This window comes from Citrobacter freundii complex sp. CFNIH9 (assembly GCF_002903305.1).
GTDB lineage: Bacteria > Pseudomonadota > Gammaproteobacteria > Enterobacterales > Enterobacteriaceae > Citrobacter > Citrobacter portucalensis.
Genome location: NZ_CP026238.1, coordinates 2,471,289 through 2,528,959 on the forward strand (window position 1 = coordinate 2,471,289; position 57,671 = coordinate 2,528,959).

The window sequence follows — 57,671 nt, forward strand, 5'->3', positions numbered from 1 at the left end:
GACGGTGCGTTCATTCTGCGTGAACGTGCACCGGGCATCAGCGTGGATGAAATTGTCGCCAGAACCGCCGGCAAGCTGATCGTTCCCGAAACTGTCCCCGAAATGCACTTTAGCTGAGGAGCTGACCATGCAGGATGTTGTAATTGTCGCGGCAACGCGCACCCCGATTGGCAGTTTTCATGGCGCGCTGGCACCACTTTCCGCGGTTGAGCTTGGTTCAGTGGTGATCCGTTCGCTGCTGGAAAAAACGGCTGTGGCACCTGAGCAAATCGATGAGGTGATCTTAGGTCAGGTTTTGACTGCGGGCTGCGGCCAGAATCCAGCCAGACAAACGGCGTTACGGGCAGGACTGCCGGTCACCACGCCCGCGTTAACCATCAACCTGCTGTGTGGCTCAGGTTTGAAGGCGGTGCATCAGGCGGTACAGGCGATTCGCTGTGGCGATGCGCAAATCGTGATCGCCGGAGGCCAGGAGAGCATGAGCAATGCGCCCTATTTTCTCGACGGCGCGCGGGCCGGTTTGCGGTTGGGTCATGCCAGTATGAAAGACAGCGTGGTGCATGACGGCCTGTGGGATGCGTTCAACGACTATCACATGGGTATTACTGCCGAAAATCTGGCGGATAAGTTCGTAATCAGTCGTGAGCAGCAGGATGCTTTTGCCCTGCACTCCCAGCAAAAAGCCGCCGCCGCCATTGAAGCGGGTCGTTTTAACGCGGAAATCACGCCGGTTAGCGTCCCGCAGGGCAAAAAGCCGCCACGTGTGGTGGATCGTGACGAACAACCTCGCCCGGATACTCAGGCCGACAAGCTGGCGCAACTTAAACCGGCGTTTCGTCCGGGTAACGGCACGGTGACCGCCGGAAATGCATCATCCATCAATGATGGTGCCGCCGCGGTGATGTTGATGAGCGCCGCCAAAGCGGCGGAACTCAATCTGCCAGTACTTGCCCGGGTGGCAGGCTACGCGGTTTCTGGCGTCGATCCCGCAATTATGGGGATTGGGCCGGTAGAAGCGTCACTCCAGTGCCTGAAGCGTGCTGGCTGGACGCTAAATGACGTGGATCTTATCGAAGCCAACGAAGCCTTTGCCGCGCAAGCGCTGGCGGTTGGTGAATCCCTGAACTGGGACAGCAACCGGGTAAACGTGAACGGCGGTGCGATTGCGCTGGGGCACCCGATTGGCGCATCAGGTTGCCGAATTCTGGTAACGCTGCTGCATGAAATGGCGCGTAGCAACGCAGCCAAAGGATTGGCCACGCTGTGCGTAGGTGGTGGTCAGGGGGTGGCGCTGGCGGTAGAACGTCCGCAGGGGGTAGCTCATGCAAAGTAAGCCTATCTGCATTCTGGGCGCGGGGTTAATGGGTGTCGGCATTGCTACCCACTTCGCCCGTTTTGGTTACGATGTCTGGTTATACGATACCGATAGCAGCCGAATTGCAGAAATAAGCGCCGTAGCCGGCGGTATTCTGGATGAGCTGATTGTCACCGATCAATTTGCAATTGGTGAAAAAACGTCGGTCGTGGCTCGCCTGCACGGCACAACCTCACTACAGGATATTGCCGCATGCCGGTTACTGATTGAAGCGATCCCGGAGCGGCTCGAACTCAAACACGCACTGTATGCGCAACTGGAAGAGCTGATCGCGCCGGAGGCCGTTATTGCCAGTAATACCAGCGGCCTGCCGCCGGATGCGCTGGCAGAAAAACTCGCCCATCCTGAACGGTTGCTGATCGCCCATTTCTGGCACCCGCCACATTTTATTCCGCTGGTCGAAATTGTACCTGGCACCGCAACGAAGCCGGAGTATCTCCATGAATTGCAACAAAAACTGATCGCGATGCAACTTGAGGCGGTGGTGCTCGACCGCGCAGCACCAGGATTTGTTGGCAATCGACTGCAGTTTGCCCTGCTGCGTGAAGCGCTACATATCGTTAAAAGCGGCATCGCCAGCGCAGAAGTGGTTGATCAGGTGATGCGCGCCTCGCTCGGACGTCGCTATGCAATGGTCGGTCCGCTGGAGGCTGCTGATATGACCGGACTTTCTACGGTGCAGGACATTTGTCGGCATCTGCTCCCGGAACTGGCAACCGGTAGCGACATGATGACGCTGGTCGCTGACAAGGTTGCCAACGGTAATACCGGTGTGCGCAGTGGTCAGGGTTTTTATCACTGGGATGATTCGCGCAAGGAATACATCCAGCAACGCAGAGAGCATCAGCTGCGATTTGCCCTGAAGCCATAACGTCACTTTCTGTACCCCAATATAATAATAAGGAGTCATGATGAGTGTATTAATCGCCCTGGCAGCGCTGGGCCTGCTGATGCTGGCAGCCTATCGCGGATACAGCGTCATTCTGTTTGCCCCCATCGCAGCATTAGGTGCTGTATTGCTTACCGAACCCAGCGCCGTTGGCCCTGCCTTCACCGGCCTGTTTATGGAAAAAATGGTCGGTTTTGTGAAGCTGTACTTCCCGGTGTTCTTGCTGGGGGCCGTGTTTGGCAAGTTAATCGAGTTATCTGGATTTTCACGTTCCATTGTTGCCGCCGCTATCAACATCCTAGGTCGTCGTCATGCCATCCCGGTGATTGTGCTGGTATGTGCGCTGTTGACCTACGGCGGCGTATCGCTGTTTGTGGTGGCCTTTGCGGTGTATCCGTTCGCGGCTGAACTGTTCCGTCAGAGCAATATTCCTAAACGCCTGATCCCGGCGACCGTTGCGCTGGGTGCCTTCTCCTTCACCATGGATGCCCTGCCAGGTACGCCGCAAATCCAGAACATTATTCCGACCAGCTTCTTCGGTACCAACGCCTGGGCCGCGCCGTGGCTGGGTTTGATAGGTTCCGTATTTATCATCATTGTTGGTCTGGTTTATCTCGAACGTCAGCGTCGTAAAGCACAGGCTAAGGATGAGGGTTATGGCACTGAACTGTTAAACGAGCCGGAAACGCCGGATAACATTAATCTGCCGAACCCGATCATTGCGATCTCTCCGCTGATCCTGGTTGGGGTATTTAACCTGCTGTTTACCCGCTGGATCCCACAATGGTATGGCGCCACGCATCAGCTTGAACTTCCGGGCCTTGCCAAGCCGATTACCACCGAAGTCGGTAAAATCACCGCTATCTGGGCAGTGGAAGCGGCGCTGATTTCTGGGATCCTGCTGGTGGTGCTCTTCGGCTACCGCAACATAAAAGGTCGCCTGGCGGAAGGCAGCAGAACGGCGGTTGGCGGCGCGATCCTCGCGGCGATGAACACCGCGTCAGAGTACGGTTTTGGCGCAGTGATCGCCGCCCTGCCAGGTTTCCTTGTACTGTCAAAAGCACTGGCGGCTATTCCTGACCCGCTGCTCAATGAAGCTATCAGTATCACTACGCTTGCCGGGATCACCGGTTCGGCGTCTGGGGGGATGAGTATTGCCCTTGCCGCCATGTCTGACACCTTTATCGCGGCCGCTCACGCTGCCAATATCCCACTTGAAGTCTTTCACCGCGTGGCGTCTATGGCCAGCGGCGGTATGGACACCCTGCCGCATAACGGCGCAGTCATTACCTTATTAGCTATCACCGGTCTCAGCCATCGTCAGGCGTATGGCGGAATTTTTGCTATTACCGTCATTAAAAGTCTGGCCGTACTGTTTGTCATCGGCGTCTTCTACACCACCGGAATTGTTTAAGGAGAATCATCATGAACTTAACGGGAAAAACCGCCCTGGTTACCGGCTCGACCAGCGGTATCGGATTAGGTATCGCACAGGTGCTGGCGCAAGCGGGCGCCACCCTGATCCTCAACGGGTTTGGTGATGTGGATGCCGCCAAAGACGCTGTTGCCCAATATGGCAAAACGCCAGGCTATCATGGCGCGGATCTGAGCGATGAAGCGCAAATTGCCGACATGATGCGCTATGCCGAGAGCGAATTCGGCGGTGTTGATATACTGGTCAATAACGCGGGGATCCAGCATGTATCCCCGGTGGAAACCTTCCCGGTTGATAAATGGAACGCGATTATCGCTATTAATCTCACTTCCGTTTTTCACACCACGCGTCTGGCGCTTCCTGGTATGCGCGCGCGAAACTGGGGGCGCATCATTAATATCGCTTCTGTTCACGGCCTGGTGGCTTCAAAAGAGAAATCTGCCTACGTAGCGGCGAAGCACGGCGTGGTGGGATTCACCAAGACCATCGCACTGGAAACCGCGCAGACGGGTGTCACCAGCAATGCGCTGTGTCCCGGCTGGGTGCTCACGCCGCTGGTTCAGCAGCAGATCGATAAGCGTATTGCCGAAGGCGCAGAGCCTGAGGCTGCGCGTGACGCCCTGCTGGCGGAAAAGCAGCCGTCGCGCGAATTCGTCACGCCGGAACAGTTAGGTGAGCTGGCACTATTTCTGTGTTCAGACGGTGCGGCGCAGGTGCGCGGCGTGGCGTGGAATATGGATGGCGGTTGGGTAGCGCAATAACATCATCAGGTGCCGGATAAGACTGACTTACATCCGGCACAGTCGTAGGCCGGATAAGACGCAGTCGCATCCGGCGCGCCATGATTAAGACTTCAGCTGATAATCCAGCGTAATATCCGCGTTCAGTACCTGCGATACCGGGCATCCGGCTTTTGCTTTCTGGATGATGCCGTCAAACGTGGCGGCGTCTATCCCCGACACGCTCACCTGGCTATGCAACGCGACTTTAGTGATCGCAAACCCGGCATCTACTTTATCCAGAGAAACATCGGCAGTGGTATCAATGGCATCTGGTGTAAACCCCGCTTCGCCCAGCATCAGCGAAAGTGCCATCGAGAAGCAGGCTGCATGGGCCGCGCCAATCAATTCTTCAGGATTGGTACCTTTCACACCTTCAAATCGGGTATTAAACCCATACGGTTGCTGATTCAACACGCCACTTTCGGTCGACACAGTGCCTTTGCCGCGCTTAATGTCGCCTTCCCAGTGTGCCTGACCTTTCTTATGGATAGTCATTACCGCTCTCCTGTGTTGTCGTCGGAGTTACTAGTATAGGACGGCTGAGAAAAAGCATGTTACATACGGGATAGTTCTCATTTGCCGCTTAAGCATTGACCTTTCAGATAAAATGACCGACCATCCAGAAAGCCGTTATGTTGAACATCGGCTTTATATCAGGTTGTATTTCGTCCGTTCTCATACGGGCTCGCCCTTGAAACCAGTAACAGGATTAAGGAGTTAGAATGAAATCGAACCGTCAGGCCCGTCATATTCTCGGACTGGACCACAAAATCTCAAATCAACGTAAAATCGTGACCGAAGGTGACAAAACCAACGTGGTCAATAATCCTACTGGAAGAAAGCGCCGCACTGACGGCAAGTAGCCTTTCGCACGTCTGACTGAGTAACGAGATAAACACCATTGCAACCGCAGTGGTGTTTTTGCTTATAAAACCCCTTAACCCATTCACAATGCTTTATACTTCGCCCGTTTCCCTGGCGGACAGGCCACATACGATCATAAAGAGCGCCAGGGACGGTTATTCAAAAAAGAGTGAGTGACATGGAAAACGAAACCAAAAAACTGCGTTCCCTTTACATCCCCTACGCTGGCCCGGTACTGCTGGAATTCCCTTTACTGAATAAAGGGAGCGCCTTCAGTGTGGAAGAACGCCGTAACTTCAACCTGCTGGGGTTACTGCCGGAAGTGGTCGAGACGATTGAGGAACAGGCTGAACGCGCCTGGATCCAATATCAGGGATTCAAAACCGAAATCGACAAACATATTTACCTGCGCAACATCCAGGACACCAACGAAACCCTGTTTTACCGACTGGTGCATAATCACCTGGATGAAATGATGCCAGTTATCTATACCCCAACGGTCGGCGCGGCCTGTGAGCGTTTCTCTGAGATTTATCGTCGTGCGCGCGGCGTGTTTATCTCTTATCAGAACCGCCACAATATGGACGATATCCTGCAAAACGTCCCTAACCACAATATCAAGGTCATCGTTGTCACCGATGGCGAACGTATTTTAGGTCTTGGCGATCAGGGGATCGGCGGGATGGGTATTCCAATCGGTAAACTGTCGCTATATACCGCATGTGGCGGAATTAGCCCGGCCTATACTCTTCCGGTGGTACTGGACGTGGGGACCAACAACCAGCAACTGCTGAACGATCCGCTGTATATGGGCTGGCGCAATCCGCGTATCACTGATGATGAATACTACGAATTCGTTGATGAATTCATCCAGGCCGTGAAGCATCGCTGGCCGGACGTGCTGTTGCAGTTTGAAGATTTCGCCCAGAAAAACGCTATGCCACTGCTGACCCGTTATCGTGATGAAATTTGCTCGTTTAACGACGATATTCAGGGCACCGCGGCGGTTACTGTCGGTACGCTGATTGCGGCTAGCCGCGCGGCCGGTAGCCAGTTGAGCGAACAGAACATCGTCTTCCTCGGTGCGGGTTCCGCCGGTTGCGGGATCGCCGAGCAGATCATTGCGCAGATCCAGCGTGAAGGTTTAAGCGAAGAAGCGGCGCGTCAACGCGTATTCATGGTCGACCGCTTCGGCCTGTTAACAGACAAAATGCCGAACCTGCTCTCCTTCCAGACCAAACTGGTGCAAAAACGCGAAAATCTCCAGCATTGGGATACCCAAGAAGATGTGCTGTCGTTGCTCGATGTGGTCCGCAACGTTAAGCCGGATATCCTGATCGGCGTTTCCGGACAAACCGGCCTGTTTACCGAAGAGATCATCCGCGAAATGCACAAGCATTGTCCGCGTCCGATCGTCATGCCGTTGTCTAACCCCACTTCCCGTGTTGAAGCTACACCACAGGATATTATCGCCTGGACCGAAGGTAACGCGCTGGTTGCGACCGGTAGTCCATTCGCACCGGTACTGTGGAAAGATAAAATTTACCCAATCGCCCAGTGTAACAACGCCTATATCTTCCCGGGTATCGGCCTGGGTGTGATTGCGTCTGGCGCGTCGCGCATCACTGATGAAATGCTGATGTCGGCGAGTGAAACGCTGGCGCAGTATTCACCGCTGGTGCTCAACGGTGAAGGTCTGGTGCTACCGGAACTGAAAGATATTCAGACCGTTTCTCGCGCCATTGCCTTTGCCGTCGGTAAAATGGCTCAGCAGCAAGGTGTGGCAGTGAAAACCTCCGCCGAAGCGCTGCAACAGGCGATTGACGATAATTTCTGGCAGGCAGAATATCGCGACTACCGTCGTACCTCTATCTGACGCTTTGCCCGGCGGCACACTGCTGCCGGGCGTTCAACACTTGCGCTTTTGCGTAACTTACGATTACACTTTCACCACCGATTAACATTCTGAAAAACAAAAGGAGGATACTTATGCTGTACTGTGAACGTTTTATCGTTTCACATGCTTTTGGCGATCGCCAGTGCTCAAGCGTTATCGGTATCGTGCTGCGATAACTTCTGCTTGAGCGAAGCTAACTTCTAAATCCCCTTCTCTCGGGCTTACCGGGTTATCGTCAGCGATGTTTGACGAGGCGTTTTCACGCCTGTAACTCTTGAGTAAGCAACAATGAGCACATTACTAACCGCACAATCCTTACACGTTGATACGGCATTCGGCACGCTATTCGACGATCTTTCCTTTACCCTGAAAAAAGGCGACCGCATCGGGCTTATCGGTTACAACGGCTGCGGCAAAAGCACGCTGTTAAAACTGCTCGATGGCACGATCTCGCCCACCAGTGGGGCAATCGCGCAGGCGAATCACTGCCATCTCGCGCGTGTAGAACAACATCTACCTGACGATATACTGCCTCTTACGCTGCAGGAAGCCGTTCTTGCTCAACTTCCCGAGCATGAACGCGCAGCTCAGCAGTGGCGGGTTGAAGCACTGCTTGCCGAAATGGGTTTTACGCCAGAGAATTTATCTCTTACAGCGCAAACGTTGAGCGGTGGCCAGCACACGCGCTTGCTATTAGCGCGGGCACTGATGCGTAATCCTGACCTGCTACTGCTGGATGAACCGGGTAACCACCTGGATTTGCCTACATTACTGTGGCTTGAGCAGTTCTTACAGAACTGGTCTGGCAGTTTTGTGGTGGTCTCCCACGACCCGCAGCTGCTGGACGCGGTGACTTACGGAACCTGGATCTTGCGCGATCGCACCCTCCATGCGTTTGATCTACCCTGTAGTGCAGCGCGTCAGGCTCTGGCAGAAAGAGATGTCAGCGATGCTCTGCGCCACAAGGCTGAGCAAAAAGAGATAGACCGGGTGACTGCCAGCGCCAAACGGCTGGCAACCTGGGGGCGGGTCTACGACAACGAAGATCTCTCCCGCAAGGCAAAGCAGATGGAAAAACAGGTACAGCGCCTGAAAGAGGTGCAAACAGAAGTAACGTCAGGAAGTCAGTGGACACTAACATTGCAGGGTGATGCCCTGCGTGCAGATCGTTTGCTGGAGATGACCAATCTGTCTGTAGCCCCTGCTCCCGGTGCAGATACACTGTTTTCCATTGCCGGTATCCGGTTAAAAAGCGGCGATCGCGTGGCGATTGTCGGGCGTAACGGTTGCGGGAAATCATCGCTGTTAAGGCTTATCTGGCAACAGTTTCAGTCACAGCTGGCATCGCCTTCATTGGTGTTACACCCGCGCGTTACCCTGGGTTATTACGACCAGACGCTGCATCAGCTTGCCGATAACGATTCATTGTTTGACGCGCTGGAAGCGTTTGCCCCGCAGCCAGAGATTCGCAAGATGGCGTTGATTAGCGCGGGATTTCCGTGGGTTCGTCATGCGCAGCGAGTCAGCACGTTAAGCGGCGGTGAGCGCTCCCGGTTACTGTTTGTTGGGCTGACGCTTGCGCGCTACAGTCTGCTGATGCTCGATGAACCGACCAACCATCTGGATATGGAAGGCAAAGAGGCGCTGGCAGAAACGCTACAAAGCTATAACGGCGGCGTGTTGCTGGTCAGTCACGACCGGCAGCTTATCAGCCAAAGCTGCAACCGGTTCTGGTTAATCGACAATGGCGAACTCAGTGAATGGCACGATCTGGATGCGGTCAATGCGCGTATTCGGGAAACGTCCGCGGAGATAACCGTTCCCAAAACGGTGGCTGAAGCGAAAACTGAAATAAGCGGTGACAGCGATAGATTGCTGGAACAACTTCTCGATCTTGAGCAGCGTCTGGCCGACGATCTCGCCCGCAAGCCGAAACATCAAAAACCGTTGTTACAGGCGCAATGGCGTAAAGAGATTGAACGTCTGAACGCACAACTGGAGTAATCTTTATTGCCGGATGGCGCAAGCTTATCCGGCCTACATCAGCAAAATGCGCGTGTAGGCCAGCCATCCGGCATACCATTTATTGCTGCGGTTTTTTCTCTTTCCAGGCATCCCAGGCCTGTTTGATCTCTTGCTTTGCCGTAGCGGCGTCATTGAAACCGTTTAATTCGACCTTCTTGCGCCCTTCCGGCAGATCTTTGTACACGCGGAAGAAAGATTCCAGACGTTGAACTTCAATCTTGGGCAGATCGCTCAACTCTTTGATGTCGTCATAAGTGGGGTCAATTTTACTGGCCGGAACGGCGACAATTTTGTCGTCCTTTTCACCGCCGTCGATCATCTTCAGGACGCCAATAGCGCGCAGCTTAATCAACGTTCCCGGAGCAAGCGGCGCACGGGTATAAAAAATGACGTCCAGCGGGTCACCGTCACCGGCTAAAGACTGGGTGAGTGAACCGTAGTTGGCGGGATAGGCAACCGGCATTGACTGGAAGCGATCGGCAACGATAAAACCGGTTTTGGCGTCGGTTTCATATTTAATCATTCCACCTGCAGGAATTTCGGTTACGGCATAAAACTCTTCCGGGTTGTTCTCCGGCTGAGGAAATTCGAGGATGTTTTGCGCCTGAGCTGAAGCACAAAGAAACACGCTGACTGCGAGTAATTTTTTCACCAGATGCATTGTCTTTTAACTCTTCTATTATCGGAAAGACAACACCTTACGTTCAGCAGATGACAGAAACATGACGTTTTTTTGGCAAAAAAATGGCGCTACCGATGTAGCGCCATTGCGTAGAGGGAACATCAGGGATTAGTTAACCCCCTCCTCGCTCTCTTTTTTCGCTTCTTGTCTTTCAACTTCGCGATACCAACGTGGGTGATGTTTCTTCGCCCAACGACGGCTCACTTTCCCTTCGACCATGCCTTTAATCGATCCTTTCACCCAGAACGCCATATACATATGGATGAGGATGGCGTGCATCAGGATAATCCCCGCAGCCGCATGGATCAGCAGGCTATAGCGCACGACCTGCATCGGGAAGAACTGCGCAAAGTACGGACGCCAGATAATGATACCGGTAATCAGCAGCACGAAAATCATGCTCATAATCGACCAGAACATCATTTTCTGCCCGGCGTTGTATTTGCCCACATCCGCCACTTTGTGTTCATTGCCTTTCAGTACTTCCACAATGTTTTTCAGCCACGGAATATCTTTCTTATCCGGGATGTTGTGGTGCACAAAGCGTACAAACATGAACATCAGTGCCACGAAGATCAGTATGCCGAAGAACGGGTGCAAAATGCGTCCCATCTGCGGCGTACCGAAGGTTTGCGTCAGCCATTGCAGAGTCGGGAAGAAAAATGAAATCCCCGACAGCGCTACCAGGAAGAAGCAGATCACCACCGTCCAGTGACAGGCGCGGTCGATAAATTTCGTGCGCACAATCATTTTCGACTTACTCATGATGATCCTCCTCGTCGTCGTCCACTTCCTTATTCGGACCAATACCAATGTAGTGGTAAATCAGTCCGGCGAAGGTGGCGATAAATCCGGCAGCGGCTAGCGGCTTCAGCGCTCCTTTCCACAGATTGATAGAGGTATCTATCTGCGGGTCTTTTGGCAGGCCGTGATACAGTTCAGGCTGGTTGGCATGATGCAGAACGTACATGACGTGCGTGCCGCCCACACCTTCCGGGTTGTAAAGACCGGCATGTTCAAAACCGCGTGCCTTCAGTTTGGCCACACGCTGTTCACCCATTTCCAGCATTTCCTGCTTGGTGCCGAAATGTATTGCCCCGGTCGGACACGTTTTCACGCAGGCAGGTTCCTGCCCGACGCTGACGCGGTCCACACACAGCGTACATTTATACACGCGGTTATCCTCTTTATTGAGGCGCGGAATATTAAATGGACACCCGGCAATACAGTAGCCGCAGCCAATGCAGTGCTCTGACTGGAAATCGACAATCCCGTTGGCGTACTGGATGATGGCCCCGGCAGACGGGCACGCCTTCAGACAGCCCGGATCTTCACAGTGCATACAGCCGTCTTTACGAATCAACCACTCCAGCTTGCCGTTCTGTTCGGTTTCGGTAAACCGCATCACCGTCCAGGACTTGGCGCTGAGATCGGCGGGGTTGTCATAAACCCCGACGCAGTGGCCGACTTCATCGCGGATATCGTTCCACTCTGAGCATGCCACCTGACAGGCCTTACAGCCTATACAGGTGGAAACGTCGATCAGCTTCGCGACTTCTGCTTTGTAATCACGGGCCTGAGGCGGCGGCGTGATGGAGTTTGTTGCGGACCGTTTGATGATGTCCTGCGTTTCCATAGACATATGTTCGCCTCCCTTACGCCTTCTCGATGTTAACTAAAAACGCTTTGTATTCCGGCGTTTGCGAGTTTGCATCACCGACATTCGGCGTCAGGGTGTTGGCGATAAAGCCTTTACGCGCGACTCCTTCAAAGCCCCAGTGGATTGGGATCCCAACCGTTTCTACCTGCTGACTGTTGACGTTCAGGGTACGCAGACGACGAGTGACCACGGCAACTGCGCGAATAAATCCACGTTTGCTGCTGACTTTCACGTGATCGCCGTTGTTGATCCCCTTCGCTGCCGCCAGCGTTTCGCTGATTTCCACAAACTGCTCCGGCTGGGCAATCGCATTCAACAATGCGTGCTTGGTCCAGGTATGGAAATGTTCGGTCAGACGATAGGTCGTCCCGACGTACGGGAAGTCCTGTTTCGTGCCCATACGGAGTTTATCCGCTTCGTACAGACGCGCTGCCGGGTTGGAGATCACATTCGGGTGCAGCGGGTTAGTGCCCAGCGGCGTTTCCATCGGCTCGTAGTGTTCCGGGAACGGACCTTCCGCCATCTTATCGATAGCAAACAGACGCCCCAGCCCTTCCGGCTGCATGATAAACGGATTGGTGCCACTGCCCGGTGCTGCGGTATTGAAGTCAGGGATATCGTTCCCCGTCCACTTCGTACCGTTCCACTGGATAAGCATGCGTTTTGGATCCCACGGTTTACCCTGCGGATCCGCCGAAGCGCGGTTATACAGCACGCGACGGTTCAGCGGCCATGCCCAGGCCCAGCCCAACGTATTACCGAGGCCTGACGGGTCGGCGTTATCGCGATTGGCCATCTGGTTGCCCTGCTCGGTCCAGCTGCCGGTATAAATCCAGCAGGATGATGACGTAGAACCATCATCGCGCAGCAGCGCAAAGCTGTTGAGCAACTGACCTTTCTTCGCAACCAGCACGCCGTTGGCATCATAGAGATCTTCCAGCGCATAGCCGTTGTTCTCTTTCGCCACTTCTTCGGAGTGCGGTTCGTCCGGCTGCTTATAGTTCCAGCTCATTTTCAGAACGGGTTCTACAGCTTTACCGCCTTCAGTGCGATACATGTCGCGCAGGCGGTGGTAAATACCGGCAAGGATCTCGCCGTCGTTGCGGGCTTCACCCGGTGCGTCCTGACCTTTCCAGTGCCACTGCAGCCAGCGGCCGGAGTTGGCGATGGAGCCGTCTTCTTCCGCAAAGCAGGTAGAAGGCAAACGGAAAACTTCGGTCTGAATCGACGCCGGATCAACGTCGTTTGATTCACCGTGGTTCTGCCAGAACGTTGAGGTTTCGGTCACCAGCGGATCGATAACCACTAGATACTTCAGTTTGCTGAGGCTCTGCACCACTTTGTTTTTGTCCGGGAAGGACGCAACAGGGTTAAAGCCCTGACAGATGTAGCCGGTGACTTTCCCGCTATCCATCATGTTGAAGTATTTAATGACGTCGTAGGACTGATCCCACTTCGGCAGCCACTCAAAGCCCCAGTCATTTTCTTTCTGCGCTGCATTGCCGTAGAAAGATTTCATCAGGCTGACGAAGAACTTCGGATAGTTGCCCCAGTAGTTAACCTGATCGGCCAATGTCGCTTTTGGCGTGTTTGCGGCCAGATAGGTTTGCAGGTCTGTCTGTTTCTCTGACGGCAGCGTCAGGTAGCCCGGCAGGCTGGTAGAGAGCAGACCTAAGTCGGTTAACCCTTGAATGTTGGAGTGGCCGCGCAAGGCGTTGACACCGCCACCTGCCATCCCCATGTTGCCGAGCAGCAACTGGATCATCGCCATGGTGCGGATGTTCTGTGCCCCGACGGTATGCTGAGTCCAACCCAGCGCATACAGGAACGTGGTGGTGCGATCGGCTGCACTGGTGGAAGCCAGCACTTCGCAGACTTTCAGGAAGTCTTCTTTCGGCGTACCACAAATGTTTTCCACCACATCCGGCGTGTAGCGGGAAACGTGCTGTTTTAGCAGGTTCCAGACACAGCGAGGATGGCTTAACGTTTCATCGCGTTTCGCGTAGCCGTTTTCATCGAACTGGTAGTTCCAGGACGATTTATCGTATTGGCGTTTTTTCGCGTCATACCCGCTGAACAGACCGTCTTCAAAAGCATAGTCATCCCGCACCAGCAGGCTGGCATTGGTGTAATGCTTAACGTATTCAGCGTTAATTTTGTTGTTTTCAATCAGGTACAGCAAGACGCCGGACAGGAACGTAATGTCCGTGCCGGAACGAATTGGCGCATAGATATCCGCCACCGAAGCTGTACGTGTAAAACGAGGGTCAACAACAATCAGCGTGGCATCATTGTTGTTTTTGGCTTCCATCGCCCAGCGGAATCCCACTGGATGTGCTTCACGGCGTTACCGCCCATCACCATCACGACGTTAGCGTTTTTAATATCAACCCAGTGGTTGGTCATCGCACCGCGACCAAATGTTGGAGCAAGACTTGCTACCGTTGGTCCGTGTCAGACGCGCGCCTGGTTGTCTACTGCCAGCATGCCGAGTGAGCGCACAAATTTTTGCGTCAGCATGCCGGTTTCATTACTTGCCGCAGATGCACACAGCATCCCGGTTGAAAGCCAGCGGTTTACCGTTACGCCCTGCTCATTCTTCTCAATAAAGTTGGCGTCACGGTCATTTTTCATCAGCTTCGCGATACGGGTGAATGCTTCATCCCAGCTGATACGCTGCCATTTGTCGGAACCTGGTGCACGGTATTCCGGGTAACGCAGACGGTTTTCACTGTGCACGTAATCCAGTAATCCTGCGCCCTTAGGGCATAATGCCCCACGGCTCACCGGATGATCCGGATCCCCTTCAATATGGTAAATCGACTCTTTGGCGTTTTTTGCTCCATCTCCCAGGCTATACATTAATAGCCCGCAACCTACGGAACAGTATGTGCAGGTGTTTCGGATCTCTTTGGCGCGTAAAAGCTTATAGTTTCGCGCCTGAGCCAGTGCCATTTTGGGTGCAAAACCCAGAGCAGCTACTGTTGTTCCCGCCATACCGCCCGCGCAGATTTTAAAAAATTGTCTGCGGCTGACGTCCATTGCTTTCCTCTTTTTTGCAGGGATTCGTACAGGACATCTCTCAGATCGCGCCAACGCGGCATAATTGAAAGATGACATGTACAACTTCGCGACGAAACTATCAGCTATATCCATATTTTTTTTGCGTCAAATCAATAACGAAACGGTTCCGCTACTAAATAGTGCACTTTGTTTAACCTTTGTACCCATAAGGGGGTAGGTAAAAGGTAATTAGTTAGCGCGCTACGGTGTAAAAGTGCTATAAATTTCAGCTTAAATTTTTGCCAGCACCATGGACAGACAATCAGAATGACAAAACAAAAAGCGACGTTAATTGGGCTCATTGCCATCGTGCTCTGGAGCACGATGGTCGGGCTAATGCGTGGGGTAAGTGAAGGACTGGGTCCTGCGGGTGGCGCAGCAATGATTTTTTCGTTAAGTGGCCTGTTGCTGATTTTTACCGTCGGCTTTCCGAATATCAGAAAAATTCCTGTGCGTTATTTAATCGCGGGTAGCGTGCTTTTTGTTACCTATGAAATATGTTTAGCGCTGGCTCTCGGTTATGCGGCTACTCGTCACCAGGCTATTGAAGTCGGTATGGTCAATTATCTCTGGCCGAGTCTGACGATATTGTTTGCTATTTTATTTAATGGTCAAAAAACAACCTGGCTGGTAATCCCTGGATTAATTATCGCATTGACCGGGGTTTGTTGGGTATTGGGTGGCGAAAATGGCCTTAATCCTGGTGAAATTATAAACAACGTTGCCAGCAGCCCGCTGAGCTATTTCCTCGCCTTTCTTGGCGCATTTATCTGGGCAACGTATTGCACGGTGACCAATAAATACGCAAAAGGCTTTAACGGTATTACCGTATTCGTTTTACTAACGGCTGCAAGTTTGTGGGTTTACTATTTTATGACTCCGCAACCAGAAATGAATTTCAGCACTTCGGTGACTATTAAAATGTTCTCAGCGGCATTAACGTTAGGATTTGCCTATGCGGCGTGGAATATTGGCATTTTGCATGGCAACGTGACCATCATGGCCGTAGGTTCCTATTTTACCCCAGTGCTATCCTCCGCTCTGGCTGCTGTGTTACTCAGCGCCCCGTTGTCGCTATCTTTCTGGCAGGGTGCATTGATGGTTTGTGCGGGTTCGCTACTTTGCTGGTTGGCAACACGCCGCGCCTGAAAAAAAATCCGGGTTTTATCGCGCAAATCTAAAACCCGGCTACACTGTAATCAAATTAATGAATAATAAATGTTCATTCCACTTGTGGTTTATGTTTATTTTTGTTTAATTTAATGTTAAATAATTGGTGATTAATCAACTCCCGAAAATATTGCATGCTTATCTATATTCCTCAGTATGTATATATTATACCTGCGTGACTAACGCCATTTAAACCATAGACGGCACAATAGTCCCCTACGTAAATATACCCATTCAGATTTGTCACATATAAAGATTAATACAATCAGCTATATTATGTAGATCTGGATCACACAAATTCAAATATTTCGCAATATTATGAAACTTATTATTGAACTTATACCACTGCGTCATTTAAAAATAGTTTGCCATTGACGAACCCCTTCGTTTAGCAATGGTTTAGGAAACACACCAAGAAAAAATTATAAGGATTATTTAGAATGAAACTTAAATTAGTTGCAGTGGCAGTGACTAAATAGCTGCGCGGAATAGTAGATCACTGAAAGGGAACTCAGCCCGGATTGTGCGATCTGATCAATCGCCAAACCAACCAAAATCACCAACCGGACTGAGCGATGCCGATCATAGTACCAATACCCCGTGGCGAACGACGCCTGATGCAGAAAGCTATTCATAAAACGCGTGATAAAAATCATGCCCGCAGACTCACGGCCATGCTGATGCTTCATCGGGGTGAACGGGTCAGCGATGTTGCCAGAACTCTCTGTTGTGCCCGTTCATCCGTTGGTCGCTGGATTAACTGGTTTACGCACTCAGGTATTGAAGGCCTGAAATCCTTACCCGCAGGGCGCTCCCGACGCTGGCCTTTTGAACATATCTGCACCCTGTTACGTGAGCTGATAAAGCATTCTCCCGGCGATTTTGGTTATCAACGTTCACGCTGGAGCACCGAATTACTGGCAATAAAAATCAATGAGATAACCGGTTGCCAGTTACATGCAGGAACCGTTCGCCGCTGGTTGCCATCTGCGGGGCTTGTATGGCGCAGGGCCGCGCCAACTCTGCGTATCCGTGACCCACATAAAGATGAAAAGATGGCGGTAATCCACAAAGCGCTGGATGAATGCAGCGCAGAGCATCCGGTATTTTATGAAGATGAAGTGGATATCCACCTTAATCCTAAAATCGGTGCGGACTGGCAGTTGCGCGGACAGCAGAAACGGGTAGTGACGCCGGGGCAGAACGAAAAATACTATCTGGCCGGCGCACTGCACAGTGGCACGGGTAAAGTCAGCTACGTGGGCGGCAACAGCAAAAGTTCAGCGCTGTTTATCGCTCTGCTGAAGCACCTGAAAGCCACTTACCGGCGGGCGAAAACAATCACGCTGATCGTTGATAACTACATTATCCATAAAAGCCGCGAAACACAGCGCTGGTTGAAAGCAAATCCCAAGTTCAGGGTAATTTACCAGCCGGTTTACTCGCCGTGGGTGAATCATGTGGAACAGCTATGGCAGGCACTTCATGACACGATAACCCGTAATCATCAGTGCCGCTCAATGTGGCAGTTACTGAAAAAGGTCCGCCATTTTATGGAAACCGCCAGCCCATTCCCCGGAGGAAAACATGGTCAGGCAAAAGTGTAGCGGTATTAGGCGCAGCTATTTAGCCTGTTGGCGGCAGGTGCGGTAAACGCAGCTGAGGTATATAACAAAGACGCAAACAAACTGGATATCTACGGTAAAGTTCACGCTCAGCATTACTTCTCTGACGACAACGGCAGCGATGGCGACAAAACCTACGCGCGTCTGGGCTTCAAAGGCGAAACTCAGATCAATGACCAGCTGGTTGGTTTTGGTCAGTGGGAATATGAATTCAAAGGTAACCGTACTGAATCCACCGGTGGTTCCAACAGCGACAAAACTCGTCTGGCATTCGCTGGTCTGAAATTCGCTGAATACGGTTCTTTCGACTACGGTCGTAACTACGGCGTAGCATACGACATCGGCGCATGGACCGACGTCCTGCCTGAGTTCGGTGGTGATACCTGGACCCAGACTGACGTATTCATGACTGGCCGTACTACTGGCGTTGCAACCTACCGTAACACCGACTTCTTCGGTCTGGTTGAAGGTCTGAACTTTGCTGCTCAGTACCAGGGCAAAAATGACCGTAGCAACGACAAAGAAGCTAATGGCGACGGTTTCGGTCTGTCTTCTACTTACGAGTATGAAGGCTTCGGCGTAGGTGCTACCTATGCGAAATCTGACCGTACTGACTCTCAGAGCAATGCTGGCAGCGCGTTCAAAGCTGACGGTAAAAACGCTGAAGTATGGGCTGCTGGTCTGAAATATGATGCGAACAACATCTACCTGGCAACCACCTACTCCGAAACCCGCAACATGACCACCTATGGTTCTAAAGTTAACGGTATCGCTGATAAAGCACAGAACTTTGAAGTTGTTGCACAGTACCAGTTCGACTTCGGTCTGCGTCCGTCCGTTGCTTATCTGAAATCCAAAGGTAAAGACATCAACAATTACGGCGACCAGGATCTGGTTGAATACGTAGACCTGGGTGCTACCTACTACTTCAACAAAAACATGTCTACCTTCGTTGATTACAAAATCAACCTGCTGGATGACAATGCATTCACCAATGCTGCCGGTGTAAGCACTGACAACATCGTGGCTGTTGGTCTGAACTACCAGTTCTAATTTTGTTGTAGTCTGAATACAAAGCCAGTCCTCCAAGGGCTGGCTTTTTCTCTTAATGTAGACTCGGTCATAAGGAGTATGCCGTGCAGACATTCACTGGTCGTTGTCTTTGCGGACAGAGTCATTTTACCGTTGACGTCGAAATGCTGGATGTCTATGCCTGCCACTGTACGCTGTGTCAGAAATGGTCAGGCGGCATCGCCATGTATCTGGAAGCCAGCGCTCACCCGCTGATGTCGCCAGAATCGGCAGAACCTTCGCACTTTCCTTCTTCAAATCGTGGTGAACGGTTCTTCTGTTCCGGCTGCGGATGCCCACTGTGGTTTACGTTGACGGACAGCGATCGCTACTTTATTCCATGGACACTTCTGGAACTTAATGAGGTAGATCGCCGCCGCCTGATATTAGCGGCAGAGATCTATACGGAAACGCAACCTGCGTTCTGGAGACTGACGGGGCAATACGCTCGACTGAGTGGGAAAGAAGTCGAAGAGATGGATTACCCCTGTCATTTAGCTCACTAGTTATTAACGTTGTACCTTTGCCAGACTGAACCACATTCCTATCGCTAATATGATAAGCATGCTGCCGGCGCTGCTTAAGGCCACGCTATGTGACCAGGTGAACGCTTCTCTGGCAGCCGTCAGCAATGCCTCACTCAGTGACGACGGGAGCGAGTGCGCCAGTTGTACCGCCTCCCCCATTGACGATGTGGCTCGTTCTACTTCCTGCGGATTAAGTCCGGCTGGCGGCAGAATCGATGCAGAAAAGCTACGGCTCAGCAGTAAGCCAAAGATAGCGATCCCAAGTCCTGCCCCCAATTCATAAGCCATTGTCTCGATGGCGCCAGCGGCCGCGGCTTTTTCCGCCGGCGCTGCTGCCATGATAGCCGCCGTTGAAGCCAGGAGCGCACTGGCGGCGCTGAAACCGAGCAAAGCCATCAAAATCCAGGCTTGTACCTGTTGGCTACTGAAATCCGTCATCGCCAGGCCGTAAAAACTGACGGCGCTCAGTGCCATGCCCGCCGTTGCCACACAACGTAATCCAAGGCGTGAAACCAACATACCGGCAATCGGTCCGCTGAAACCACTTGCCAGCATCACAGGCAGCATGAACAATCCAGCCTGATATGGTGTTAAACCGTGAACAAACTGTAGTTCCTGAGCCATCAGCAACTCAAAACCCACCAGCGTTATCATCGCGGTCATCGCCATCACTACACCGCTCAAGATAATGCGATGCGTGAACAGACGCATATCAATCATCGGGCGAGCTGCCGCAAGCTGGATACGGACAAACTGCCACAACAGTAAAGCGCCGGTTAACAGCGTCAGGGCGATGGCAACGGTCGCCGTATGCCCTTTCAGCGCAGTTTTAGCGCTGTAAACCAACAGCAGAATGGCAACAATCAGCATTATCGCATGACCAAAATTTAACGATTGATCGCGACGTCCGGCCTGGCGTGGCACTAAGCGTGCGGTTAAGGCCATTACCACCAGGACAATTGGCACATTAATTAAGAATACGGACCCCCAGTAGAAGTGCTCCAGCAGCATCCCGCCAACCAGTGGGCCAAACGCCGCACCGCCGGAACCGACCGCCGCCCAGACGCCGAGAGCCATATTTCGATGCCGTTGCTCAGAGAACGTGGCGCGAATACCCGCCAGCGTTGCCGGAACAATCATCGCCGCGCCAATCGCCAATACCGCCCGGGTGGCAATCAGCCAGCTTGCGCTATGAGCAAAAGCGGCCGCCAGCGATGCGAGACCAAATAATCCACCGCCTAACAGCAGCAGACGTTTAAAGCCGATGCGATCCCCCAGCGCACCCATTGGCAATACCATTCCGGCCATTACCAGGGAATAAATATCAATGATCCACAGCAGCTCGTTACCACTGGCACCCAGCGTCATACTCAGCGTGGGCGCGGCAACGTGCAGCACCGTTGCATCAATCGCAACAGGGATGTAGACCAGCACAATAATGACTAACGTTAACCACTGACGAAACATAAAACTCCCTAACGAAACCAAAACTGGACACATGTCCAGCTTTAGCGATCCTACGGAAAATTGAACATATGTCCAACTTTTTGTTAGACTGCGATCTATACGGGTACAGGAGGAATGATGAGCTATCTAAATCGGGATGAACGTCGGGAAGTGATTCTGCAAGCAGCAATGCGTGTCGCACTTGAAGAAGGATTTTCCGCCATGACGGTTCGACGCATTGCTGCAGAAGCTCACGTCGCGACGGGCCAGGTACACCACCATTTCGCCTCTGCCTGCGAACTCAAATCCCAGGCATTTGTGCGCCTTATCCGCACCCTACTTGATGCCGAACTGGTCAGCGAAGACGCCAGTTTCCGTGAGCGACTGCATGCGATGCTAGGCAGTGAAGATGGTGGTCTGGAACCCTATATTAAGCTATGGCGTGAAGCACAGGTTGTTGCGGGTAAAGATCCGGAAATTAAAAGCGCCTACCTGTTGACCATGCGAATGTGGCACGAAGAAACCGCCAACATCATTACACAAGGACAGAAAGCCGGTGAGTTCTCATCCGCGCCTGATGCCGCCGACGTCGCATGGCGCTTAATCGCATTAGTCTGCGGCCTGGATGGTATGTACATATTAGGTATTGAGGAAATGGCCGATCCTGCATTCGATCGTCATCTTGATCGTATGATAACGCAGGAGTTATTTATTTAATGTAATAGATGAATTAACAATACATCTTTTATGTTTACAATTGGTAACACTTAAGCAACGTGTAATTCTCCCATCACGCCGCGTTATTGCGCTTTTTTATCTATTCTTTCAGTCAATATTCCTAAAACTTTTCAATAGTTTCTAAAAAGAAGCCGCGCGGCGCTGCATGCGTTTATTTCTTTTTCATGAACGGCATGTGCATGGAGAATAATATGTCATCATCAAATGAGAAAAATAATCGTTATCTTTTAACTGACTGGAAACCAGAGAACCCCGGCTTTTGGGAAAATAAAGGCAAGCACATTGCGCGCAGAAACCTCTGGATATCAGTGAGTTGCCTGCTTCTTGCGTTTTGCGTTTGGATGCTGTTCAGTGCCGTAGCCGTCAATCTGAATAAAATTGGTTTTAATTTCACCACCGACCAACTGTTTTTATTAACGGCATTGCCATCTCTTTCTGGTGCAATATTACGCGTACCCTACTCCTTTATGGTACCTATATTTGGTGGTCGTCGCTGGACCATTTTTAGCACGATTATTCTGGTTATTCCCTGCGTCTGGCTCGGATTTGCCGTGCAAAATACCGCTACTCCGTTTGGAGTATTTATAGTCATTGCGCTGATGTGCGGATTTGCAGGCGCTAACTTTGCCTCCAGCATGGGCAATATCAGCTTTTTCTTCCCCAAAGCGAAGCAAGGCAGCGCGTTAGGCGTTAACGGTGGTCTCGGCAACCTCGGCGTCAGCGTGATGCAGTTGATCGCGCCACTGGTGATCTTTCTGCCCATATTTACCTTTTTGGGCGTACAGGGCGTACCGCAAGCTGACGGCTCGTTATTGTCGCTGGCCAATGCAGCATGGATATGGGTGCCGTTACTGCTGATAGCCACCGTGGCAGCGGGCATGGGAATGAACGACATTGCCAGCTCGAAGGCCTCAATTGCCTCTCAGTTACCGGTCCTCAAGCGTTTTCATCTGTGGTTATTAAGTCTGCTGTATCTCGCCACCTTCGGTTCATTTATCGGTTTTTCGGCAGGCTTTGCCATGCTGGCGAAAACCCAGTTCCCCGACGTGAATATCCTGCAACTGGCGTTCTTCGGCCCCTTCATCGGCGCGCTTGCACGATCGGCGGGTGGTGTTATCTCTGACAAGTTTGGTGGTGTGCGTGTCACCTTAATTAACTTCATCTTTATGGCACTGTTCAGCGCCCTGCTGTTTCTCACTTTGCCCGGCTCGGGCGAAGGTAGCTTTATCGCGTTTTACCTGGTGTTTATGGGCTTGTTCCTGACCGCGGGTCTGGGCAGCGGTTCAACCTTCCAGATGATTGCGGTGATCTTTCGCAAAATCACAATTTATCGGGTGAAGCTGCATGGTGGTACCGAAGAACAGGCTCAGCGGGAAGCGGTAACCGATACCGCCGCCGCCCTGGGATTTATTTCCGCTATTGGCGCAGTGGGGGGCTTCTTCATTCCTAAAGCGTTTGGCTCATCGCTGGCGTTGACCGGCTCTCCGGTGGGTGCCATGAAAATATTCCTCGTGTTTTACATCGTCTGCGTGCTGGTGACCTGGTTGGTCTATGGCCGTAAATCACAAAAAAAATAACAAAATGGATACCGCAGGATCGGACATTTAGGTAGGTCGGATCAGGCCTGGAGTTCGATTCACCGTCGGCAATATTATCGAAGCAGGAGTTATGTCATGAGTAAACTGTTAGACCGCTTTCGCTACTTTAAACAAAAGGGCGATACGTTTGCCGAGGGGCACGGGCAAGTGATGCACACCAACCGGGACTGGGAAGACAGCTATCGTCAGCGCTGGCAGTTCGACAAAATTGTGCGTTCTACCCACGGCGTTAACTGTACCGGCTCATGCAGCTGGAAGATCTACGTTAAAAACGGGCTGGTGACCTGGGAAACGCAGCAAACCGACTACCCGCGTACTCGTCCTGACCTGCCAAATCATGAGCCCCGTGGCTGTCCACGCGGCGCCAGCTACTCGTGGTATCTCTATAGCGCTAACCGCCTGAAATATCCGCTGGTGCGTAAACGCTTAATCGAATTGTGGCGCGACGCCCTCTCCCGCCAGCCCGATCCGGTGCTGGCCTGGGAATCCATTATGAACGACCCGCAAAAATGCCAGAGCTACAAGCAGGTACGCGGGCGCGGTGGGTTTATCCGTTCCAACTGGAAAGAGCTTAATCAGCTGATTGCTGCCGCCAACGTCTGGACGGTGAAAACCTACGGCCCGGATCGCGTGGTCGGTTTCTCCCCGATCCCGGCGATGTCGATGGTTTCCTATGCCGCCGGCACACGCTATCTTTCGCTAATCGGCGGAACCTGTCTGAGTTTCTATGACTGGTACTGCGACTTACCGCCCGCGTCACCGATGACCTGGGGCGAGCAGACCGACGTTCCTGAATCCGCCGACTGGTATAACTCCAGCTATATCATCGCCTGGGGCTCTAACGTGCCGCAGACCCGTACCCCGGATGCGCACTTTTTCACAGAAGTACGCTACAAAGGCACCAAGACGATTGCCATTACGCCGGATTACTCGGAAGTCGCCAAACTGTGCGATCAGTGGCTGGCACCCAAACAAGGGACAGACAGCGCGCTGGCAATGGCGATGGGCCACGTCATCCTGAAAGAGTTCCACCTCGACAATCCCAGCGATTATTTCCTCAATTACTGTCGTCGCTATACCGACATGCCGATGCTGGTTTTACTGGATGCCCGCGAAGATGGCAGCTACGTGCCTGGACGCATGATGCGTGCTTCAGACCTTGTTGATGGTCTGGGCGAAAGCAACAATCCAGAGTGGAAAACGGTAGCCTTTAACAGCGCTGGCGAACTGGTTGTCCCGAACGGATCTATCGGTTTTCGCTGGGGTGAAACAGGCAAATGGAACCTCGAGTCGTTGGCCGCTGGGGCTGAAACTGAACTTTCTCTTTCGCTGCTTGGTCAGCATGATGAAGTGACCGGCGTGGCATTCCCCTATTTTGGCGGCAACGAAAACCCACATTTTCGCAGTGTAAAACAAGAACCGGTGCTGATCCGTCAACTACCGGTAAAACATCTTACCCTCGCTGACGGTAGCCGTTGCCCGGTGGTGAGCGTCTATGATCTGGTGCTGGCGAATTATGGCCTCGATCGTGGTCTGGATGACGTTCATAGCGCGCAAGATTACAGCGAAGTGAAAGCCTACACCCCGGCCTGGGGCGAGCAAATTACCGGTGTGCCACGGCGTCATATCGAACAGATCGCCCGTGAGTTTGCTGATACTGCGCACAAAACGCATGGCCGTTCGATGATCATTCTCGGCGCTGGCGTCAACCACTGGTATCACATGGATATGAACTACCGTGGCATGATTAACATCCTGGTGTTCTGTGGCTGCGTGGGACAAAGCGGCGGCGGCTGGGCGCACTATGTGGGTCAGGAGAAACTGCGACCGCAAACCGGTTGGTTGCCGCTGGCCTTTGCGCTGGACTGGAACCGACCACCGCGTCAGATGAACAGCACTTCGTTTTTCTACAACCACTCCAGCCAGTGGCGTTATGAAAAACTCACCGCGCAGGAACTCCTCTCTCCGCTGGCCGACGCGTCGAAATTTAGCGGACATTTGATTGACTTTAACGTGCGGGCAGAAAGGATGGGCTGGCTGCCGTCTGCGCCGCAGCTTAACCTCAACCCTTTGACTGTTAAAGCAAAAGCCGAACAAGCAGGGCTATCTCCTGCGCAATACACCGCACAGGCGCTGAAGTCAGGTGATATTCGTTTTGCCTGCGAACAGCCAGATAACGGCAACAACCATCCGCGCAACCTCTTCGTCTGGCGCTCTAACCTGCTCGGCTCCTCCGGTAAAGGGCATGAATACATGCTCAAATATTTGCTGGGTACCGAAAGCGGGATCCAGGGGGAAGCGCTCGGTTCAAGCGAGGGTATTAAACCTGAAGAGGTTGAATGGCAGTCGGCGGCGATAGAGGGCAAGCTCGATCTGCTGGTCACGCTCGATTTCCGAATGTCCAGTACCTGTTTGTTCTCCGATATCGTACTGCCAACCGCTACCTGGTATGAAAAAGACGATATGAATACCTCGGATATGCATCCGTTTATTCACCCGTTGTCTGCGGCGGTCGACCCGGCATGGGAATCGAAGAGCGACTGGGAAATTTATAAAGGCATCGCCAAAGTATTTTCTGAGGTTTGCGTCGGACACCTTGGACAAGAAACGGATGTGGTATTGCAACCGCTGCAACACGACTCTCCGGCAGAGCTGGCGCAGCCGTTTGACATTCAGGACTGGCGCAAAGGCGAATGCGATCTCCTCCCGGGCAAAACGGCACCGAATATCGCCGTTGTGGAGCGTGACTACCCCGCCACCTACGAACGCTTTACTTCACTTGGCCCGCTCATGGACAAACTCGGTAACGGCGGGAAAGGCATTGCGTGGAATACCCAGGCGGAAGTCGATTTCCTCGGCAAGCTGAACTACACCAAGCGCGAAGGCCCGACAAAAGGACGCCCGCTGATTGACACCGCGCTGGATGCCTCTGAGGTGATCCTCGCCCTGGCACCGGAAACAAACGGTCAGGTGGCGGTGAAAGCCTGGGAAGCGCTGGGGGCGATGACCGGACGCGACCATACGCACCTGGCGTTGAACAAAGAAGACGAAAAGATCCGTTTTCGCGATATCCAGGCGCAGCCGCGCAAAATCATCTCCAGCCCCACCTGGTCCGGGTTGGAAAGTGAACATGTTTCCTATAACGCAGGCTATACCAACGTCCACGAGCTGATCCCATGGCGTACTCTGTCCGGTCGCCAGCAGCTGTATCAGGATCACGCGTGGATGCGAGCGTTCGGTGAAAGTCTGGTGGCGTATCGTCCACCTATCGATACCCGCAGCGTCAGTGAAATGCGCGAGGTTCCGCCTAACGGCTTCCCGGAAAAAGCGCTCAACTTCCTGACGCCGCACCAGAAATGGGGGATCCACTCCACCTATAGCGAAAACCTGCTGATGCTGACGCTGTCGCGCGGCGGACCTATTGTCTGGATCAGCGAGACCGATGCCAAAGAGCTGGGCATTGAGGATAACGACTGGATTGAAGCCTTCAACGCCAACGGTGCGCTCACCGCGCGTGCAGTGGTGAGTCAACGCGTGCCACCGGGAATGACCATGATGTATCACGCTCAGGAGCGAATCATGAATATCCCTGGCTCAGAAGTGACCGGGATGCGCGGCGGGATCCATAACTCGGTGACCCGCGTCTGCCCGAAACCCACGCACATGATAGGTGGCTATGCGCAGCTGGCATACAGCTTCAACTATTACGGTACGGTCGGCTCTAACCGCGATGAGTTCATCATGATTAGAAAAATGAAAAATATTAACTGGCTGGATGATGAAGGTCGCGATCAGGTACAGGAGGCGAAAAAATGAAAATACGCTCACAGGTAGGCATGGTTCTTAATCTGGATAAGTGCATCGGCTGCCACACCTGCTCCGTCACCTGTAAAAACGTCTGGACCGGGCGTGAAGGGATGGAATATGCGTGGTTTAACAACGTCGAGACTAAACCGGGGATTGGCTATCCAAAAAACTGGGAAGATCAGGAAGAGTGGCAAGGCGGCTGGGTTCGCGATGTTGACGGCAAGATAAGACCGCGTCTGGGCGGTAAGATGGGCGTCATCACCAAAATTTTCGCCAACCCGGTAATCCCGCAAATCGATGATTACTATGAGCCGTTTACTTACGATTATCAGCATCTGCATAGCGCGCCGGAAAGCAAGAATCAGCCCACCGCGCGTCCGCGTTCGCTGATCGATGGTAAGCGGATGGACAAGATTATCTGGGGTCCAAACTGGGAAGAACTGCTTGGCGGCGAATTTTCAAAACGTGCCCGCGACCGTAACTTCGAGAAGATGCAAAAAGAGATGTACGGCCAGTTCGAAAACACCTTCATGATGTATTTACCGCGCCTGTGCGAGCACTGCCTGAATCCAAGCTGTGTCGCCACCTGCCCAAGCGGTGCTATCTATAAGCGTGAAGAAGACGGCATTGTGCTGATCGACCAGGACAAATGTCGCGGCTGGCGCTTGTGCATCAGCGGCTGTCCGTACAAAAAAATCTACTTTAACTGGAAGAGTGGTAAGTCAGAGAAGTGCATTTTCTGCTACCCACGTATTGAGTCCGGCCAGCCGACGGTATGTTCGGAAACCTGCGTTGGACGTATTCGTTATCTCGGCGTATTGCTGTACGACGCCGACCGCATCGAAGAAGCGGCCAGCACCGAGCATGAGACCGATCTCTATGAGCGTCAGTGCGATGTATTCCTCAATCCGCACGATCCGGCGGTCATTGAAGAGGCGTTAAAACAAGGTATTCCGCACAACGTCATCGAAGCGGCCCAACGTTCGCCAGTCTACAAAATGGCGATGGACTGGAAGCTGGCGCTGCCGCTGCACCCGGAATATCGCACCCTGCCGATGGTCTGGTATGTACCGCCATTGTCACCGATTCAGTCGGTCGCCGACGCGGGCGGACTGCCGCACAATGGCAACATTTTGCCGGCGGTTGAGTCGCTGCGAATTCCGGTTCAGTACCTCGCCAACATGCTCAGTGCGGGTGATACCGGTCCGGTGCTGCGCGCGCTGAAACGTATGATGGCCATGCGCCACTATATGCGTGCGCAGACAGTGGAAGGCGTGACGGACACCCGCGCGATTGAGGAAGTGGGTTTGACCGTTGAGCAGGTTGAAGAGATGTATCGCTATCTGGCCATCGCCAACTATGAGGATCGCTTTGTGATCCCGACCAGCCACCGCGAAATGGCGCGCGATGCCTTCCCGGAGAAAAACGGCTGCGGATTTACTTTCGGTGACGGCTGCCATGGCTCAGATACCAAATTCAACCTGTTTAACAGTAGCCGTATCGATGCAATCGACATCACCGAAGTGCGCGATAAAGCGGAGGGTGAATAATGCAAATCCTGAAGGTTATCGGCCTGCTGATGGAATATCCCGACGAGCTGCTGTGGGAGTGTAAAGACGACGCGCTGGCGCTTGTGGCCAGCGATGCCCCCATGCTTACCGAATTTAGCCAGGGATTGCTCAATGCGCCACTGCTGGATAAACAAGCGGAATGGTGCGAAATATTCGACCGGGGCCGGGCCACCTCTCTGCTGCTGTTTGAGCACGTGCACGCCGAGTCCCGTGACCGGGGTCAGGCGATGGTTGATCTGCTGGCGCAGTATGAAAAGGTCGGGCTACAGCTCGATTGCCGCGAACTACCGGATCACCTGCCGTTGTATCTGGAGTATTTGAGCGTGTTGCCGGAGGACCAGGCCAAAGAAGGACTGCAGAACGTTGCACCGATTCTGGCTCTGCTGGGCGGGCGCTTAAAACAGCGCGATACGCCATGGTATCAACTGTTTGACGCCCTGCTGCTGCTTGCCGGAAGTCCTCTTTCAAGTGACAGTGTCACTAAGCAGGTTGGTGCTGAAACCCGCGATGATACCCGTCAGGCGCTGGATGCGGTGTGGGAAGAGGAACAGGTGAAGTTTATCGAGGATAACGCCACCGCCTGCGACAGTTCACCGTTACAAAACTATCAACGACGCTTTAGCCAGGACGTGGCGCCGCAGTATGTCGACGTCAGCGCGGGAGGCCCGAAATGATACAGTACCTGAACGTCTTTTTTTACGATATCTACCCGTACCTGTGCGGTACGGTGTTTATCCTCGGCAGTTGGCTACGCTATGACTACGGGCAATACACCTGGCGCGCCTCTTCCAGCCAGATGCTGGACAAACGCGGCATGGTGCTGTGGTCAAACCTGTTCCACATCGGCATTCTGGGGATCTTTTTCGGTCACCTGTTCGGCATGCTAACGCCGCACTGGATGTATGCCTGGTTCCTGCCGATTGCGGTGAAACAACAGATGGCGATGATTGCCGGTGGGCTTTGTGGCGTACTGACGCTGGTTGGTGGCGCAGGCTTGCTGGTGCGGCGTCTGACCAACCCGCGCATACGTGCAACGTCTTCCGCCGCTGATATTCTGATCCTTTGCGTTCTGCTGATTCAGTGTATCCTCGGTTTAACCACTATCCCGTTCTCCGCACAGCATCCTGACGGCAGTGAAATGCTGAAACTGGTTGGTTGGGCGCAGTCAGTGGTGACCTTCCAGGGCGGCGCATCTGCACATCTGGATGGCGTGGCGTTGATTTTCCGTGTGCACCTGGTTCTGGGGATGACTATCTTCCTGCTATTCCCGTTCACCCGTCTGGTCCACGTATGGAGTGCGCCGTTTGAGTACTTCACTCGCCGCTATCAAATAGTTCGTTCCCGCCGATAATTGAACTCTGATGCCCGGTAGCGCTTGCGCTTACCGGGCCTGCATCGCTATCCCGCTTTTTGTACGTTATGATGCTTCTCCATTTCAGGGAGAACACTAATGAAACCACAGGTTTACCACGTCGATGCCTTTACCCCGGTCCCTTGCAGCTCATCGCTCGCGAGCTGCGTCATTCAGAAACCGCATTTCTGCTGACCAGTGACGACAGCGATGTTCGCATCCGCTATTTCACCCCGACGGTCGAAGTTCCTATCTGTGGGCATGCTACCGTCGCCGCGCATTATGTGCGGGCTAAGGTGCTGGGTCTGGGTAACTGCACGGTCTGGCAAACCTCGCTGGCCGGACGTCATCGGGTGGATATTGACGCTACCGGGAACGACTATCGCATTAGCCTTGAGCAAGGTGAACCGGGTTTTGAACCTCCGCTGGAGGGCGCTGTTCGTACTGCGATTCTCGATGCGCTGCACCTGAGCGAAGACGATATGCTGGCAGGCTTACCCATTCAGGTTGCCACGACCGGACATTCGAAAGTGATGATTCCACTGAAACCCGAGGTGGACCTAGACGCCCTTTCCCCTGATTTACCGGCTTTGACCGCCATCAGCCAGCAAATTGGCTGTAACGGCTTTTTCCCTTTTCAAATCCGCGAGGGCGAAAATGCCACTGATGGCCGCATGTTTTCACCTGCTATTGGTATTGTGGAAGACCCGGTTACCGGCAATGCCAACGGTCCAATGGGCGCGTGGCTGGTCCACCATGGGCTGATGGCGCATGATGGGAAAACGTTACGTGTTCAGGGGCATCAGGGCCGTGCGCTCGGGCGCGACGGGATTGTTGATGTGACGGTGACTATCCGTGAAAACCAGCCGGAAAAAGTCACCATTACCGGTTCGGCGGTGATCCTGTTTCACGCAGAATGGGCGTTAGATTTTTAATTGTTCCCGAAGGCCGGATAAGGCGATGACGCCGTATCCGGCATGACTTCCGATGCCCCTATTTCCCCGCCTCCGGATGCGTATCAAACGCCGCCATGACCGTCGCCAGCTCATCTTCGGTAAATCCATGCTTCACGTCATCCACACCCAGTCCAAATCGTTCTTGCAACAACGCATACAAACTGGCGACGTCAGGCAAATTAATCTGCTCTACCGCATGTCCATCCTGATAATGGGTAAAGTGAAAATTGGTTAACGTTAATTTCCCGCCGTCGGGCAGATGACGGCACATCAGCAGATGATGGCGAAAATGTGATTGCGGCCAGTGTGCGGACCAGAAGTTGCCCATCAGATAATCGCTCTGATGCTGCACGACCAGATCGAAACGATACATTGACTGCCAGTGTTCGTGATGACGGAACTGGAGGATCCAATCTTCACCTTCCTGAATCAGCCGATATTCGCCGTGTGGCGTCTTCTGCTCAGTGTTGGCCTGCAGACGAATTGGTGCTGTCAGCGTTTGCCCGCCAAAGCCAACGTCAGCGATCCACTGTTCACCCTGTAATTCAATCAGCAACAAACGATGCGTGCGCGGCGGCAGACTTGACGGATTTGCCAGTACCACGCGACCGAGAAGGCTACGTACGTTAAAACCGATTTCGCGTAACGCGCGCTCAAACACGCCGTTCTGTTCAAAGCAATAACCGCCACGACGCGCCGTTACCAGCTTCTCTTCCAGCGACAAATCGTCAAGCTGCATCTCTCTTGGCAGTAATACATCCAGGTTTTCAAAGGGAATTGCGCTGTTGTGCAGTAGATGTAGCGCTTGCAAGGTTTCAAGGTTGACGTTGGCCGAACCTGACCAGCCAATACGGGCAAAATAAGCGGTTAAAAAAGGCGTCATACGGAGTTCCTGTTCGATTAATGCAGTACTTATAACGTATTTTTCGTTTTACGCTGTCGATTTTGTGCGTTGTTAATTCCTGTGAGGCGACAAAATCGCTAATACCGTTAATATCTATGTTTATTGTGGTGTGTTATCAATCAGCCAAGGAGCATCCATGAGCCATTTTCGTCCGATCGAATTAAAACATGCCAGCCGGCTACTCAATCATGGCCCAACGATATTGATAACCAGCCGGGATGAGCATACCGAGCGGCGAAATGTGATGGCTGCGGCATGGTCAATGCCCGTGGAATTTGAGCCGCCGCGGGTAGCAATTGTTGTTGATAAGACCGCCTGGTCGCGGGATCTCATTGAACGTAGCGGTAAATTCGGCATCGTTATTCCGGGTATCGCCGCCGTCAACTGGACCTGGGCCGTAGGCAGCGTTTCCGGTCGCGTGGAAGATAAATTCAACTGTTACGGCATTCCCGTGGTGCAAGGACCCGTGCTAGGTTTACCGCTGATAGAAGCGAAATGTCTGGCCTGGATGGAGTGTCGCCTGTTGCCAGCCACGGCGGCACAGGAAAAATATGACACTCTGTTTGGGGAAGTGGTCTCCGCTGCCGCTGATGAGCGAGCCTTCGTGGAAGGACGCTGGCAGTTTGATGATGGCAAGCTCAATACTCTGCATCACCTTGGGGCAGGAACGTTTATCTCCAGCGGGAAACGCATTATCGCAGGTGAATGATAGTATGCTAACGGATGGCAGTTCTGCTCTGTCATCCGCAACTGTTTTCTTAAAACTTCTGAAAAACCAGTTAGATAAATTACTCTGCCTTCCTTGCCTAATCATTCATGTGAATTATAGTTAATCTTGCACTAACTCAAATACCTAATCAAAACGCTATCCGTCAAAGCAGCATCCCCAACTGTACTTTTGAAGTGTCAGAGAGGTTTTACGATGCAACTTAATAGAATCGCACAAAGTTTTATACTTGCTGGGTTACTCACATCGTTTTCTGTTCCCCTTATGGCCGCTGAAGCCCCCAAAGACGCTACAGCCGCCACGCAACAAGCCAACAACGCGCTTTACAATCAACTGCCCTTCTCCGATAACACCGACTTTACCGACGCCCACAAAGGCTTTATCGCCCCACTCCCGCAGGACGTGATCAAGGGCGAGCAGGGAAATGTTATCTGGAATCCGCAGCAGTACGCGTTCATCAAAGAAGGCGATAAAGCCCCGGATACGGTAAACCCGAGCCTGTGGCGTCAATCTCAGTTGATCAACATCAGCGGGCTGTTTGAAGTAACGGATGGCGTTTACCAGATTCGTAACCTCGATCTGTCAAACATGACCATTATTGAAGGTAAAGAAGGCATCACCGTTGTTGACCCGCTGGTCTCGGCAGAAACGGCCAAAGTCGGGATGGATCTTTACTTTAAAAACCGCGGTCAAAAACCAGTTGTTGCGGTGATTTATACCCACAGCCACGTTGACCATTACGGCGGCGTACGCGGCGTTGTCGATGAAGCCGACGTTAAAGCGGGCAAAGTGAAAGTTTATGCGCCAGCCGGCTTTATGGAAGCCGCGGTCGCTGAGAATATCATGGCCGGTAACGTCATGAGCCGCCGCGCGAGCTACATGTACGGCAACCTGTTAAAACCTGATGCCAAAGGCCAGGTCGGCGCGGGACTGGGAACCACGACCTCCGCGGGAACCGTTACCCTGATTGCGCCAACAAATATCATTGAGAAAGATGGACAAAAAGAGGTCATCGATGGCCTGACCTATGACTTCATGCTGGCCCCGGGTTCCGAAGCACCGTCGGAAATGCTGTGGTACATCGAAGAGAAGAAACTGATTGAATCCGCAGAAGATGTTACCCACACCCTGCACAACACCTACTCCCTGCGCGGAGCCAAAATTCGTGAGCCGCTGCCGTGGTCCAAATACATCAACGAAGCGATTGTGCGCTGGGGTGATAAAGCCGAGGTGCTGATGGCGCAGCACCACTGGCCAACCTGGGGTAATGGCAAGGTGGTCAGCCTGCTGAAAAGTCAGCGCGATCTGTATCGTTACATCAACGACCAGACGCTACGCATGGCTAACGAAGGTCTGACCCGCGATGAAATCGCTGCCAACTTTAAGCTGCCGGACTCACTGGCACATACCTGGGCTAACCGCGGTTACTATGGCTCCGTGAGCCATGACGTAAAAGCGACCTATGTGCTCTATCTCGGCTGGTTTGACGGCAACCCGGCAACGCTGGATGAGCTGCCGCCGGAAGAGTCTGCGAAGAAATTTGTCGACTACATGGGTGGTGCGGACGCCATTTTGCAGAAAGCAAAAGCAGACTATGACCAGGGCAACTACCGCTGGGTGGCACAGGTGGTAAGCAAAGTCGTGTTTGCCGATCCAAATAACCAGGCCGCACGTAATCTGGAAGCAGATGCGCTTGAGCAACTGGGTTATCAGGCTGAATCCGGCCCGTGGCGTAACTTCTACCTGACCGGCGCGCAAGAGCTGCGTAACGGCGTGGTCAAAGGCCCAACCCCGAATACCGCCAGCCCGGATACCGTTCGTGCTATGACGCCGGAAATGTTCTTCGATTATCTGGCAGTGCATATTAACGGACAAAAAGCGGGTGATGCGAAGTCGGTGTTTAACATCGATCTTGGCAGTGATGGCGGTAAATATAAGCTTGAGCTGGAGAATGGCGTCCTGAACCATACCGCCAATGCCGAAGCGAAAGATGCCGATGCTACGATTACGCTTAATCGCGATACGCTGAACAAAATCATCCTCAAGGAAGTGACGCTGAAACAGGCACAAGATAGCGGTGACGTGAAGATAACCGGTGACGGCGCCAAGCTTGATGCCATGCTCGGCTATATGGATAAATTCGAATTCTGGTTCAACATCGTTACGCCATAAGCACAACGAAAACGGGCGGAAATCCGCCCGTTTTTTCTTACATACTGTAGCCAGGTTTTTTAATTAATCTCGCCATCTGCGGCACAATTTCCTTATCCCACACGGCCTGCCACGCCTCTGGCTCAACTTCATTGAGCGCCACGCTGACTGAACTGTCTTTGCTTTGCAAATGACGAATAATAACCTCGGTAATATCCGCCGCCAGGGCGGTTTTCTGTTCGTCGGTAAGAGAGCGAGGAAAACATTTAATATCAACGTGCGGCATAGCAGATTCCTTATTGTTTTGGGTTGCAGGTAACTTATGCGGACTCTCGTTCTACCAGATGAAAACCGACATCAATAATATCGTCTTCACGCGGAATTTGTTCGATACGATCGGCAAGCAGTGAGGCAGCACGTTGCCCGATGGCCCGTCTGTCGACGCTGACGGTGGTGATGGCGGGCCGATTGCTGGCAGCAAAATCCAGATCGCCAAAACCGATTACCGCCAACTCTTGCGGCACGCGTATACCGCGACTTTCGGCCTCCATGATCGCCCCCTGGGCTAGCGTATCAGAGCTACAGACAATGACATCAAACTCGCGCTCCGCCAATAGCTGCGTTAATCCAGTGCGTCCCAATGCCAGAGAGGCCGGTAGCGGGACGTCCACCTGTGCGTCAGCCGCAATACCATGACGACTCAACGCATCGCACAGTCCTTGTTTACGCTGGCCTGCCCGGCGATCGGCAGTCCATAACAACCCCGGACGTCGATAGCCTTTATTCAGCAGATAGTCTGCCACCGCTTGCCCGACCTTTTCATGCGAAAAACCGACCAGCATATCGATGGGTGTTGGGGTTAAATCCCAGATTTCCACGACCGGGATGGCCGCATTAAGAATCACTTTTTTCAGCTCAGCGGTATGATGAATACCGGTGAGTACTACACCATCCGGACGACGAGAAAGCAGCGTCGCCACCAGCTCCGCCTCTGTTTGCGGCGTATAACCCGACACGCAGAGCAAAATGTGGTATCCGCGTTCTGCCAGTTCATCACTTAATGACTGGATGGTATCGACAAACATATTGTTGTTAATTTGCGGAATAACCACGGCGATAAGCTTGCTGCGACGCGACGCCAGTCCCCCAGCCAGTGCGTTGGGAATATAGCCGGTGGCGCGCACCGCCTGCATCACTTTTTCAACCGTTTTCGGGCGCACCAGCTGCGGGGTATTCAACGCCCTGCTCACCGTCATGGGTGACAATCCCGCGGTACGGGCAACATCTTCCAGCGTGGGAGCGCGCGGTGGTTTGGGATTTTTCACTGTCGATGCCCTTGTCAAAAATCGCTGATTTATCCTGGCATTATTCATCATGATTTTGGCTATTGCCAGCGTTGCTCAGTGATAACGCAGGGAAAACAGCAGCTTAGTTAATTATCGCCACTCACAATGATAGCGCAATCACAATGATTTGTGCATTTCTCCATAAAGTACTGAAATGTGACGTCGTTTATAATTTACCACCCTTCTCTCTCTGAATTTGTGAGCAATTGTTCAAATCGCAGTCAATCCGCTGGCACAGTGATTGCGCTAACATTAAAAATGATAGCGCAATCATTTGTTATCACCAGGAGAGAACAATATGTCTTTAAGTGCCAATTCCGATGCCGTGACCTATGCCAAATCGGCTAACGCTAAAACCGCAGCAGAAACCGGTGACCGTATTGAATGGGTAAAACTGTCTCTGGCTTTCCTTCCTCTGGCAACACCCGTGAGCGATGCCAAAGTGCTCACCGGTCGCCAGAAACCGCTAACTGAAGTCGCCATAATCATCGCCGAGATCCGCAGCCGCGACGGGTTTGAAGGCGTGGGATTTAGTTACTCCAAGCGGGCTGGCGGCCAGGGAATCTATGCGCATGCCAAAGAAATTGCCGATAACCTGTTAGGTGAAGATCCAAACGATATTGACAAGATCTACACCAAGCTGCTGTGGGCTGGCGCTTCCGTGGGGCGCAGCGGCATGGCGGTACAGGCCATCTCCCCTATCGATATCGCATTATGGGATATGAAAGCCAAGCGTGCAGGATTGCCGCTGGCAAAACTGCTTGGCGCGCATCGGGACTCCGTGCAGTGCTACAACACCTCCGGCGGATTCCTGCATACGCCGCTGGATCAGGTGCTAAAAAACGTGGTTATTTCCCGTGAAAACGGCATTGGTGGTATCAAACTCAAGGTTGGTCAGCCAAACTGCGCCGAGGATATTCGCCGCTTAACCGCGGTGCGTGAAGCGCTGGGGAATGACTTCCCGCTAATGGTCGATGCCAATCAGCAGTGGGATCGGGAAACCGCCATCCGTATGGGACGTAAAATGGAGCAGTTCAATCTAATCTGGATTGAAGAGCCGCTGGACGCCTACGATGTTGAAGGTCACGCCCAACTGGCCGCCGCGCTTGATACCCCGATTGCCACAGGTGAAATGCTGACCAGCTTCCGCGAACATGAACAGCTGATCCTCGGCAATGCCAGCGATTTTGTGCAGCCCGATGCACCGCGTGTGGGAGGGATTTCACCGTTCCTGAAAATTATGGACCTGGCGGCTAAACATGGTCGCAAGTTGGCTCCGCACTTCGCTATGGAAGTTCACCTGCATCTGTCCGCCGCTTATCCACTTGAACCATGGCTGGAGCATTTCGAATGGCTGAACCCGTTATTTAACGAACAACTTGAGCTGCGCGATGGCCGGATGTGGGTTTCCGATCGTCACGGTCTGGGCTTCAGCATCAGCGAGCAGGCGCGCCGCTGGACGCAATTAACCTGCGAGTTTGGCAAACGTCCTTAATTAATTTGGCGGGTAAGCAATACCCGCCCTCCTCCCCTACAAAAACGCTCTCAAGCTTATGAAAGGAGTGGGTGATGAACACAATAATAAAGCGTACAAAAGTGCGTTACGGCATTCTGATATTTCTGTTTCTTGCGACCGTATTTAATTACGCCGATCGCGCGACGTTATCCGTCGTGGCGCCGATTATGAGCAAAGAATTAGGTTTTGATCCTGAAGCAATGGGGCTGGCCTTTTCTGCCTTCGGTATTTCTTATGTCATTATGCAACTCCCCGGCGGCTGGCTGCTGGATCGCTATGGCTCGCGTCTGGTATACGGCTGCGCACTGATTGGCTGGTCGCTGGTCACTATGTTTCAGGGCACCATTTATCTGTACGCCAGCCCGCTTGTCGTATTGATTATCTTACGATTACTGATGGGTGCGATTGAAGCTCCGGCCTTTCCGGCCAATAGCCGATTAAGCGTGCAGTGGTTTCCTAATAACGAACGGGGCTTTGTTACCTCTGTCTATCAGGCCGCGCAATATATCTCGTTAGGGATTATTACGCCGCTAATGACGATTATTTTGCATAATCTCAGTTGGCACTTTGTGTTTTATTACATTGGGGCAATAGGCGTTATTCTTGGCATCTTCTGGTTGGTCAAAGTCAGAGACCCTATGCATCATCCAAAGGTGAACCAGCAGGAAATTGACTATATTCGGGAAGGCGGTGGTGAACCGTCGCTGGGTAATAAAAAAGAACCACAGAAGATTACCTTTGCGCAAATTAAAAGCGTCTGCGTCAACCGCATGATGATTGGCGTATATATCGGACAGTTCTGCGTGACATCCATTACCTGGTTCTTCCTGACCTGGTTCCCTACTTATCTGTATCAGGCGAAAGGCATGTCGATCCTCAAAGTGGGGTTTGTCGCCAGTATCCCTGCCATTGCCGGTTTTATCGGTGGATTATTAGGCGGTGTTTTCTCCGACTGGCTTTTAAAGCGCGGCTACAGCCTGACGATTGCCCGTAAGCTGCCGGTTATCTGCGGAATGCTGCTTTCCTGCGTCATCGTTATCGCCAACTACACCTCGTCAGAATTTGTGGTGATCGCGGCGATGAGTCTGGCGTTTTTCGCCAAAGGTTTTGGCAATCTGGGATGGTGCGTACTTAGCGATACCTCGCCAAAAGAAGTGCTCGGTATTGCAGGTGGCGTTTTCAATATGTGCGGCAATATGGCCAGTATCATCACGCCACTGGTGATCGGCATCATTCTGGCGAATACCCAGTCTTTTGATTACGCCATTCTGTACGTCGGTTCGATGGGGCTGATTGGTCTGATTTCTTATCTGTTTATCGTGGGTCCATTGGATCGTATTACGCTGACCCCTTCTGTCGCGTAATTTAAAACTTATGGCGATAGTTCGCCCGCTGTTCCGGGATTTGCACTCCTGCGGAACAGCGTTTTTTACTCAAATAATCTTATTGCTTTTCAGTACGGTACGCAGCCTCGGATGCTGACAAACCGCATCGGCGATGGCGCTAATATTCGGCGTGTTGTCCTGAAACCAGTCATGCCCTGGTCCCCAGGAGCGCATAACGGCAATGTAAATGTCCAGCAGTGTTAGCTGATCCCCAAATGCGTACGGCTCGGCGCTTAGCTGGTTGTTCAGCCACATATAGAGGGATTTACGGTACTCAATGCAGTTCTTTTTCAACTGCGCCGGGGCGTCCGGTACCCATCGGTCAGGATAATCGGCATAGGTAAACGTGGGATAGACATTTGCCACCAACCATATCAGCAGACGCTGAAACTGCTGGCGTTCGGCGTGTCCAACGGGTGGTGAAAGTTCGGGGCGACGATCGAGGATCATCAGCGCGATCGCCGCCGTTTCCGTCAACACGCTGCCATTTTCCAGTACCAGCGTGGGCACCTGGCATAGCGGATTCATTGTTTTAAGCAACTCCCGCGAAGGACCATCGCTGTCAAAACCGTCCACATCAATAAAGCTGTAAGGGATCTCCGCCAGTGTGAGCATCACTTCACTGATGGCCGATCCCCAGCCCGGTACCCCATAGACCTTAATCATGCTGCAACCCCCAACGTTAAAACCCTAAGTGTAGAGCAGCATTCGGCAACCTATGCAGACATGATTATTACTTTCATAATAACAATGGTCGAATACCGGGAGAGAATAAGCAATGCGTTCCAGTATGTTTGAATACATGAACATTTTTGTACAGGTTGTTGAGCAAGGTGGATTTGCCAGAGCCGCAGATGTGTTACACCTGCACCGCCCTGCGGTCACCAAAGCTATCCAACATCTTGAAGACGACCTGGGGGCAAAGTTGCTTAACCGCACGACTCGTAAAGTGAGTCTGACAGAAGAAGGTGATGCTTTTTACCAACGCACAAAAATACTGCTCAGTGACGTTGATGACATCATGGCTTCTTTCTCGCCAACTCGCCCGCCACGCGGAAAACTCAGGGTTAATGCACCTCTGTCGCTGGCGCACTCCGTGTTAGTTCCTGCGCTGAAAGATTTCCAGTCGCGGTATCCTGACATCGAGATGGTGCTCACCTCCACCGACCGTAGAATCGATATGCTTGCCGAAGGCATCGACTGCATGATCCGTATTGGCGAGCTACAAGATTCGACCTTGATCTCCAGGCGGCTTGGTGAGGTCAAAATGGTGACCTGTGCTTCACCGGATTATCTGCAAAAACAGGGGGTGCCGCAGGTACCAGAGGATTTATCCCGACACCAGGCGCTTAACTTTTTTAGCGAGCGTCATCGCGAAGCGCTGGAATGGACCTTCGTCAACAGAGGTAAAACCGAATCGTTCACCCCCGCAGGGCGGATAAGCGTTGATAACTCCGATATTCTGTTGACCGGCTGCTTATCTGGACTCGGCATTATACGTGGCGTTCATGCTGTCCTTGCGCCCTATCTTCAGTCAGGCCAGCTTGTTGAGGTGCTGGCCGATTATACCGGAGAATCAAAACCAGTTTCGGTGCTTTACCCGGACAGACGTCATCTCGCCCCTCGGGTTCGGGTATTCATTGACTGGTTATGCGAACTTTTTAGCCAACAAAAACCGCGACTTCAGGGATTATTACAAAATAAGTAATAGTGAAGTTCCGCAACAACGGTTTTTCACTCTCATCTGAGTCGTTAAATTGTGCAGACCCAATACAGAACAATTTACTGAGGTCTGCTATGTCTAAGGTCGTAGTTTTTAATCAAATTGGTGGCGCTGAAGTCCTGAAGATTCAGGAGATGCAGGTTCCCGCGCCTGATGCAAATGAGGTTCAGATCCGCGTGCGGGCTATTGGTATCAACCGTGCGGAAGTTATGTACCGCACCGGACAGTATATTTACCAACCTAATTTCCCAGCGCGACTGGGTTATGAAGCTGCCGGAGTCATTGAATCAGTGGGAGACAACGTACGTGAGTTTGCACCTGGCGATTACGTTAGCGTCATCCCGGCATTCAGCTTTCATCAATATGGAATGTATGGTGAAGTCGTTAATGCGCCCGCTCACGCGGTCGTAAAGCATCCACAAAACCTGAGCTTTACCGAGGCTGCTGCCAGCTGGATGATGTATGTGACCGCTTTCGGTGCGCTGGTTGAATATGCGGATATTAAGCCCGGTGATAACGTGCTGATCAATGCTGCTTCCAGCAGCGTCGGACTGGCGGCAATTCAAATTGTTAACATGCGGGGAGCAAAACCGATTGCGATGACACGGACCAGTGAGAAACGTGATCAGCTGCTGCAACTGGGCGCGGCAGAGGTTATTGCAAGCCAGGAGCAGGATCTGGTGGCCGAGATTCAGCGGATTACTGAGGGTAAAGGAACCCGCGTGGTGTTCGATCCGGTCGGTGGCCCAGCGGTGGCAAAAATTGCCCAAGTGATGCCAGCCGGTGGGCTCTTTTACCAGTATGGTTCGCTTGATTCACGTGACCTTTCTATCCCGGTCATTGAGATACTCGGTCGTCATCTGACCTTCCGCGGCTATGAGATTTTCGAAATCACCACGGACGCAGAAAAACTTGCGCGGGCGAAACGGTTTATCTTTGAAGGATTGCAGTCTGGCCAGCTCAAACCGCTGATTGATAAAACCTTTGCCTTTGATGATATCGTCGAGGCGCATCAATACATGGAAGCCAACGGCCAGGTAGGCAAAATCGTCGTCGCTCTGTAACCTCTGTGCGGCACAGCCTTGTGCCGCAATGTGTCTCAAAGCACTTTCGACAAAAACTGCTGAGTGCGCGTGTGGCGTGGATGATTCAGCACTTGCTCGCTGCTGCCCTGCTCGATGATTTTGCCATCGACCATAAACACCACCTGATCCGCCACTTCCCGGGCGAAGCCAATCTCATGCGTTACCACAACCAGCGTGGTTCCCGACTTCGCCAGCGCTTTAATGACATCCAGTACTTCACCGACCAGTTCAGGATCCAGTGCAGATGTAGGCTCATCAAACAGCATGACGCGCGGATTTAACGCCAGCGCACGGGCAATAGCGATACGCTGCTGCTGACCTCCGGATAAGTGACGCGACCAGGCATCGGCTTTATTCCGTAACCCTACCGCATCAAGCAGAGTTAATGCCCGCTCGGTGGCGGTTTTACGCGTTGCCAGTCCGTGCGCAATGGGCGCTTCAATCAGATTCTCCAGAACCGTTAAGTGCGGGAACAGATTAAAGTTCTGGAACACATAGCCGACGTTAACACGCTGGCGCAAAATTTCCGCCTCTTTCAGCTCATATAGCTTGTCTCCCTGCCGACGATAGCCAATGTAATCGCCATCGATTTGAATAAACCCCTCATCGACGCGTTCCAGATGGTTGATGGTCCGCAAGAGTGTGGATTTCCCTGAACCGGACGGGCCAAGAATAACCGTTACCGTACCGGGAGGGATCTCCAGCGACACATTATCCAGCGCTTTGTGGCGACCAAAGTATTTGCTAACGCCGGTAATAGAAATATGGCCTTCAGGCGAGTGGGACATGGACGGCCTCCTGCTGTGGACGTTGACGACTGCGTTTTTCTGCACGACTCACCCGGGCTGTGTTGATCGCTGAACGTCGTTCGCTGCGTGCCAACGCACGTTCAACCAGGTGCTGAATTAACGACAGGACGCTGGTGATCACCAGATACCACACCGCACCCACCATCAGCAGCGGGATCACTTCCTGCGTGCGGTTATATATCATCTGAATGGTGTAGAACAGCTCCGGCATTGCCAGCACATATACCATCGCCGTCCCTTTCGCCAGGCTGATGATTTCATTGAATCCAGCAGGCAAAATGGTGCGCAGCGCCTGCGGCAGAATAATCCGCAGCGTACGTCGCCCTGCTGGTAAGCCCAGTGCTGCCGCTGCCTCGTACTGACCGTGATCGACCCCTAAAAATCCACCCCGAATAATTTCAGCGGTATAGGCGCTTTGCACCAGCGTCAGGCCAACCACCGCAGTGGAAAACTGACCGAGTACATTGATGGTCTCAAAACTTCCCCACTGAATGGGAGTGAACGGAATACCAATCGTCAACGTGTCGTACAGATAGGAGAAGTTGTACAAAACGATCAGCACCACAATCAGCGGTAACGAACGAAACAGCCAGATGTACCCCCATGCCAGACCGTTCAACAGCCAGGAAGATGAAAGCCGTGCCAACGCCAGCAGACCGCCGATGACAATACTCAACAGCGTCCCGATCAGCGTCAGTAACAGCGTTTGCCCTAGGCCGGACAAGATAACCGGATCAAAGAACCAGCGGGCAAACACGCTCCATTCCCAGCGCGGATTAAACGCCACGGACTGGAGAATTACCGCAAGGGCAAATAAGGCAATGACCGCGCCTACGGTACGCATGGGATAACGTGCCGGTACGACTCTAATGCTATCTGTCGTTTTCATTTTCTCTCCTCAGGCGATTCTGGCCTGACCGGCAATAGTCAGCAGTTTGGTAAAGCGCAGTCGTCCATCAAACGGCGGCAGGCTGTACTCTTCGGGATCGCGCGTCGTATCAAATTGCGGATCGTAGCCCTGGCTTAAATAAAGTCTGACGGCCTCCGGCTGGCGAAATCCCGTGGTCAGATAAATCCGACTGTAGCCTGCGAGCAGCGCTCTACGTTCCAGTTCCTGCACCACCCGCGCCGCCAGCCCCTGCTGACGCAGGCTGCTTTTTGTCCAGATACGCTTAATCTCGGCGGTGTCCTTGTCGTAAGGTTTGTAAGCCCCGGTGGCGATAATTTCGCCGCGGCGCTCCAGTACCACAAAAAGTCCCTGCGGCGCCAGATACCATTCGGTCAGTTCCACTTCAGCGTCGCGAGAAAAGTAATCGCCATAGCGGGCGGCATATTCACCGAACAGACCGTTCAAAATGGGCTGCAGCTCGCTGGCTTCCGGTGAGAGCACGCGAAATTGATCGCTCACGATGACCTCCTTAGTCGCCTAAACCGGCCGGGTTGATTTCAGATTGTGGAATGCGTTCCACCCCTTCTCCCCAGCGATTCAGCACCTTGTCATAGTCGCCGTTGCCAATTACGCCGTTGAGGGCGGTTTGTACCGGCAGAACCAGACCGCTGTCTTTTTTCAGCGTCACAGCGATATGTGCCGCTTTTGGCCAACCGCCATCAACGCTACCCACTAATTGCGTTTTACCGTTGAGTGCAGCTTTCCACGCGCCGATTACATTAGGACCGAAGTAGGCATCGGCGCGGCCTGACTGTAGGGCCAGGGTTTGCGCGGCATCATCTTTGGTATATACCGGCGTAAACGGCTGTAACCCTTTCTTCACGTTCTCATCGTTCCAGGCCAACAGAATGGCTTCCTGGTTAGTCCCCGAACCGACGATAATGCGTAGTCCTGCGATATCTTCCGCCTGCTCGATTTTCTTCAGCTTGCTACCGGTTTTGACATAAAAGCCAAGAGAGTCCTTCCGATACGTCGCGAAATCGAATTTTTCTTTGCGTGCTTTGGTGACGGTAATATTGCTGATCGCGGCATCGTATTTGCCGGAAGTGACGCCCAGCGGCCAGTCTTCCCATGACGTAGGTACAACGTTGAGTTCCAGCCCCAAACTGTCAGCCACCAGACGCGCGATGTCCGCCTCGCTGCCGATCAACGTCTTATTGTCATCGGCAAAAACGGTCAGCGGTGGCTGGCTGAGCCCGGCAATCGCCACGGTGAATTTGCCCGGTACGGCCAGGTGCAGGTTTGCGGGCAACTGCGCGATCGCCTGCGGGTTTTTTGCTGTATTGATTGGCGCTTTATTGGCTTCCAGGCTTACGCCGGTGCCGTTAATCGTCACCTCATTTGCCCAAACGGTCGCGCTGAAAGCCAGTGACAGCGCGAGAAATACTGATTTTTTCTGCATAGCGTTTTTCTCTTATTGTGTGAATTGATTTGCAGGTGTCGCTAATCCCAGGCTTGCGCGCAGGGTCGTACCGGGATATTCATGGCGGAACAGGCCGCGCGCCTGAAGCACAGGGACAACCTGTTCGACAAAACGCGGGAAGGTATCCGGCGTGCCACCCTGGATGATAAAACCGTCTGCGGCTTTTTCGTCGAACCACTGCTGCAGGCCGTCGGCAACCTGTTGTGGCGTGCCGCTGAAACGCGGACGTGGGCTGGCCGCTTCCTGAGCAACCTGACGAAGTGTTAAACCACGCTCGCGTGCGTTGCGTTTGATCTCATCAGTCGTACTGCGAAAGCTGTTTTGTCCGAGAGTGCCCAGATCCGGGAACGGTGCGTCCAGCGGATATTGGGCAAAATCATGATGTTCAAAGTAGCGGCCAAGATAGTTCAGCGCGTCAGTAACGGAGACCAGCGCAGCGGTAGTCTGATACTGCTGCTCAACGTCTTCTGCGCTGTCGCCAACAATAACGCTGACGCCCTGGAATATATGCAGTTGATCGGGATGTCGTCCGGCGACTTCCAGCTGGCTTTTTACATCCTGATAGAACGCTTTAGCCTCTGCCAGCGACTCCTGATGGGTAAAAATGGCATCAGCATGCTGCGCCGCTAATTTCTTGCCATCTGCTGAAGCGCCCGCCTGAAATATAATCGGACGGCCTTGTGGTGTACGCCCAATATTTAATGGCCCGGCGACCTGGAAATAATCTCCATGATGGTTAAGCGTGTGCATTTTTTGCGGATTAAAAAATTCCCCGCTTGTTTTATTACGGGTAAAAGCATCATCTTCCCAGGAATCCCACAGCCCTTTCACTACCTGTAAATATTCATCGGCAATACGATAACGCTGGGCATGCTCTGGATGCTGAGCGCGAGAATAGTTTTTTGCCGATCCTTCCAGAGGCGACGTCACCACGTTCCAACCCGCGCGCCCCTTGCTGAGATGGTCCAGGCTAGCGAACTGCCGTGCGGTCGTAAACGGCTCGCTGTATGATGTGGACACCGTGCCAACCAGCCCCAGATTCTTGGTGATACTGGCCAAAGCGGATAATACTGTCAGCGGCTCAAAACGATTTAAAAAGTGTGGGATTGATTTTTCATTAATATACAGACCATCGGCGACAAAAATAAAATCCAGCTTCCCTTTTTCCGCAATAAGCGCTGTCTCTTTGACAAAATCAAAATTAATACTGGCATCAGCCTGAGCCGCCGGATGGCGCCACGCGGACATATTTCCCGATGCGCCATGTAGAATAGTGCCGAGCCGTAGTTGCCGATTTTCAGCCATAATAACCCCTACCCAACAGGTAAACTTAAAGGTGTGCGAATGCCGTTTTTGCTAACTGCGCAAAGTAGTGCGCGGCAGGTTCAATTAAACGCTCGTCCGGATTAAATCCCGGGTGATGTAATCCGTATTCACTGGCGCTGCCAATACTGACAAATGCGCCAGGTGTATTTTGCAGGTAGACGGCAAAATCCTCCCCGCCCATATGCAGGTCGGCATGGTGGGTGGTATAGCCTGACTGTTTCGCCACCGCGGTGGCAATATCGGCCCAACGATCATCATTTACCAATGCGGTTGGTCCCGCATGCCAGATTACGTCGATTTGTGCGCCAAAGGCGTGGGCAAATCCGGCGGCGATGTCATTAACGCGGGCCTTAACCTGCTGCTGCACCTGGGTTCGGTGCGTTCTGAGTGTCCCTTCCAGCTCAACGGACTCCGGCAGTACGTTCCAGGTGTTTCCCCCCTGAATACGGGTCACGCTGAGCACCACCGAATCCAGCGTGTTTATGTCGCGGCTGGCAACGCTTTGCAGCACCGTTACCAACTGGCTGGCGAGCAGGATGGCATCTTTACCTTCATGCGGACGCGCCGCATGTGCACCCTTGCCATTAATGCGCAGTACGAAGCGATCGACATTGGCATAAAATGCGCCACCGCGTGTGGCAAATTCGCCCACTGGCAAACCGGGCTCATTGTGCATACCGAAAATAGCCGCTACGTTTTGCAGCGCACCGGCGCGGATCAACGTTTTTGCGCCGCCGAAACTCTCTTCAGCTGGCTGAAACAAAATACGTACTCGCCCCGGTAAGGTTATTTCCTGCTGTTTTAGCAGCAGTGCTGCACCAAGCATGACGCTGGTATGGACGTCATGCCCGCAGGCATGCATCACGCCCGGCGTGAGTGAACGAAACGGAACATCGGCGCTTTCTTCTATCGGTAGCGCGTCGATATCCGCCCGCAGCGCGATGACATCTTCTCCCTGACCAATTTCCACGACCAGACCGGTTTTCAGCTCGAACGGCAGAATGTCGACGTCCGCAGCGTGCAACCAGGCGTGAATGCGCGCCGTGGTTGCTTCCTCCTGCAGGGAAAGCTCCGGATGCTGATGTAGTTCACGACGCCAGTCGATAAGCGTTGAGCCGAGAGTCATCAGAGCACCTCCACGGCGTTATGGGCTTGCGCCAACAAACGCAGCGATGTCAGACGCGCATGCCCTTGCGCCACTGGCGTGTCGATAATGAACTCGTCAATGCCAAATTGCGTATGCAGAGCATTCAGCTTTGCCATCACCTCCTGAGCGGTGCCATGTAGCAACGCCTGCTCACGACGCGCGATTTTGCGTGGTGGGCTGCCAGACTGAGCGGCAAACGCCAGCGCCTGTTCTTCGCTGGCTACCGTGACACGTTGACCATCTTCCAGCTCCACGCCCCAGATTTGTACGTTTTCCGCCAGTTGCGCAGCGGTGTCGTAACTGTCAGCCACAATCACCTGGACGGCGACTATCGTCGGGCGTGCACTGTGGGTCTGCCAGAAGGACAAAACGTCATGCAATAACGCTTTGTCACCATTGAGGTGCGCTGCGAAGATGAAATTCCAGTCGGATTGTGCTGCTAACTGCGCGCTTTGCACACTGGCTCCCAGTACAAACTTTTCCGGTGGTATCGGTGGAATTGGCGTCGGGAATACCGTTTCCCCGCTTTCCGTTCCGCTCAGCGCCAGCCAATCGTTAAGCAAAGAAAGCTGGTCGGCAAAACTGCCTTTTTCTTCCTGATGCAGCCCATGCTGTAACGCCTGGGTCGACAGCGGTAAGCCGCCAGGGGCTTTCCCTACGCCGAGATCAACACGTCCAGGAGCCAGCGATGCCAGAAGATTGAAGTTTTCCGCCACTTTGTACGGGCTGTAATGTTGCAGCATTACGCCGCCGGAACCTACGCGGATATGCTGGGTTTGCCCGAGGATCCAGGCGATCACCAGCTCCGGCGATGGGCTGGCCAGCTGTGCCGTATTATGGTGTTCCGCGATCCAGAAACGATGGTACCCCCACTCTTCTGCCAGTTGCGCCAGGCGCAACGTACGGGAAAGCGCGGTTGCGGCAGTTTCACCTTCACCGATGGGGCTTTTATCCAGAATACTCAGGCGATATGACATGTTACGAGCCTATGTTTGTTAACATGTCTTTATTATTAATTTATCAAATAGCCATACTGAAACATTTAATTCACATTTGCTCAGCTAAAAAGTAGATAACAGCCCCTGTCGCTGCCAGGGTTAAAATTTGGATCGCCCAGTACTGGTTGTAACGCTAAACAGAAAAACACCCGCAATTAATAGCCTACAAAATATAATAGGGTCGTTGGCATCACGGTAATAGCATCAAAATCATTTCATGCCAGTTTTCTTTTTACGAAAAGGTTTTTTAACGCGATTTACGTTAAGTCAGTTTAAACGACTTGTCACGTTATGCGCTTGTATTAATTGTTTCACTTTTATGACACAGGATGAATGATTTACATAGGAATTTTTATTTTAACTACTTCCACAGAATTGATGATTAGTAGAGAATGCAACGTTCTTATTAAAACGGTTTAAAACAGATTTTAATATCCCCCGATTTTATTGCGGGGATTTTTGTATGGATTATACATAGCACCATGGGACCTCTATGAAAAGTAACATGCCCGTTACACAAATTGAGCACGCACTTAACGATAAAGCGACGCTGCTTTCTACGACGGATAAACAAAGTCATATTACCTACGCCAACTCCGCGTTTATTGATGCCAGCGGATTTAACGAACACCAGTTAATGGGCGAACCACATAATATTATTCGCCATCCCGATATGCCTCCCGCGGCGTTCGCCGATATGTGGTACACGCTACAGCAGGGAGACAGCTGGACGGGGATGGTGAAAAACCGTCGACAGAATGGCGACCATTACTGGGTTCGCGCCAACGTTACGCCAGTCTGGCACAATGAAAAACTCACCGGCTACATCTCGGTGCGTACCGTTCCTTCGCGCGATGAAATAACTCAAAGCGAAAGCTTATATCAAAAAATTAATAATCAGCAGCTTAAAGGGTTTCGTCTTTTTAAAGGCATTATCATTCGTCGCGGAATATTGTCATGGGCATCAATGTTTAAATGGCTGAGTATTAGCCAGCGCGTCAATTATTCTTTAGGGGTAATCGCCCTGCTCGCTGTGCTATTTCTCTTCGCTCCTGTTAATCCATTTATTCAGGCGGGAGGGTTATTGTTCTTATTTCTGATGCTTGCTATTTACCTTAAGTATCAAATTTGTCAGCCAGTTAATACGCTACTGACGCAAATGAAGAAAGTGGTATCCGGGAGAAAACCTGATAACTGTCATTTAAATCGGGTGGATGAGATCGGAATGCTGATGCGTCTGGTTAATCAGTCCGGGCTTAATCTGAATTCCCTGGTCGATGATGTCAGTACGCAAATATCCGGTATTCGCGCCATCAGTCAGCGGGTATCAAAAGAAGGTACGGCGCTGCACAAGCGTTCAGAAGAAACCTCCGCCGACCTGCAACAAACCGCTGCCGCCATTGAAGAAATTGGTAGCGCGGTACAGCAAACTGCTGAGACTGCGGCTCATACTATGACCATGGCCGATAAAACCAGCGCCAATGCGACAGAAGGCGGCGATATTATGAAACAAACTATCGCCATGATGCAGGCGATATCGCGTGACAACGGGCAGATAGTCGACATCATCGGCGTTATCGACAGTATTGCTTTCCAGACTAATATTCTGGCGCTCAATGCCGCGGTTGAAGCCGCGCGGGCCGGGGAGTCCGGGCGTGGTTTTGCCGTTGTGGCGGCAGAGGTCCGTAATCTGGCGCAGCATTCAGCGTCTGCAGCAAAAGAGATCAAACAGCTGATTGAGAAGAATGTCGCTAACGTTAACAGCGGTGTCAAAATGGTGGAGCAAACGGAAACGCATCTCACTGGGATGATTGGCGATGTCCTGCAGATGTCGATGATGATCAAAGATATTAGTCTGGCGACGCGTGAGCAAACCCAGGCGCTGGATCTGATTAACGATTCGATTTCACGCGTTGGCACCATGACACACAATAACGCCGAGATGGTGGAGCGTGTCACCGATGCTACCGCCGATCTGACTCAACGTTCATCGCGCTTACAGCAGGCCGTTCAGGTCTTTGGCGTATCAGCATAACCTTACGGCGCTTATCGGGTGAATGTCTCGATAAGCGCACACCTCTCCACGTATTTACGCCCTTCTCTTTTATTGGCTGAATCGAGGCCACACTGCGCCAGTGCTGGCTGTACAAAAATGCTGAATTCTTGTTATCGGGGCTTTGCGGAACCGAACAATTGAATGTAGGATGCTCGGCCGGCAGTTTTCCCCCGTAACACAATGAAGGGTAAGGCTGTTTTTCGCCGCAGCAGGTGCGGCAAAAAGGATTTTGTATTTTTGTCAGGTCAACAGGAAAAGTAATGAACACAAACAACACGCAAGCCGCGGAACAACATGCGGCGAAACGACGCTGGTTGAATGCCCACGAAGAGGGGTATCACAAAGCGATGGGTAATCGACAGGTACAAATGATCGCCATTGGCGGCGCAATTGGTACCGGGTTGTTTTTAGGGGCTGGCGCACGCTTGCAAATGGCGGGTCCTGCTTTGGCGCTGGTTTATCTGGTGTGCGGTATTTTTTCGTTCTTTATACTGCGTGCGCTTGGTGAACTGGTTTTACATCGCCCTTCCAGCGGCAGCTTTGTTTCCTACGCCCGTGAATTTTTAGGTGAGAAAGCCGCCTATGTGGCTGGCTGGATGTACTTCATCAACTGGGCGATGACCGGCATTGTCGATATCACCGCGGTGGCGTTGTATATGCATTACTGGGGCGCATTTGGTGATGTACCGCAGTGGGTGTTCGCCCTCGGCGCGCTGGCCATTGTCGGCACCATGAACATGATCGGCGTGAAGTGGTTCGCGGAGATGGAGTTTTGGTTTGCGCTGGTCAAAGTGCTGGCGATTGTGATTTTCCTGGTGGTGGGTACCGTCTTTTTAGGTACTGGAAAGCCGCTGGATGGTAACGCCACCGGTTTTCACCTGATCACCGACAACGGTGGATTCTTCCCACATGGTCTGCTGCCGGCGCTGGTACTGGTTCAGGGGGTAGTTTTTGCGTTTGCCTCCATTGAACTGGTGGGCACCGCTGCTGGAGAATGCAAAGATCCGCAAACCATGGTGCCAAAAGCGATCAATAGCGTTATCTGGCGTATTGGTCTGTTCTATGTGGGTTCTGTCGTGCTGCTGGTTCTGTTACTGCCGTGGAATGCCTATCAGGCGGGGCAAAGCCCGTTTGTTACCTTCTTCTCCAAACTGGGCGTGCCGTATATCGGCAGTATCATGAATATTGTGGTGCTCACCGCGGCGCTTTCCAGCCTTAACTCTGGGCTGTACTGCACCGGGCGTATTTTACGTTCCATGTCGATGGGCGGATCGGCGCCTAAATTCATGGCTAAAATGAGCCGTCAACAAGTACCCTGGGCGGGGATCCTCGCCACGTTGGTCGTCTATGTCGTCGGGGTATTTCTGAACTATCTGGTACCGTCGCAGGTGTTTGAGATCGTGTTGAACTTCGCGTCGTTGGGCATTATTGCGTCGTGGGGCTTTATCATGGTCTGTCAGATGCGTCTGCGCCGGGCCATAAAAGAAGGTAAAACGGCAGACGTCAGCTTTAAACTGCCGGGCGCTCCGTTTACCTCGTGGCTCACGCTGCTGTTCCTGCTGAGCGTGCTGGTGCTGATGGCGTTTGACTATCCAAACGGCACCTACACCATCGCGTCATTACCGTTGATTGCCATCCTGCTGGTTGCAGGCTGGTTCGGCGTGCGTAAACGCGTCGCGGAAATCCACCGCACCGCGCCATAACGGCAAAAGGCCTGACAGGTTACCCCTTCAGGCCTTCTTTTTTAGTTCGCTTCAATCAACTGCGCTACGTCGTTACTGTTAATTTCCCGCGCATTCCCATCCTGATCGGTATAGCTGGTCATTCCCGTGTCTTTATCCAGTTTTGGTTTACCCTGGGTGGTGATGGTTTGTCCACTTTTGGTCGTCATGACGTAATCGGTGGTACACCCTGCCAGGGTAAACAGCATTACGCCTGCACACAGACAGATAAATGGCTTTTTCATGGTATTCCCGTGTTATTCAGTTAGCCGTTGAGGGCGTAGTGTAAGTCCCTGAAGTGGGTCGGGCTACTGGCGGGGTGTAACGAGGCGTATCGTGGGGTTTAGAGAAATGACAGGAGGGGTTTCCCCCTCCGGATGTTTTATAGCGCAATACGAATAACATCGTCCGGCTGGGTGGCTTCCTGCTCGCGGGTAGATTTCTGTTTCACGCTGACGTACAGGGTTTTACCATCGGCGGAGAGCGCCAGGCTATTCGGGAACGTTGGGGTCTCGAATGTTTTGACGACTTTATAGCTTTTCGCGTCGATCACACTCACTTTACCGGCCTGGCGATGAGTCACGTAGGCTTCATTACGCGTTGGGTTGAACAACACGGCCAGGGATTCCGGCGCGGCGACTTTTGCCAGTACATTGCCATTACGGGTATCGATGACCAGCACTTCCGCCGCTTTAGAGTCGGTGACAAATGCGCGGTTGCCCGCTGTGTCCAGGCTCAGGTTGATAAAGAAATGCTCTTTCCCGTCATCCAGCAGTTTTTTGCGGCTGAGAATTTTGTTAGTGGCGGTGTCAATAGTAATGAATTCACCGTCGGCATTGGCGGTGTACAGGCGTTTAGCCTTGCTGTCGACAGCCAGAGCGGTGCTCATTTTGCCGGTATTCTGGATGGTGTCCTTCAGCTTGATCGTCTCACCGTCCACCACCCAAATCACGCTCTCTTTACCAATACCGCTAATGTATACCGTGTTGGTGGCATCATCGGCGACCAGCTCACGCGGCTGCAGCGGGCGAACGTCTTCAGAACGCTTACGCGCATCCAGCACCAGACGTCCTTTCACCGCACCGGTTTTGGCATCCATCGCCGTAACCGCGCTGTTTACCGTGTTGCCGAACCACAGCGTTTGCGTGGCGTTGTTGATGGTGGCACCAAATGGTTTGAGATCGTTATGAATCACCTGGGTCACTTCGAGGGTGACCGGGTCAAGACGATAAACCACCCCGCCGGTATCCAGTTTGCGGCTCTGTGAGGTCGCCAGCCACAACGCGTTCTCTTGCTGGCTGTACGCCATTTCATAGGCGCCTTTGCCGACGGCTTTGCGCAGCAGTTCTTCTGCAGCCTGCGTAGTAAAAGATGATGCAACGAGCAGTGAACCTAACAGTAAAGAACCACGCAGACGCGGCGAAAACAGATGACGTAAAGACATGACGACTCCCTTTGATAAATTCGTTTGTTACTGCTTCACATAGCTTCAATGAGCAAAATCATGGTTTTGCCTTTTTAAGAATGAGAATAGTAATCATTATTTATCTCAATGTGGAGTGTTTATTCGCTTTCGGGTAGTAACCTTCTTATTTTCTCCATGAATACCAGATAACGACATTGGCATTTTACCAGGCCTACATTTTGTACGAAGCAGGCCTGGTTACAGGCATTCACCGTCTTCCACCTTTACGCATCAATCCTCAGCAAGACGAATCACTACCTTGCCGAAGTTTTTGCCGGTCAGCAGACCGATAAAGGTTTGTGGCGCATTTTCCAGACCGTCGGTCACCTGCTCGCGGTAGTGGATTTTGCCCTCTTTAACCCAGCGCCCCATCTCCCGCTGAAACTCATGAATACGGTGTCCATAATCCTGACCAATGATAAAACCCTGCATGCGGATACGCTTTTTCAGCAGCGTTGCCATTAACAGCGGTAATCTGTCAGGTCCGGCCGGAAGCGACGTTGCGTTATAACCGCTGACCAGGCCACAAAGCGGGATGCGCGCTGAGGTGTTGAGTAACGGCAGGACAGCATCAAATACTTTTCCTCCGACGTTTTCGTAATAAATATCAATACCCCGCGGACAGGCTTTTGCCAGTTGTTGCGCAAAATCTTGTGCGTGGTGATCGAGACAGACATCAAACCCCAATACCTCGGTGGCATGTCGGCATTTCTCTGCCCCACCCGCCACACCGATCACCCGACAACCCTTAAGCTTACCGATCTGCCCGACCGTTGCGCCAACCGGCCCGGTTGCGGCAGCTACCACCAGCGTTTCCCCCGCTTTTGGCTGACCGATATCCAGCAGGCCCATATAAGCGGTAAACCCCGGCATACCCATAACACCCAGCGCCCAGGAGGGATGCTCGGGATGATCGCCAAGCTTCACCAGCCCGTTTCCGTCGGAGATGTCATAGTCCTGCCAACCGCTGTAGCTCAATACCCATTCGCCTGGCTGGTAGTCCGGATGGTGGGATGACACCACGCGACTTACGGTACCCCCCACCATAACACCACCAATCTCTACTGGTGGTGAGTAAGATGGCTCATCGCTCATGCGGCCACGCATGTAGGGATCAAGGGAAAGATAAACGGTGCGCAACAACATCTGGCCTTCGCCCGGTGTTGCGACTTCATCTTCTTCAAGACGGAAGTTCTCTGGGACTGGCGCGCCATGTGGACGGGAAGCCAGTACCCAACGACGGTTACGATTAGTCTGTTGACCCATGATGTGCTCCTCTGCTTTTGGCATGAATCCATCAATAGTAGCAGCCCGTTCCTGCTATTTAGCTGACGACGTGATTTAACCGCACAACCAGGTAAACGCAAGGTTGCGCGGTTTCATTGATAAACCGACAGTCATTCGGCGGGCCAAGTTCCAGGCAATCACCTGCCTGCATTTCATGGCGTACGTCCCCTTCGACAAAGACTAATTCCCCCTGGTGTAACCAGATAAGTTGTCTGGCCTGCACATAGGAAGAGGCTGGCATCGGGATATCACTTCCGGCAGGTAATTCGATCTGCACCAGATCGATAGGCAGATCGCTGCGCGGTGAAACATGGCGGCGCAGATAGTGGCTTTGTGGATCGTGCCAAACAGGCTGATCGACGAAGCGCAATAGCTTGCCCTCCTGCATTTCAGCCCGCGCAATCAGGGTAGACATGCTGATGCCAAACGCGCCGGAAAGCCTGCCCAGCAGCGTAGCCGTTGGACTACTCTCGCCGCGCTCTATTTTATGGATCATGGCCCGCGACACACCCGCGCGCTCGGCAAGTTCCGTGAGTGACCAACCGCGAGATTCCCGCTCAATGCGAATTCTTGCACTGATCCGTTGATTTATGCTGTCTTCAATAGTATTCATATTGTAATACTATAGTGAACAACCCCTGAGGTTCAACATGTCAATTCGATTTGCCAGCAAAGAAGACTGCGCCGCCATTGCAGAAATCTACAACCATGCGGTACTGCATACGGCGGCTATCTGGAACGATCAAACGGTCGATGCCGAAAACCGTATTTCCTGGTATGAAGCCCGCCAATTGATGGGGTATCCGGTGCTGGTGAGTGAAGAGAATGGCGTGGTTACAGGATACGCCTCCTTTGGCGACTGGCGTAACTTTGATGGCTTCCGTCATACCGTTGAACATTCGGTGTATGTTCATCCTGAACATCAGGGAAAAGGGCTAGGACGGGCACTGCTCAGCAGACTGATAGACGAAGCCCGCGCATGCGGCAAGCATGTGATGGTGGCAGGTATTGAGTCTCAGAATCAGGCATCACTGCATCTGCACAGCTTGCTGGGTTTTAAAACCACCGCGCAAATGCCGCAGGTTGGAACCAAATTTGGCCGTTGGCTGGATCTGACCTTCATGCAGTTACAGCTAGACGATCGCCGCGATCCGGATGCCCGTAGATGAACCAGACGCTGACCCTCTCCTTTCTGATTGCCGCAGGTATTGGTCTGGTGGTGCAAAATACCTTGATGGTACGCATCACCCAGACATCCTCGACGATCCTCATCGCCATGTTGCTTAACTCGCTGGTCGGGATCGTGCTGTTTGTCAGCATACTGTGGTTTAAACAAGGAGCTGCGGGATTTGGAGAACTGGTATCCAGCGTGCGCTGGTGGACGCTCATCCCCGGATTGCTGGGATCGTTCTTTGTTTTTGCCAGTATCAGTGGGTACCAAAATGTGGGGGCCGCTACCACTATCGCGGTGCTGGTGGCTAGCCAGTTAATCGGCGGGCTGGTGCTGGATATTCTACGTAGTCACGGCGTGCCGCTGCGGGCGCTGGTAGGTCCGGTCTGTGGCGCGGTGCTGTTGGTCATCGGGGCGTGGCTGGTGGCGAGACGTTCATTTTAATTGCCTGATGGCGCTTCGCTTATCAGACCTACAGAACGTGCCTGTAGGTCGGATAAGTGAAATATCAGAGGATTGTGCCGCCTTTGGTCAACTGTTCGCGACGGGCTTCCATATCTTCTTTATGCTGACGGCCATGATGTGCGATAGCCGTACGCAAACGCTGTTGCTGGGTATAGCGGTCTTCCCGGCTCAACGCGACATCATCGCTGAGCTCAATCAGCAATTCATTCATATGCGTAATGACGCTCTCTTCAATGGCGGCATCAACACGTGCGCTGACCTCATCCAGATGCGACATAACCTCTCCTTAACTCATTAATTTAATTTTGCTTTTGAAAAATCACTGCCCATCAGGCTGACGCTGTATCCGCTGACGTTGCTGCGCGTAGCGTAGAACGTTTTACCGTTTGCCAGGGCTATCCACGGAGCCTGCTGGTAGAAAATCTCTTGCGATTGCTGGTAAAGCGCGGCGCGCTCTTCCGGTTTACTCACCAGCTTCGCCTTTTGAACCAACGAATTATACTCTTTATCGCACCAGCGCGCGGCGTTAGATCCGGTTTTTATGCTGTCGCAGCCCAGCAGCACATCGGCGAAGTTATCCGGATCGCCGTTGTCTGACATCCAGCCAAACAATGCGGTGTCATGCTCACCTTTACGCATTCCGGAGAGATATTCCCCCCACTCGTACGACACAATTTTCGCCTTCACGCCCACCTTTGCCCAGTCGCTCTGGATCATCTCAGCAATCCGTCGGGAGTTCGGGTTGTAAGGGCGCTGAACCGGCATTGACCACAGCGTCGCTTCAAAGCCGTTTTCCAGCCCCGCCTGCTTCAGCAGATCTTTCGCCTTTTGCGGGTCGTAAGTGTAATCCTGCAGATCTTTATTGAAGCCCATCATATTCGGCGGAATCGGCGATTTCGCCACCGTACCGGAACCTAAAAAGACGGCGTTAATAATGGCCTTTTTATCGGTCGCGTAGTTTAGCGCCTGACGCACCAGTACGTTATCAAACGGTTTTTTCTCGGTATTAAACGCCAGATATCCGACGTTCAGCGCTTCAACCGCATGCAGCGTCAAATCTTTATTCTTTTTAATCTCGTCAAACTGTACGGGGGCTGGTGCCGGGATTATCTGGCACTCATTGGTTTGCAGTTTTGCCAGCCGCGTCTGGACGTTTGGCGTGATTGAGAAGATCAGGTGCTTCGTTGGAACGGCGCCATCCCAGTAGTTCGGGTTGGCAAGATAGCGGATTTGCGAGTCCTGCTTGTACTGTTGCAACACGTAAGGCCCGGTGCCAATCGGCCAGTTATCGACGTTTTCCGGGGTGCCTTTTTTCAGCATCGCGTCGGCATATTCCGCAGAAAGGATAGAGGCAAAATCCATACCCCAGTCGGCAAGAAACGCAGCATTAGGTTCATTGAGGACAAACTGAACATGATAATCATCGACCTTCTTCACTTCTTTAATCAGTTTATCCAGACCAACATCGTTAAAGTATTCGTAGCT

At 52.5% G+C, this 57,671-nt stretch carries 47 protein-coding genes and 4 pseudogenes (2 of these 51 cut by a window edge); 29 read left to right on the forward strand and 22 right to left on the reverse strand.

Translation table 11 applies throughout. The features are described 5' to 3' along the window. The 5 genes in view from C2U43_RS12550 to C2U43_RS12570 are tightly spaced (at most 37 nt apart) and all read left to right on the forward strand, a layout consistent with a single transcriptional unit that may run on beyond the window. Positions 1–117: the 3' portion of a CoA transferase subunit B gene (locus C2U43_RS12550; protein WP_008784789.1), read on the forward strand. Its footprint begins 540 nt before the window's first position; 117 of the gene's 657 nt are visible here — the last part of the coding sequence; its start codon lies beyond the left edge, outside the window; the stop codon is at positions 115–117. A 10-nt stretch (positions 118–127) separates the two neighbouring features. Beyond that, on the forward strand, positions 128–1,333 hold the full coding sequence (locus C2U43_RS12555; RefSeq protein WP_103285224.1) for an acetyl-CoA C-acetyltransferase: 1,206 nt from the start codon (positions 128–130) through the stop codon (positions 1,331–1,333). Further along, positions 1,323–2,246, forward strand: coding sequence for a 3-hydroxyacyl-CoA dehydrogenase family protein (locus C2U43_RS12560; protein WP_103285225.1), 924 nt, complete (start codon positions 1,323–1,325; stop codon positions 2,244–2,246). The genes C2U43_RS12555 and C2U43_RS12560 overlap by 11 nt, the downstream gene beginning before the upstream one ends. Positions 2,247–2,283: 37 nt before the next feature. Further along, on the forward strand, positions 2,284–3,678 hold the full coding sequence (locus tag C2U43_RS12565) for a GntP family permease (RefSeq protein ID WP_199771095.1): 1,395 nt from the start codon (positions 2,284–2,286) through the stop codon (positions 3,676–3,678). Between the two features lie 11 nt (positions 3,679–3,689). Next, complete coding sequence (locus C2U43_RS12570; RefSeq protein ID WP_103285227.1) at positions 3,690–4,460, forward strand: 3-hydroxybutyrate dehydrogenase; 771 nt, start codon at positions 3,690–3,692, stop codon at positions 4,458–4,460. Between the two features lie 84 nt (positions 4,461–4,544). Here the strand turns inward: C2U43_RS12570 and C2U43_RS12575 are convergent, their stop codons facing one another. Continuing rightward, the gene (locus C2U43_RS12575; protein ID WP_079934049.1) at positions 4,545–4,976 is read right to left on the reverse strand and encodes an OsmC family protein; all 432 of its coding nucleotides are present in this window, start codon (positions 4,974–4,976) and stop codon (positions 4,545–4,547) included. Positions 4,977–5,203: 227 nt separating this feature from the next. Between C2U43_RS12575 and sra the strand changes: the two genes are divergently transcribed. The 3 genes from sra to C2U43_RS12590 all read left to right on the forward strand — a co-directional run bounded on the left by sra (position 5,204) and on the right by C2U43_RS12590 (position 9,246). Further along, complete coding sequence (gene sra, locus C2U43_RS12580; protein ID WP_003833009.1) at positions 5,204–5,344, forward strand: stationary-phase-induced ribosome-associated protein; 141 nt, start codon at positions 5,204–5,206, stop codon at positions 5,342–5,344. 179 nt (positions 5,345–5,523) lie between these two features. Continuing rightward, entirely contained in the window at positions 5,524–7,221 is a 1,698-nt protein-coding gene (maeA, locus tag C2U43_RS12585) for a malate dehydrogenase (protein WP_003833011.1), read from the forward strand. Positions 7,222–7,530: 309 nt separating this feature from the next. Then, complete coding sequence (locus C2U43_RS12590; protein ID WP_103285228.1) at positions 7,531–9,246, forward strand: ABC-F family ATP-binding cassette domain-containing protein; 1,716 nt, start codon at positions 7,531–7,533, stop codon at positions 9,244–9,246. 81 nt (positions 9,247–9,327) lie between these two features. On the opposite strand, the pseudogene C2U43_RS12595 reads toward C2U43_RS12590, so the two are convergent. From C2U43_RS12595 to fdnG, 4 genes and pseudogenes are all read right to left on the reverse strand, one after another. Beyond that, positions 9,328–9,928, reverse strand: a pseudogene (locus C2U43_RS12595) (inorganic diphosphatase); the annotation flags it as partial. A gap of 129 nt (positions 9,929–10,057) precedes the next feature. Next, on the reverse strand, positions 10,058–10,714 hold the full coding sequence (gene fdnI, locus C2U43_RS12600; protein WP_003020054.1) for a formate dehydrogenase-N subunit gamma: 657 nt from the start codon (positions 10,712–10,714) through the stop codon (positions 10,058–10,060). Then, positions 10,707–11,591, reverse strand: coding sequence for a formate dehydrogenase N subunit beta (gene fdnH / locus C2U43_RS12605; protein WP_003833024.1), 885 nt, complete (start codon positions 11,589–11,591; stop codon positions 10,707–10,709). The genes fdnI and fdnH overlap by 8 nt, the downstream gene beginning before the upstream one ends. Before the next feature lie 13 nt (positions 11,592–11,604). Then, a pseudogene (gene fdnG, locus C2U43_RS12610) lies at positions 11,605–14,651 on the reverse strand (formate dehydrogenase-N subunit alpha). 288 nt (positions 14,652–14,939) lie between these two features. Here fdnG and yddG point away from each other — a divergent pair. From yddG to C2U43_RS12640, 4 genes are all read left to right on the forward strand, one after another. Then, positions 14,940–15,821, forward strand: coding sequence for an aromatic amino acid efflux DMT transporter YddG (gene yddG, locus C2U43_RS12620; protein ID WP_048214181.1), 882 nt, complete (start codon positions 14,940–14,942; stop codon positions 15,819–15,821). Positions 15,822–16,417: 596 nt separating this feature from the next. Beyond that, a complete protein-coding gene (locus C2U43_RS12630) occupies positions 16,418–17,449 on the forward strand; it encodes an IS630-like element ISEc33 family transposase (protein WP_001752311.1) in 1,032 nt (343 codons plus the stop codon). A 24-nt stretch (positions 17,450–17,473) separates the two neighbouring features. Beyond that, positions 17,474–18,520, forward strand: a complete 1,047-nt coding sequence (ompD, locus tag C2U43_RS12635; RefSeq protein ID WP_103285230.1) for a porin OmpD — start codon at positions 17,474–17,476, stop codon at positions 18,518–18,520. 83 nt (positions 18,521–18,603) lie between these two features. Next, the gene (locus tag C2U43_RS12640) at positions 18,604–19,044 is read left to right on the forward strand and encodes a GFA family protein (RefSeq protein ID WP_003833032.1); all 441 of its coding nucleotides are present in this window, start codon (positions 18,604–18,606) and stop codon (positions 19,042–19,044) included. A 3-nt stretch (positions 19,045–19,047) separates the two neighbouring features. On the opposite strand, the gene C2U43_RS12645 is transcribed toward C2U43_RS12640, so the two are convergent. Then, on the reverse strand, positions 19,048–20,532 hold the full coding sequence (locus C2U43_RS12645; RefSeq protein ID WP_008784803.1) for an MFS transporter: 1,485 nt from the start codon (positions 20,530–20,532) through the stop codon (positions 19,048–19,050). Between the two features lie 117 nt (positions 20,533–20,649). Between C2U43_RS12645 and C2U43_RS12650 the strand changes: the two genes are divergently transcribed. The 7 genes and pseudogenes from C2U43_RS12650 (at position 20,650) to C2U43_RS12680 (ending at position 30,511) form a co-directional block, all read left to right on the forward strand. Further along, a complete protein-coding gene (locus C2U43_RS12650; RefSeq protein WP_103285231.1) occupies positions 20,650–21,228 on the forward strand; it encodes a TetR family transcriptional regulator in 579 nt (192 codons plus the stop codon). A 212-nt stretch (positions 21,229–21,440) separates the two neighbouring features. Further along, entirely contained in the window at positions 21,441–22,826 is a 1,386-nt protein-coding gene (locus tag C2U43_RS12655; RefSeq protein ID WP_057068225.1) for a NarK family nitrate/nitrite MFS transporter, read from the forward strand. 96 nt (positions 22,827–22,922) lie between these two features. Continuing rightward, positions 22,923–26,663, forward strand: coding sequence for a nitrate reductase subunit alpha (locus C2U43_RS12660; protein WP_103285232.1), 3,741 nt, complete (start codon positions 22,923–22,925; stop codon positions 26,661–26,663). Then, positions 26,660–28,204: a nitrate reductase subunit beta gene (gene narH, locus C2U43_RS12665; protein ID WP_103285233.1), complete on the forward strand. Its 1,545-nt coding sequence runs from the start codon at positions 26,660–26,662 to the stop codon at positions 28,202–28,204. The genes C2U43_RS12660 and narH overlap by 4 nt, the downstream gene beginning before the upstream one ends. Continuing rightward, positions 28,204–28,899: a nitrate reductase molybdenum cofactor assembly chaperone gene (narW, locus tag C2U43_RS12670; protein WP_003833045.1), complete on the forward strand. Its 696-nt coding sequence runs from the start codon at positions 28,204–28,206 to the stop codon at positions 28,897–28,899. The genes narH and narW overlap by 1 nt, the downstream gene beginning before the upstream one ends. Beyond that, positions 28,896–29,576 carry a respiratory nitrate reductase subunit gamma gene (narI, locus tag C2U43_RS12675; RefSeq protein WP_103285234.1) on the forward strand — a complete coding sequence of 227 codons (681 nt, stop codon included), beginning with the start codon at positions 28,896–28,898 and terminating at the stop codon, positions 29,574–29,576. Before narW ends, narI begins: the two co-directional genes overlap by 4 nt. 99 nt (positions 29,577–29,675) lie before the next feature. After that, a pseudogene (locus tag C2U43_RS12680) lies at positions 29,676–30,511 on the forward strand (PhzF family isomerase). A 58-nt stretch (positions 30,512–30,569) separates the two neighbouring features. Here the strand turns inward: C2U43_RS12680 and nhoA are convergent. Beyond that, complete coding sequence (nhoA, locus tag C2U43_RS12685) at positions 30,570–31,415, reverse strand: N-hydroxyarylamine O-acetyltransferase (RefSeq protein WP_057068215.1); 846 nt, start codon at positions 31,413–31,415, stop codon at positions 30,570–30,572. Positions 31,416–31,572: 157 nt separating this feature from the next. Between nhoA and C2U43_RS12690 the strand changes: the two genes are divergently transcribed. Next, entirely contained in the window at positions 31,573–32,145 is a 573-nt protein-coding gene (locus tag C2U43_RS12690) for a flavin reductase family protein (protein WP_003833054.1), read from the forward strand. A gap of 213 nt (positions 32,146–32,358) precedes the next feature. Beyond that, the gene (locus C2U43_RS12695) at positions 32,359–34,335 is read left to right on the forward strand and encodes an alkyl/aryl-sulfatase (protein ID WP_103285236.1); all 1,977 of its coding nucleotides are present in this window, start codon (positions 32,359–32,361) and stop codon (positions 34,333–34,335) included. Positions 34,336–34,372: 37 nt separating this feature from the next. Here C2U43_RS12695 and pptA read toward each other — a convergent pair whose 3' ends face one another. Together pptA and C2U43_RS12705 are read right to left on the reverse strand one after the other, a co-directional pair. Next, positions 34,373–34,600 carry a tautomerase PptA gene (pptA, locus tag C2U43_RS12700; protein WP_032943490.1) on the reverse strand — a complete coding sequence of 76 codons (228 nt, stop codon included), beginning with the start codon at positions 34,598–34,600 and terminating at the stop codon, positions 34,373–34,375. 34 nt (positions 34,601–34,634) lie between these two features. After that, positions 34,635–35,639, reverse strand: a complete 1,005-nt coding sequence (locus C2U43_RS12705; RefSeq protein WP_162623432.1) for a LacI family DNA-binding transcriptional regulator — start codon at positions 35,637–35,639, stop codon at positions 34,635–34,637. A gap of 319 nt (positions 35,640–35,958) precedes the next feature. Here C2U43_RS12705 and C2U43_RS12710 point away from each other — a divergent pair, with 319 nt between their 5' ends. After that, positions 35,959–37,155 (forward strand): L-talarate/galactarate dehydratase, encoded by a 1,197-nt coding sequence (locus C2U43_RS12710; protein ID WP_103285237.1) that lies wholly within the window; start codon positions 35,959–35,961, stop codon positions 37,153–37,155. Between the two features lie 74 nt (positions 37,156–37,229). Next, positions 37,230–38,540, forward strand: a complete 1,311-nt coding sequence (locus tag C2U43_RS12715) for an MFS transporter (RefSeq protein ID WP_008784815.1) — start codon at positions 37,230–37,232, stop codon at positions 38,538–38,540. A gap of 69 nt (positions 38,541–38,609) precedes the next feature. Here the strand turns inward: C2U43_RS12715 and C2U43_RS12720 are convergent, their stop codons facing one another. Continuing rightward, complete coding sequence (locus C2U43_RS12720) at positions 38,610–39,227, reverse strand: glutathione S-transferase family protein (RefSeq protein WP_071445649.1); 618 nt, start codon at positions 39,225–39,227, stop codon at positions 38,610–38,612. Between the two features lie 112 nt (positions 39,228–39,339). Here C2U43_RS12720 and C2U43_RS12725 point away from each other — a divergent pair, with 112 nt between their 5' ends. Beyond that, positions 39,340–40,269: a LysR family transcriptional regulator gene (locus tag C2U43_RS12725; RefSeq protein WP_071445647.1), complete on the forward strand. Its 930-nt coding sequence runs from the start codon at positions 39,340–39,342 to the stop codon at positions 40,267–40,269. 89 nt (positions 40,270–40,358) lie between these two features. Beyond that, the gene (locus C2U43_RS12730; protein ID WP_103285238.1) at positions 40,359–41,348 is read left to right on the forward strand and encodes a zinc-dependent alcohol dehydrogenase family protein; all 990 of its coding nucleotides are present in this window, start codon (positions 40,359–40,361) and stop codon (positions 41,346–41,348) included. A 35-nt stretch (positions 41,349–41,383) separates the two neighbouring features. Here the strand turns inward: C2U43_RS12730 and C2U43_RS12735 are convergent, their stop codons facing one another. From C2U43_RS12735 to C2U43_RS12765, 6 genes and pseudogenes are all read right to left on the reverse strand, one after another. Then, complete coding sequence (locus C2U43_RS12735; RefSeq protein ID WP_048235343.1) at positions 41,384–42,157, reverse strand: amino acid ABC transporter ATP-binding protein; 774 nt, start codon at positions 42,155–42,157, stop codon at positions 41,384–41,386. Further along, a complete protein-coding gene (locus C2U43_RS12740) occupies positions 42,141–43,067 on the reverse strand; it encodes an amino acid ABC transporter permease (protein WP_008784820.1) in 927 nt (308 codons plus the stop codon). The genes C2U43_RS12735 and C2U43_RS12740 overlap by 17 nt, the downstream gene beginning before the upstream one ends. A gap of 9 nt (positions 43,068–43,076) precedes the next feature. After that, positions 43,077–43,586 carry a GNAT family N-acetyltransferase gene (locus C2U43_RS12745; protein WP_003833076.1) on the reverse strand — a complete coding sequence of 170 codons (510 nt, stop codon included), beginning with the start codon at positions 43,584–43,586 and terminating at the stop codon, positions 43,077–43,079. A gap of 10 nt (positions 43,587–43,596) precedes the next feature. Continuing rightward, a pseudogene (locus C2U43_RS29585) lies at positions 43,597–45,855 on the reverse strand (NtaA/DmoA family FMN-dependent monooxygenase). Positions 45,856–45,880: 25 nt separating this feature from the next. Then, on the reverse strand, positions 45,881–47,002 hold the full coding sequence (locus C2U43_RS12760; RefSeq protein ID WP_032943504.1) for an amidohydrolase: 1,122 nt from the start codon (positions 47,000–47,002) through the stop codon (positions 45,881–45,883). Continuing rightward, positions 47,002–48,000, reverse strand: coding sequence for an MsnO8 family LLM class oxidoreductase (locus C2U43_RS12765; RefSeq protein WP_032943505.1), 999 nt, complete (start codon positions 47,998–48,000; stop codon positions 47,002–47,004). Before C2U43_RS12765 ends, C2U43_RS12760 begins: the two co-directional genes overlap by 1 nt. A gap of 514 nt (positions 48,001–48,514) precedes the next feature. Between C2U43_RS12765 and C2U43_RS12770 the strand changes: the two genes are divergently transcribed. Together C2U43_RS12770 and ansP are read left to right on the forward strand one after the other, a co-directional pair. Then, a complete protein-coding gene (locus C2U43_RS12770; RefSeq protein WP_103285240.1) occupies positions 48,515–50,056 on the forward strand; it encodes a methyl-accepting chemotaxis protein in 1,542 nt (513 codons plus the stop codon). A 281-nt stretch (positions 50,057–50,337) separates the two neighbouring features. Continuing rightward, positions 50,338–51,780 carry an L-asparagine permease gene (gene ansP, locus C2U43_RS12775; protein ID WP_003833088.1) on the forward strand — a complete coding sequence of 481 codons (1,443 nt, stop codon included), beginning with the start codon at positions 50,338–50,340 and terminating at the stop codon, positions 51,778–51,780. Positions 51,781–51,821: 41 nt separating this feature from the next. Here ansP and C2U43_RS12780 read toward each other — a convergent pair whose 3' ends face one another. The 4 genes from C2U43_RS12780 to C2U43_RS12795 form a co-directional block, all read right to left on the reverse strand. Further along, positions 51,822–52,043, reverse strand: coding sequence for a YgdI/YgdR family lipoprotein (locus C2U43_RS12780; RefSeq protein ID WP_003020157.1), 222 nt, complete (start codon positions 52,041–52,043; stop codon positions 51,822–51,824). Positions 52,044–52,180: 137 nt separating this feature from the next. Then, complete coding sequence (gene yncE, locus C2U43_RS12785) at positions 52,181–53,242, reverse strand: 7-bladed beta-propeller protein YncE (RefSeq protein ID WP_003833093.1); 1,062 nt, start codon at positions 53,240–53,242, stop codon at positions 52,181–52,183. Between the two features lie 252 nt (positions 53,243–53,494). Further along, positions 53,495–54,529 carry an NADP-dependent oxidoreductase gene (locus tag C2U43_RS12790; RefSeq protein ID WP_103285241.1) on the reverse strand — a complete coding sequence of 345 codons (1,035 nt, stop codon included), beginning with the start codon at positions 54,527–54,529 and terminating at the stop codon, positions 53,495–53,497. Positions 54,530–54,587: 58 nt separating this feature from the next. Next, positions 54,588–55,163 (reverse strand): helix-turn-helix domain-containing protein, encoded by a 576-nt coding sequence (locus C2U43_RS12795; RefSeq protein ID WP_103285242.1) that lies wholly within the window; start codon positions 55,161–55,163, stop codon positions 54,588–54,590. A 37-nt stretch (positions 55,164–55,200) separates the two neighbouring features. On the opposite strand from C2U43_RS12795, the gene C2U43_RS12800 reads away from it, so the two are divergent. Continuing rightward, a complete protein-coding gene (locus C2U43_RS12800) occupies positions 55,201–55,719 on the forward strand; it encodes a GNAT family N-acetyltransferase (protein WP_048235335.1) in 519 nt (172 codons plus the stop codon). Then, positions 55,716–56,165 carry a DMT family transporter gene (locus tag C2U43_RS12805; protein WP_048227592.1) on the forward strand — a complete coding sequence of 150 codons (450 nt, stop codon included), beginning with the start codon at positions 55,716–55,718 and terminating at the stop codon, positions 56,163–56,165. Before C2U43_RS12800 ends, C2U43_RS12805 begins: the two co-directional genes overlap by 4 nt. Before the next feature lie 64 nt (positions 56,166–56,229). Here C2U43_RS12805 and C2U43_RS12810 read toward each other — a convergent pair whose 3' ends face one another. Both C2U43_RS12810 and C2U43_RS12815 read right to left on the reverse strand, forming a co-directional pair. After that, on the reverse strand, positions 56,230–56,463 hold the full coding sequence (locus C2U43_RS12810) for a YdcY family protein (RefSeq protein ID WP_003020183.1): 234 nt from the start codon (positions 56,461–56,463) through the stop codon (positions 56,230–56,232). A 17-nt stretch (positions 56,464–56,480) separates the two neighbouring features. Continuing rightward, positions 56,481–57,671, reverse strand: the 3' portion of a protein-coding gene (locus tag C2U43_RS12815) for an ABC transporter substrate-binding protein (protein ID WP_103285243.1). It continues 408 nt past the right edge of the window; the window shows 1,191 of its 1,599 coding nt (coding positions 409–1,599); the start codon falls outside the window, past its right edge; its stop codon occupies positions 56,481–56,483.

Excerpts from the sequence above, each read along its gene's own strand:
- C2U43_RS12760 (WP_032943504.1), bottom strand. The coding sequence starts at position 47,002 with ATGACTCTCGGCTCAACGCTTATCGACTGGCGTCGTGAACTACATCAG.
- C2U43_RS12725 (WP_071445647.1), top strand. The coding sequence starts at position 39,340 with ATGCGTTCCAGTATGTTTGAATACATGAACATTTTTGTACAGGTTGTT.
- C2U43_RS12800 (WP_048235335.1), top strand. The coding sequence starts at position 55,201 with ATGTCAATTCGATTTGCCAGCAAAGAAGACTGCGCCGCCATTGCAGAA.
- C2U43_RS12765 (WP_032943505.1), bottom strand. The coding sequence starts at position 48,000 with ATGTCATATCGCCTGAGTATTCTGGATAAAAGCCCCATCGGTGAAGGT.
- C2U43_RS12575 (WP_079934049.1), bottom strand. The coding sequence starts at position 4,976 with ATGACTATCCATAAGAAAGGTCAGGCACACTGGGAAGGCGACATTAAG.
- yddG (WP_048214181.1), top strand. The coding sequence starts at position 14,940 with ATGACAAAACAAAAAGCGACGTTAATTGGGCTCATTGCCATCGTGCTC.
- narH (WP_103285233.1), top strand. The coding sequence starts at position 26,660 with ATGAAAATACGCTCACAGGTAGGCATGGTTCTTAATCTGGATAAGTGC.
- C2U43_RS12740 (WP_008784820.1), bottom strand. The coding sequence starts at position 43,067 with ATGAAAACGACAGATAGCATTAGAGTCGTACCGGCACGTTATCCCATG.
- C2U43_RS12555 (WP_103285224.1), top strand. The coding sequence starts at position 128 with ATGCAGGATGTTGTAATTGTCGCGGCAACGCGCACCCCGATTGGCAGT.
- C2U43_RS12805 (WP_048227592.1), top strand. The coding sequence starts at position 55,716 with ATGAACCAGACGCTGACCCTCTCCTTTCTGATTGCCGCAGGTATTGGT.
- C2U43_RS12715 (WP_008784815.1), top strand. The coding sequence starts at position 37,230 with ATGAACACAATAATAAAGCGTACAAAAGTGCGTTACGGCATTCTGATA.
- narW (WP_003833045.1), top strand. The coding sequence starts at position 28,204 with ATGCAAATCCTGAAGGTTATCGGCCTGCTGATGGAATATCCCGACGAG.
- sra (WP_003833009.1), top strand. The coding sequence starts at position 5,204 with ATGAAATCGAACCGTCAGGCCCGTCATATTCTCGGACTGGACCACAAA.
- fdnH (WP_003833024.1), bottom strand. The coding sequence starts at position 11,591 with ATGTCTATGGAAACGCAGGACATCATCAAACGGTCCGCAACAAACTCC.
- C2U43_RS12570 (WP_103285227.1), top strand. The coding sequence starts at position 3,690 with ATGAACTTAACGGGAAAAACCGCCCTGGTTACCGGCTCGACCAGCGGT.
- C2U43_RS12770 (WP_103285240.1), top strand. The coding sequence starts at position 48,515 with ATGAAAAGTAACATGCCCGTTACACAAATTGAGCACGCACTTAACGAT.
- C2U43_RS12720 (WP_071445649.1), bottom strand. The coding sequence starts at position 39,227 with ATGATTAAGGTCTATGGGGTACCGGGCTGGGGATCGGCCATCAGTGAA.
- C2U43_RS12730 (WP_103285238.1), top strand. The coding sequence starts at position 40,359 with ATGTCTAAGGTCGTAGTTTTTAATCAAATTGGTGGCGCTGAAGTCCTG.
- C2U43_RS12590 (WP_103285228.1), top strand. The coding sequence starts at position 7,531 with ATGAGCACATTACTAACCGCACAATCCTTACACGTTGATACGGCATTC.
- C2U43_RS12630 (WP_001752311.1), top strand. The coding sequence starts at position 16,418 with ATGCCGATCATAGTACCAATACCCCGTGGCGAACGACGCCTGATGCAG.
- C2U43_RS12565 (WP_199771095.1), top strand. The coding sequence starts at position 2,284 with ATGATGAGTGTATTAATCGCCCTGGCAGCGCTGGGCCTGCTGATGCTG.
- C2U43_RS12650 (WP_103285231.1), top strand. The coding sequence starts at position 20,650 with ATGAGCTATCTAAATCGGGATGAACGTCGGGAAGTGATTCTGCAAGCA.
- C2U43_RS12780 (WP_003020157.1), bottom strand. The coding sequence starts at position 52,043 with ATGAAAAAGCCATTTATCTGTCTGTGTGCAGGCGTAATGCTGTTTACC.
- narI (WP_103285234.1), top strand. The coding sequence starts at position 28,896 with ATGATACAGTACCTGAACGTCTTTTTTTACGATATCTACCCGTACCTG.
- maeA (WP_003833011.1), top strand. The coding sequence starts at position 5,524 with ATGGAAAACGAAACCAAAAAACTGCGTTCCCTTTACATCCCCTACGCT.
- C2U43_RS12790 (WP_103285241.1), bottom strand. The coding sequence starts at position 54,529 with ATGGGTCAACAGACTAATCGTAACCGTCGTTGGGTACTGGCTTCCCGT.
- C2U43_RS12655 (WP_057068225.1), top strand. The coding sequence starts at position 21,441 with ATGTCATCATCAAATGAGAAAAATAATCGTTATCTTTTAACTGACTGG.
- pptA (WP_032943490.1), bottom strand. The coding sequence starts at position 34,600 with ATGCCGCACGTTGATATTAAATGTTTTCCTCGCTCTCTTACCGACGAA.
- ansP (WP_003833088.1), top strand. The coding sequence starts at position 50,338 with ATGAACACAAACAACACGCAAGCCGCGGAACAACATGCGGCGAAACGA.
- C2U43_RS12645 (WP_008784803.1), bottom strand. The coding sequence starts at position 20,532 with ATGTTTCGTCAGTGGTTAACGTTAGTCATTATTGTGCTGGTCTACATC.
- fdnI (WP_003020054.1), bottom strand. The coding sequence starts at position 10,714 with ATGAGTAAGTCGAAAATGATTGTGCGCACGAAATTTATCGACCGCGCC.
- C2U43_RS12710 (WP_103285237.1), top strand. The coding sequence starts at position 35,959 with ATGTCTTTAAGTGCCAATTCCGATGCCGTGACCTATGCCAAATCGGCT.
- C2U43_RS12810 (WP_003020183.1), bottom strand. The coding sequence starts at position 56,463 with ATGTCGCATCTGGATGAGGTCAGCGCACGTGTTGATGCCGCCATTGAA.
- nhoA (WP_057068215.1), bottom strand. The coding sequence starts at position 31,415 with ATGACGCCTTTTTTAACCGCTTATTTTGCCCGTATTGGCTGGTCAGGT.
- C2U43_RS12660 (WP_103285232.1), top strand. The coding sequence starts at position 22,923 with ATGAGTAAACTGTTAGACCGCTTTCGCTACTTTAAACAAAAGGGCGAT.
- C2U43_RS12560 (WP_103285225.1), top strand. The coding sequence starts at position 1,323 with ATGCAAAGTAAGCCTATCTGCATTCTGGGCGCGGGGTTAATGGGTGTC.
- C2U43_RS12735 (WP_048235343.1), bottom strand. The coding sequence starts at position 42,157 with ATGTCCCACTCGCCTGAAGGCCATATTTCTATTACCGGCGTTAGCAAA.
- C2U43_RS12695 (WP_103285236.1), top strand. The coding sequence starts at position 32,359 with ATGCAACTTAATAGAATCGCACAAAGTTTTATACTTGCTGGGTTACTC.
- C2U43_RS12690 (WP_003833054.1), top strand. The coding sequence starts at position 31,573 with ATGAGCCATTTTCGTCCGATCGAATTAAAACATGCCAGCCGGCTACTC.
- C2U43_RS12795 (WP_103285242.1), bottom strand. The coding sequence starts at position 55,163 with ATGAATACTATTGAAGACAGCATAAATCAACGGATCAGTGCAAGAATT.
- yncE (WP_003833093.1), bottom strand. The coding sequence starts at position 53,242 with ATGTCTTTACGTCATCTGTTTTCGCCGCGTCTGCGTGGTTCTTTACTG.